42 protein-coding genes and 4 pseudogenes are annotated in these 56615 nt (G+C 39.3%); 40 read left to right on the top strand and 6 right to left on the bottom strand.

Annotated features, from left to right (window positions below):
* Positions 1–524: pseudogene (locus SST62_RS0109530) on the bottom strand (transposase); the annotation flags it as partial.
* Between the two features lie 530 nt (positions 525–1054).
* On the opposite strand from SST62_RS0109530, the gene SST62_RS0109525 reads away from it, so the two are divergent.
* The 3 genes from SST62_RS0109525 (at position 1055) to SST62_RS0109515 (ending at position 12573) form a co-directional block, all read left to right on the top strand.
* On the top strand, positions 1055–9352 hold the full coding sequence (locus tag SST62_RS0109525) for a ZmpA/ZmpB/ZmpC family metallo-endopeptidase (RefSeq protein ID WP_029187172.1): 8298 nt from the start codon (positions 1055–1057) through the stop codon (positions 9350–9352).
* A gap of 122 nt (positions 9353–9474) precedes the next feature.
* Positions 9475–10497: a PhoH family protein gene (locus SST62_RS0109520; protein ID WP_029187171.1), complete on the top strand. Its 1023-nt coding sequence runs from the start codon at positions 9475–9477 to the stop codon at positions 10495–10497.
* A gap of 60 nt (positions 10498–10557) precedes the next feature.
* Complete coding sequence (locus tag SST62_RS0109515) at positions 10558–12573, top strand: M13 family metallopeptidase (protein ID WP_029187170.1); 2016 nt, start codon at positions 10558–10560, stop codon at positions 12571–12573.
* Positions 12574–12701: 128 nt separating this feature from the next.
* On the opposite strand, the gene SST62_RS0109510 is transcribed toward SST62_RS0109515, so the two are convergent.
* A complete protein-coding gene (locus SST62_RS0109510) occupies positions 12702–13337 on the bottom strand; it encodes an MBL fold metallo-hydrolase (RefSeq protein ID WP_029187169.1) in 636 nt (211 codons plus the stop codon).
* Between the two features lie 105 nt (positions 13338–13442).
* On the opposite strand from SST62_RS0109510, the gene SST62_RS0109505 reads away from it, so the two are divergent.
* The 4 genes from SST62_RS0109505 (at position 13443) to proC (ending at position 19232) form a co-directional block, all read left to right on the top strand.
* On the top strand, positions 13443–15911 hold the full coding sequence (locus SST62_RS0109505; protein ID WP_029187168.1) for a bifunctional DnaQ family exonuclease/ATP-dependent helicase: 2469 nt from the start codon (positions 13443–13445) through the stop codon (positions 15909–15911).
* Between the two features lie 146 nt (positions 15912–16057).
* Entirely contained in the window at positions 16058–17134 is a 1077-nt protein-coding gene (proB, locus tag SST62_RS0109500; RefSeq protein ID WP_029187167.1) for a glutamate 5-kinase, read from the top strand.
* Positions 17135–17198: 64 nt separating this feature from the next.
* A complete protein-coding gene (locus SST62_RS0109495) occupies positions 17199–18437 on the top strand; it encodes a glutamate-5-semialdehyde dehydrogenase (protein WP_029187166.1) in 1239 nt (412 codons plus the stop codon).
* Between the two features lie 9 nt (positions 18438–18446).
* Positions 18447–19232 (top strand): pyrroline-5-carboxylate reductase, encoded by a 786-nt coding sequence (proC, locus tag SST62_RS0109490; protein WP_029187165.1) that lies wholly within the window; start codon positions 18447–18449, stop codon positions 19230–19232.
* Between the two features lie 169 nt (positions 19233–19401).
* On the opposite strand, the pseudogene SST62_RS1000000113075 reads toward proC, so the two are convergent.
* Positions 19402–19659, bottom strand: a pseudogene (locus SST62_RS1000000113075) (TetR/AcrR family transcriptional regulator); the annotation flags it as partial.
* 133 nt (positions 19660–19792) lie between these two features.
* On the opposite strand from SST62_RS1000000113075, the gene SST62_RS0109480 reads away from it, so the two are divergent.
* A complete protein-coding gene (locus SST62_RS0109480; RefSeq protein WP_029187163.1) occupies positions 19793–20644 on the top strand; it encodes a DegV family protein in 852 nt (283 codons plus the stop codon).
* Between the two features lie 358 nt (positions 20645–21002).
* Here SST62_RS0109480 and SST62_RS0109475 read toward each other — a convergent pair whose 3' ends face one another.
* Positions 21003–22262, bottom strand: coding sequence for a PLP-dependent aminotransferase family protein (locus tag SST62_RS0109475; protein WP_029187162.1), 1260 nt, complete (start codon positions 22260–22262; stop codon positions 21003–21005).
* Positions 22263–22384: 122 nt separating this feature from the next.
* Here SST62_RS0109475 and yaaA point away from each other — a divergent pair, with 122 nt between their 5' ends.
* The 26 genes and pseudogenes from yaaA to glf all read left to right on the top strand — a co-directional run bounded on the left by yaaA (position 22385) and on the right by glf (position 49671).
* Positions 22385–23119, top strand: coding sequence for a peroxide stress protein YaaA (gene yaaA, locus SST62_RS0109470; protein WP_029187161.1), 735 nt, complete (start codon positions 22385–22387; stop codon positions 23117–23119).
* A gap of 97 nt (positions 23120–23216) precedes the next feature.
* On the top strand, positions 23217–24656 hold the full coding sequence (locus SST62_RS0109465; protein ID WP_029187160.1) for an LCP family protein: 1440 nt from the start codon (positions 23217–23219) through the stop codon (positions 24654–24656).
* A gap of 15 nt (positions 24657–24671) precedes the next feature.
* The gene (locus SST62_RS0109460; protein ID WP_029187159.1) at positions 24672–25361 is read left to right on the top strand and encodes a YveK family protein; all 690 of its coding nucleotides are present in this window, start codon (positions 24672–24674) and stop codon (positions 25359–25361) included.
* A 9-nt stretch (positions 25362–25370) separates the two neighbouring features.
* Positions 25371–26057, top strand: coding sequence for a tyrosine-protein kinase (locus SST62_RS0109455; RefSeq protein WP_029187158.1), 687 nt, complete (start codon positions 25371–25373; stop codon positions 26055–26057).
* Positions 26058–26095: 38 nt separating this feature from the next.
* Positions 26096–26827 (top strand): capsular polysaccharide biosynthesis protein Cps4B, encoded by a 732-nt coding sequence (cps4B, locus tag SST62_RS0109450; RefSeq protein ID WP_029187157.1) that lies wholly within the window; start codon positions 26096–26098, stop codon positions 26825–26827.
* Positions 26828–26855: 28 nt separating this feature from the next.
* Complete coding sequence (locus SST62_RS0109445; protein ID WP_029187156.1) at positions 26856–28682, top strand: polysaccharide biosynthesis protein; 1827 nt, start codon at positions 26856–26858, stop codon at positions 28680–28682.
* Positions 28683–28766: 84 nt separating this feature from the next.
* Positions 28767–29444 carry a Fic family protein gene (locus tag SST62_RS0109440; protein WP_032499427.1) on the top strand — a complete coding sequence of 226 codons (678 nt, stop codon included), beginning with the start codon at positions 28767–28769 and terminating at the stop codon, positions 29442–29444.
* Between the two features lie 75 nt (positions 29445–29519).
* The gene (locus SST62_RS0109435) at positions 29520–30218 is read left to right on the top strand and encodes a sugar transferase (protein ID WP_029187155.1); all 699 of its coding nucleotides are present in this window, start codon (positions 29520–29522) and stop codon (positions 30216–30218) included.
* Positions 30219–30227: 9 nt separating this feature from the next.
* Entirely contained in the window at positions 30228–31445 is a 1218-nt protein-coding gene (locus SST62_RS0109430; protein ID WP_029187154.1) for a DegT/DnrJ/EryC1/StrS family aminotransferase, read from the top strand.
* Positions 31446–31455: 10 nt separating this feature from the next.
* Positions 31456–32307: a glycosyltransferase gene (locus SST62_RS0109425; protein WP_050571906.1), complete on the top strand. Its 852-nt coding sequence runs from the start codon at positions 31456–31458 to the stop codon at positions 32305–32307.
* Entirely contained in the window at positions 32285–33550 is a 1266-nt protein-coding gene (locus tag SST62_RS0109420) for a hypothetical protein (RefSeq protein ID WP_029187152.1), read from the top strand. Before SST62_RS0109425 ends, SST62_RS0109420 begins: the two co-directional genes overlap by 23 nt.
* Entirely contained in the window at positions 33534–34553 is a 1020-nt protein-coding gene (locus SST62_RS0109415) for a glycosyltransferase family 2 protein (protein ID WP_029185391.1), read from the top strand. The genes SST62_RS0109420 and SST62_RS0109415 overlap by 17 nt, the downstream gene beginning before the upstream one ends.
* Before the next feature lie 458 nt (positions 34554–35011).
* A complete protein-coding gene (locus SST62_RS0109410) occupies positions 35012–36079 on the top strand; it encodes a glycosyltransferase (RefSeq protein ID WP_029187151.1) in 1068 nt (355 codons plus the stop codon).
* A complete protein-coding gene (locus SST62_RS0109405) occupies positions 36076–37296 on the top strand; it encodes an O-antigen ligase family protein (RefSeq protein WP_029187150.1) in 1221 nt (406 codons plus the stop codon). The genes SST62_RS0109410 and SST62_RS0109405 overlap by 4 nt, the downstream gene beginning before the upstream one ends.
* A 64-nt stretch (positions 37297–37360) precedes the next feature.
* Entirely contained in the window at positions 37361–38287 is a 927-nt protein-coding gene (locus SST62_RS0109400) for an ATP-grasp fold amidoligase family protein (protein WP_029187149.1), read from the top strand.
* A 27-nt stretch (positions 38288–38314) separates the two neighbouring features.
* Positions 38315–39808 carry a lipopolysaccharide biosynthesis protein gene (locus SST62_RS0109395; RefSeq protein ID WP_029187148.1) on the top strand — a complete coding sequence of 498 codons (1494 nt, stop codon included), beginning with the start codon at positions 38315–38317 and terminating at the stop codon, positions 39806–39808.
* Positions 39801–40655, top strand: coding sequence for a LicD family protein (locus SST62_RS0109390; RefSeq protein ID WP_029187147.1), 855 nt, complete (start codon positions 39801–39803; stop codon positions 40653–40655). Before SST62_RS0109395 ends, SST62_RS0109390 begins: the two co-directional genes overlap by 8 nt.
* 10 nt (positions 40656–40665) lie before the next feature.
* Positions 40666–42210 carry an NTP transferase domain-containing protein gene (locus SST62_RS0109385; RefSeq protein ID WP_029187146.1) on the top strand — a complete coding sequence of 515 codons (1545 nt, stop codon included), beginning with the start codon at positions 40666–40668 and terminating at the stop codon, positions 42208–42210.
* A 92-nt stretch (positions 42211–42302) separates the two neighbouring features.
* Positions 42303–43358: an NAD-dependent epimerase/dehydratase family protein gene (locus SST62_RS0109380; protein WP_029187145.1), complete on the top strand. Its 1056-nt coding sequence runs from the start codon at positions 42303–42305 to the stop codon at positions 43356–43358.
* Positions 43359–43553: 195 nt separating this feature from the next.
* Positions 43554–45044, top strand: coding sequence for a nucleotide sugar dehydrogenase (locus SST62_RS0109375; protein WP_029187144.1), 1491 nt, complete (start codon positions 43554–43556; stop codon positions 45042–45044).
* Between the two features lie 52 nt (positions 45045–45096).
* Positions 45097–46017 carry a DMT family transporter gene (locus SST62_RS0109370; protein ID WP_029187143.1) on the top strand — a complete coding sequence of 307 codons (921 nt, stop codon included), beginning with the start codon at positions 45097–45099 and terminating at the stop codon, positions 46015–46017.
* A gap of 12 nt (positions 46018–46029) precedes the next feature.
* Positions 46030–46719: a CTP--phosphocholine cytidylyltransferase gene (locus SST62_RS0109365; RefSeq protein ID WP_029187142.1), complete on the top strand. Its 690-nt coding sequence runs from the start codon at positions 46030–46032 to the stop codon at positions 46717–46719.
* 42 nt (positions 46720–46761) lie between these two features.
* A pseudogene (locus tag SST62_RS0109360) lies at positions 46762–47130 on the top strand (UDP binding domain-containing protein); the annotation flags it as partial.
* A 225-nt stretch (positions 47131–47355) separates the two neighbouring features.
* Positions 47356–48264 carry an Rpn family recombination-promoting nuclease/putative transposase gene (locus tag SST62_RS0109355; RefSeq protein ID WP_029187140.1) on the top strand — a complete coding sequence of 303 codons (909 nt, stop codon included), beginning with the start codon at positions 47356–47358 and terminating at the stop codon, positions 48262–48264.
* A 12-nt stretch (positions 48265–48276) separates the two neighbouring features.
* Complete coding sequence (locus tag SST62_RS0109350; protein WP_029187139.1) at positions 48277–48534, top strand: hypothetical protein; 258 nt, start codon at positions 48277–48279, stop codon at positions 48532–48534.
* Between the two features lie 18 nt (positions 48535–48552).
* Positions 48553–49671, top strand: coding sequence for a UDP-galactopyranose mutase (gene glf, locus SST62_RS0109345; protein ID WP_029187138.1), 1119 nt, complete (start codon positions 48553–48555; stop codon positions 49669–49671).
* A 91-nt stretch (positions 49672–49762) separates the two neighbouring features.
* On the opposite strand, the pseudogene SST62_RS01000000111710 reads toward glf, so the two are convergent.
* Positions 49763–50307: pseudogene (locus tag SST62_RS01000000111710) on the bottom strand (NADPH-dependent FMN reductase).
* A 62-nt stretch (positions 50308–50369) separates the two neighbouring features.
* Complete coding sequence (locus tag SST62_RS0109335; protein ID WP_009909619.1) at positions 50370–50819, bottom strand: MarR family winged helix-turn-helix transcriptional regulator; 450 nt, start codon at positions 50817–50819, stop codon at positions 50370–50372.
* A gap of 213 nt (positions 50820–51032) precedes the next feature.
* Here SST62_RS0109335 and SST62_RS0109330 point away from each other — a divergent pair, with 213 nt between their 5' ends.
* The 6 genes from SST62_RS0109330 to SST62_RS0109305 all read left to right on the top strand — a co-directional run bounded on the left by SST62_RS0109330 (position 51033) and on the right by SST62_RS0109305 (position 56394).
* Positions 51033–51530 (top strand): DUF5590 domain-containing protein, encoded by a 498-nt coding sequence (locus SST62_RS0109330; protein ID WP_029187137.1) that lies wholly within the window; start codon positions 51033–51035, stop codon positions 51528–51530.
* The gene (locus tag SST62_RS0109325) at positions 51527–52708 is read left to right on the top strand and encodes a pyridoxal phosphate-dependent aminotransferase (RefSeq protein WP_029187136.1); all 1182 of its coding nucleotides are present in this window, start codon (positions 51527–51529) and stop codon (positions 52706–52708) included. Before SST62_RS0109330 ends, SST62_RS0109325 begins: the two co-directional genes overlap by 4 nt.
* Positions 52709–52722: 14 nt before the next feature.
* Positions 52723–54069, top strand: a complete 1347-nt coding sequence (gene asnS, locus SST62_RS0109320) for an asparagine--tRNA ligase (RefSeq protein WP_029187135.1) — start codon at positions 52723–52725, stop codon at positions 54067–54069.
* Positions 54070–54182: 113 nt separating this feature from the next.
* Positions 54183–54410, top strand: a complete 228-nt coding sequence (gene relB, locus SST62_RS0109315) for a type II toxin-antitoxin system RelB family antitoxin (protein WP_002938604.1) — start codon at positions 54183–54185, stop codon at positions 54408–54410.
* On the top strand, positions 54400–54669 hold the full coding sequence (locus tag SST62_RS0109310) for a type II toxin-antitoxin system RelE family toxin (protein ID WP_029187134.1): 270 nt from the start codon (positions 54400–54402) through the stop codon (positions 54667–54669). The genes relB and SST62_RS0109310 overlap by 11 nt, the downstream gene beginning before the upstream one ends.
* A gap of 405 nt (positions 54670–55074) precedes the next feature.
* Positions 55075–56394, top strand: coding sequence for an MATE family efflux transporter (locus SST62_RS0109305; protein ID WP_029187133.1), 1320 nt, complete (start codon positions 55075–55077; stop codon positions 56392–56394).
* Positions 56395–56615 lie beyond the last annotated feature (221 nt).

The following is a 56615-nucleotide window of genomic DNA, read 5'->3' as shown; positions in this document are numbered from 1 at the left end:
ATGAAATCCGTCTCTTTGGCAATAATTTCTAATCCTCGGTAGAGATGTTGGAGTTCAATAGTTGTAGGTTCTAGGAGAGTTTGTGAAAAATGAGCGGTAGATCGTTTAGAGGATGGGAATAGGATTCTGCCGTAGAGGAGACGAGACAGAATGGTATCTAATTGAAAACTAAAGTGATACCTCTTCTGAATATCTTGACAGATTTTATCCAATCCCAACTGATAATAGATATTCTGTAGAAACAAATATCCCCCATGATACTCATTTCGTTGGTCCTGTTTCAACTGCCTATTCTCATGAAGTTTGATTAAGATTTCTTGTTTATCTTCTTTATCGAGTTCGGTTAACTCTTTAGCCCGCAATTTTGCCCATTCCATAGGTTCCATTTCAGGATGTAGCTGTTGAAGGGTTTCGTGATTACCCAGATTTTCGACAATGGTAGAAGTTCTTTTATTTCCAACTTTAATATCTTTGATAATGGCATAATTGATTGTATTTTTAGATACTGATTTTTTAACTCTCATAGATTCGCACCTCACTCTATTATATCACAGTACGAAAAAAGTACGCAATTAATATATACGAAAATTTGACAAAAAAATAGCGCTATATCAATGATTAGAGCACTTTTGTGACATTCAAACTGTCAAACTCCCGCAAATACATATTTGTATTTTGCTTTTTTTATTTGTATACTTTGCACCGATAAATGATGGAAGAATCGTTCGTTTTTTGATATAATGACGGTAGAAAGTTTCATTTGATGCAAGATATCGTCATTTAGTTTATCTTTTATGACTTCAACGTATGAGGAAACTTCGTTTCCCTATTTCCAACTTCAAACACTCCACTGGAGTGTTTGAACTCACCTTGCCTGATTGAAACAGTCTGGGGGACTGTTTCAAGTCAATGCCTAGAAACAAGAAAGCATTGAGTTATGCTGCGGCTTTTGAAGCGAACTTGGTTCGCACTATCTCCAGCCTTTAAAGGTTCCCCAAACCTTTGAAGCGAGTACTAAAAGTAAACTAAAAGACTATAAATGAAAGGAGATCATATGAATAAATTTTTTTACGACAGAAAGAAAGCGTTTTCTATAAGAAAGCTAACTGTCGGTGTCGTTTCCTTGTGTATCGGTAGTAGTCTGTTACTGGGCCAGAATGTACTTGCGGCGGATACACTTGTTACATCTCCAGTTAAGGATATTCATTTTGAATACGTTCTTGAAACGGAGTTATCCAAGGATGAGCGCCAGTTGATTCAGTCTAGTCTACCAGCTGAACTGACAGAGACTGCGACCTATTTTGTGGTTTACCGTCCTGCGAAAACTGGCTTACCAAAGACTGGAGACGGAGTGGCGAGTGGGCTAATGGCGGCTACTGCTGGCTTTATTGTCCTAGCAGTTCTTGCAACCAAGAACAAGAAAGCACGTATTTTAAGTATGCTTTATATCACAGCTACCGGCCTTGCCCTTCCACTGTTGGAGGTATCAGCAGTCGAGAGCCATGCCCTGGCAGCCTATAACCAGACCATCACCATTCGTCCAGGGGATTCCTTGCCAGATGGGAAGTTGCGATTGGACGGTTATGAGTTTGTAGGTTATTTCATTGAAGAAAAACCAGAGGTGAAGAGTCAGGGTAGGGATGAGAAAACAAGTTTGTCCCCTTCTAGTCAGCTGGAGGAGCCAAAGACTAGTCCAGAAACGGCAGAAGTAGACAAGCAAATCTCAACTGGGGAAATAAGTGACAAACCAGACCAAGCAAGCCAACCGATAGTTGAGCAAGCTGATAAAGCTGAGGAAACTGCTCAAACTGAGCAAGCCGATAAAACGGAACAAGTTGGTAAAACTGAGGAAAGTACAGTTGAGGAAACAAGTCCTAGACCAGAAGTTGAAAAAGAGGTTTCTGCAACTGAGTCAACAGATGCTCTTCCAGCCCAGCCAACAGAGGAACCAGTCGAAGAAAAGCTAGTCACCAGTATCCCAGCTCAAGCACCGAGCCATCTCTTGCCAACCATTGATTTTCAAGTTCAGGACAAGGTGGAAGAGACTGCTTTAGAAATCCCAGAAGAGCAGATAGAGACCAATCAGTTACCACTTGGTCAAAGTCGAGTGGAAGAGGGTCAAGCAGGTAGCCTGCGTATTTCCTATCAGGAAGTCTTGGTTGATGGTCAAGTTGTCGCTCGTAAGGAAACTGGACGAGAGGAAATTCCTTCTATACCAAGAAAAGTCTATATCGGTACAGGTCAGGTTGCTACAGAAGAGGTCGCAGAAACTGATTCTCCTGAAGAACCTGTCCAGCCAACAGAGGAACCAGTCGAAGAAAAGCTGATTACGACTATTCCAACAGAAGCTCCGAGTCACCTTTTGCCAACCGTTGATTTTCAAGTTCAGGACAAGGTGGAAGAGATTGCTTTAGAAATCCCTGAAGAGCAGATAGAGACAGATGAACTAGCGATTGGTCAACGTCGAGTAGAAGAGGGTCAGGCAGGTAGCCTCCGCATTTCCTATCAAGAAGTCTTGGTTGACGGTCAAATTGTAGCCCGTAATGAGATTAGTCGTGAAGAAATTCCTTCTATTCCAAAACGAACCTACATCGGCACCAGACGAGATGAGAAATATGTTGCTCCAGCAACTATAAAACTTCCAACAGCGACCATTCGGACTCAAGAAGAGGAAATTGCATTCGAAAGAAAAGAAGTTTCTCGTGATGATTGGCCTCTTGGTAAGGTTGAGGTAGTAGCTGGGAAAAAAGGGAAACAGCTACATACCTATGCAGTCATTGAGGGTGTTGAAACCTTACTGAAAACGGAAGTGCTTGAAAAGCCGCAAGCTGAAGTGACCTACAAGGGAGTGAAGCGTCCGGAAAGGACTACAGAAGAGGTTGCCATTGACTTTACCGAGCGTGTGATTTCAGATCCAGAACAGTACAGCGATTATCGTCAGGTTGAAATTGAGGGTGAACAGGGTCTCAAACGACTCTATAAAGAAAATGGTCAGGTCGTTGATGAAGAAATTGTCAAACCAGCTAAAGAACAAGTGGTACGTATCGGTACCAAATCTATTGAAGGGCAGGTAGAAAAAGAAAGTCTCCGCACCATTGACTTTACCCGACGGTATGAGAGCAATGACCAACTAGACTATGGTCAGACAAGAACTAAGCAGACTGGTCAAAGAGGTCAAGAAAAGGTCATTTCGACCTACCAGACCATCAAAGGTGTAGAAGGGAAGTTTCTTGCTAGTAGGACTGAACTGATTAAACAAGTGCAAGATGAGATTATTGAAGTTGGTACGAAACCACAGATTCGGATTGAACAAGAAGAACCTGTGACAGAGTACATACCAGCACCGGACAAGGAATGGGATGTTCAAACGGTTCTCCAAGAAGGTCATGCAAAAGAAACAACCTATCGAACTGTCTATAATTTGGACACCAATAGTGGTCAGGTGACACCGATTCAATTGCCAGGAACGGTTAGTCATCCAGGACAAGTTCGCAGGATCAGTGTAGGTACTAAGCCGACTATTACTAAGAAAGCATTGCCGTTTACAGAAGAAACAATCCCTAATTCAACCCTCTATGTTGGTGAGCGTGTGATTGTCCGACCTGGAAGGGCTGGGGAGCAGATAATTACGGTTCATTATAGCTTGGATCAAAGAACTGGTCAGACCAGTGCAGGTCAGCCTCAGATTCAAGAGATTGCTGCAGTGACACAGGTTGTGCAGGTTGGTACTAAGGCTGTGGATCGAACTGTGGAGACTGTTGATCATCGGGCTATTGCGTTTAAGACAGAATACCAAGCAGATCCAACCCTGTCCTATCCGCAACGAGAGGAGATACAAGCCGGTAGCGATGGTGTGGAACGTATCACCACTGCTCGTCGTTATGTTCGTGACAAAGAAGTTGGAGAACCAAGCCGAGTAAGTGAGGTTGTTAAAGTCGTTCAAAATCGTATTATTAGAGTCGGAACCAAACCAGCTGTTCGCCGTGTCGAAACAGACTTCACTCGTGTCTATGAAGCAGATCCAAATAGACCGTTGAACGAGCGTCATGTCAAGCAGGCAGGTATCAAGCAGGAGACAACCTATACTAAAAACTATGTCCTCAATACTGAGACAGGAGAGGTGACAGAACAGGCAGAAACTCGCCAAGTCACTCGAACAGCTAGACAGGAAATTGTTCAAGTTGGGACTCGTCCGACAACAGAATCGGTTTCGCGTACCTTGCCAACTCGTTATGAGGCGGATATCACTCGTGCCCATGGTCAACAGCATACTCGCCAGCAAGGTCGTCCCGAAATCACCACCTTTACAACGACTTATAGTGTCGATTCCAGAACGGGTGCGACACAGGCTCATCGAGATAATGGTCGTGTGACGGATTCTGGTCAGGCACAGATTATTCGGGTTGGTACTCAGCCAGCAGAGCGAACAGAGAGACTTGATCTTCCAGAAATTAGAAGACAGAATGCCGAGTTGGCAAAAGGCACGGAACATGTCATTCATGCAGGTAGTCCAACAATAAGACTCTATCGCACAAGCTATACTGTAGATAGTGTTTCCGGTCAGATTACTGCTCTACCAGAAGTTCTCGTTTCTGAGATAGCAGGCCGTGCAAGAGAGGTTGAAATTGGTACCAAGGAACCAGATCAACCAGTTACACCACCAGAGGAAGAGGAAACAGTCAATCCAGAAACAGTTACCCAACTTCGTGCGAAGATGGGAGAGCTTCGTAGCTATAAAACTCGAGTTGAAGGCTACGAATGGCAGACCTACATTGATACAGTCTACAAGCATTCAGAGGATATGATTGTTTCGGGAGACCCTGCTAATATTCGTACTCAGCTTGAAGTGATTCAAGATGATATTGATTTCATTGTGGATCTTTTAACAGAATTAGGCAATCCAAAAGTCCTTGTTGAAACGGATGCCAATAGTGGACCAAGTCTTAAATTTGAAGTAATGGCAAAACCTGTCAATGTCCCGACTGATGCTAACAGCAGTCCAAGTCGTAAAAATGAGGGTATTACCAGCCCAGTCACGCCGAAACCAGAAGAAACGACAGGTACAGAGCAGCCAGAACCTAATTCTCCGACAAATCCTCCAGTGACACCAAAACCAAATCCAGAGCAACCAACTGTTCCAGACACGCCGGATCCAACAGAGATGGAGACGGAACCAGTTTCTCCTGAAAAACCAGAGGAAACAACTGAAGAAACGGTTGAGGATGTGAATAAGCCTTTGTTGAGGGTGGTGAAGAATGAGCCGCACTACCATCTGATGAAGCATGTTCGTTCTTCTAAAGTGACTTACAAGCTTGATGACCAATATAATACTTTTAGGAAAGCCATTGCTCGATTGTTTGTTAATGATACTGAGATTCACCAAGAAGAATTAACCGATAAAAATAAGCTAGAAGTTCGCTTTAGAAACCTACTGCCAAACGTTGACTATTTCGTTAAGACTGATTTGGTGTACACAGACAGTCTAAATAATGAACGTACAGAACGTCTTATGGATGAAGTCCACATTGATTTTGAAGAACGCCATTTTGAAATCAAGAACATCGATGAGGCAGAAGTTTGGAAGAATGAAAATGGTAAATTAGTTAGAAAAGTTGCGATTAAAGTAGATCCGAATGATGTTCAAAATTATTTCATCAAACTGAAGTCAGATGAGCATAAGGATATTCTGTTACCAGTTACGAAAATCGAAAAAACGAGCCTTGATAATGTAACCCACTTCAAATTGCAGGCTAGATTTACCAATCCAGAGGAAAGACGACAAAAACTAGATAAGTATCATGATACTGTGACAGTATACTTACCGAGAGAGGTTCGTGAAAATCATGAAACCAAAAATAAGTATAGTACGTTCACTAGTCTTTTGAAAGCTATGCAAAATAATTCCTCAGGTACCTTTGAACTCCAACAAGATTTGACGGCATCAGAAGTCGTGCTGTCGGATACAGACAAATCTTATCTGAAAAATCAATTCCATGGAACTCTCAAAGGTAATGGTTTCACTATTTATGACTTGAAAGTACCATTATTTGATGATTTACGAGGAACTGTATCTGATTTGAACCTGAAAGCAGTAGATATTCATCTGCCGAAAGAAAAAGAGGTAGGAGCTTTAGCGAAACAGTCTACCAATGGTAGTGTTACCAATGTCCATGTTGAAGGAAGAGTTGTTGCAGACAATTTCTTAGGTGGTCTGATAGGAGAAGTGGATAAAACATCGCTCTCAAAAGTTAGCTTTACAGGTTCTTTAATTAGTCTTGGTAAGGACGATAATAAAGTTGGCGGTATCGCTGGCTGGCTCGGTGGCGGTAGCATCACAAAAGGCTATGTAGATGCGACCATTTCATCAACCTCTTCGAATGTGAAGGCTGGAGGCTTGGTTGGTCAATTAGAAAATGCCAATACGCAAATTATTTCGAGCTTTGCGACAGGAAGCATTGCTACCAAGAAAACCAAGGATACGGAAGTCGGTGGCTTAGTTGGAGCGATATTAAAAGGGAACAGCCAGAATAACAGTATCCAGCTTCGAGACAACATTGCTGCAGTCCATGTGGTCAATGGCCATAAAGTATACGGCAGAGTGGAAGAAAACTTGCAACCATTTAGCAATATACGGATTGTGACGGGTAAAGCAGTTGGTAAAAACAATTCATCTGAATCTATCACAGAAATAGATGCAGCAGGAGCTGTTCAAGAACTCAACCTATGGGCTATCCGTCCGTCTGAAAAAGAAGCAGAGCGGAAATTACGCCAGAAGAATGCCTTTGACATTGATTATGCTACGGCTCAATTTGCTTTGGCAGAGCGCAAGCAAGCCTATGAAAACATGGAAAGACTGCTTCCGTTCTTCACAAGAGATGTGATTATCCAGTACGGAAATCGACTGGAAAAAGATGACGAATTGGTGACCAAGAAATTACTAGACGTCGTACCATTAGTGGATAAAGTACCATATTTGGATGTACTAGGTACTAGCGTCGGAAAAAATAATCAAGAGATACTAAATCGTGATAAGATAAACGGATTGCTTCTACACTTTGCAGACGGAACAGTCAAATACCAATACTTGGTGAAGAAAAAAGACTTGAGTAGAGGCGCTGTTACGGAATACCTGATATTAGACAAAAATATCAGCTACACTCCTGAAGTCATGGCAAATGACTTTGAATATAGGAAACTACTAGGTAGCTTGATTTCGGAATTTGAAGGGATTACTTTTACCTCTTCGGCTGTCCAAGAAGCACTGGGTCTCAATGGTAATTCAAGAGACAAAGAATGGCTCTTCCTCCAGGAATCGTTTGAGGATGTCAAATCGAACTTGCAGGTACATTTGTCCGAATTGATTTCAAACTACAATTTAGTGGGATTGGATAGTTCGACTGCCAATCATTTCCTAAAATCCTATATCAGTAAAAACAAGGCGCAGCTTCTACTTGGTTTAGCCTACATGAATCGTTGGTACAATATTCAGTTTGGCGATGTCAATGCCAAGAATTTGATGATGAAGAAAGCAGATTTCTTTGGTAAGAATGTCAATTCTCTGGACCAACTCATCCGTATCGGTAGCATGGGAGCAGAGATGTTGAAACCGAAGAACAACTATGCTCTTGCAAGTCAAGTGATTGCCAAGGAGTCAATCGGTGGCGATTTGTTTGATTACCTAGAGGGCTACCGGAAGGCTTTTGTACCGAAGATGACCAATAATGACTGGTTTAAGTCTTCTACCAAGGCTACCATCATTGAAACTCCGTCTACCATCAAGGAAGTGCTAGAAAAACAAACAAATCCGACCAAGGATATTCACCACAGTGGTTTTTACGAAAAACTGGCAGGGGAAAATTGGAAGTTCAAAGAAATGGCCTTGATTCTTCTAGTCATGCCAAGTAAGGATATCTTTATCTTGACCGATATGGCCAATACCTTGATTGGAATGTATGATAACAATAAAGGGGTCAGTGAAGAACGTTTGCAGGAAATTGCCAAGATGTGGGCAGGTCATGCAGACTATCTCTACAACATTCTTCCAGAAAATCATAAAGAAAAAATGTTCCGTAGAACCATTACTTGGGATACGAAACGTATTGGTAACGATTGGAAGGCACTAGATAAGTTGACTAGTATGAATTATTCTGGTATGAAGCACTTCTACCTGCCACTAGGCTATGTCTATCCAAATGAATCGAAAGGTGCTCATGCGGATACCCGAATGGATGGGATTTATTTCTTCAATCATGATGCCATAACGGAAGATGGGGCACGAGTTTACACCCATGAAATGACCCATATCGGAGATGACAATACGCTTCTTTTAGGTCATGGCAAGCGAACAGGTCTAGATTTTGAAGTCTATGCGCGTGGTTTATTTGAGTCCATCACTTGGGACAATCAAGATCGATTTGGTATCAACAATATCTACGATTTCAGCAAGTACGATGAAAGGAATTATGGAAGACGTTTGACCAATAAGACACCTGACCGTTTCAAATCCACTCAAGACTTACAAGACTATATGAAGGGCTATCTGGATGTTATCTATACCTTGGATTTTTTGGAAGCTGAGGCTGTTTTGGGATTGTCTAATCCTCAAGCAAAACAGAATTGGTTTAATCAGATGGTAACGGAAAATGGAAACACCTCTGTAGCCAACCAGTTTACCAATACCTTTACAAGTCTTGACCAGCTGATTGAAAATGGGATGATTTCGAGACGTCCATATGAGGATAGCTATTACAACTATGGCAATTATGGTTCAAATAGCCATTCGAATGCATACTTGGAGGTTAGAGCATTTGATCCGATATATGGTTCTTTAAATAATGATGGAACCAGTCGTAACGAGTATGAGGTGCGTAAGATTGCCTTTGAACTCTTAGCAGAATACGGTTACGAAAATGGTATGGTTCCTTACCTGTCTGACCAATATAAGAATACATTAGGCAAGCGAGAAGCCTATGGTCGTATGAAGGATAGTGAACTCATTTCGCTCATTTCGAAAAATGAGTATGAAAATAGTGCGACATTCCGAAAAGCCATGTTTGCGAAACGGCAGCAGCATTTAGAAAACTTGAAACCAGTAGAGTTGATTACTAAGAATCCTTTGAATGGTGATGGTTATTTCTACGATTCCACACGTACGGTAAATTCTGTAGCAGAACTGCGTCAATTGATGCAAGCTGCAGTAGAGTATGATGCTACTCATCACAAATACTACTCACAGAATGGTCAGAACGTAGGGACACAATCCCGTGTCTATAGCCTAAAAGCAGCCGTCTTAAACGGATACCTCCGTGCAACTGATGACTTTAGACAGTCTATCTACAAGGATACTCCATAAAGAGTGGGTTATACACAGATAGTTGAGCAGTGGACAGATTGTTCACTGCTTTTCTTGTCTTTAAAAGCCAGTTTGCCTGTATTTTTGGTATAATAATAGAAAAGCATCAAAGGAGAAGTTTCTTGCAAGAACATTCGATTGATATTCACTTAAAACACCCAGATGACTTGTTCAGCCTCTTTGGGTCCAATGAGCGTCACTTACGGCTGATGGAGCAAGAATTGGATGTGGTCATCCATGCACGGACGGAAGTTGTGCAAATCATCGGGCAGGAAGCACAAGTAGAACAAGCTCGGCTGGTTATTCAATCCCTCTTAGTCTTGGTCAATCGAGGCCTGGTCATCAATACGCCAGATGTGGTCACGGCCATCTCCATGGTAAAAAATGATGAGATTGAAAAATTCGTTGCCCTCTATGAAGAAGAGATTATCAAGGACAACTACGGAAAACCTATTCGCGTAAAGAACCTTGGTCAAAAACTCTATGTGGACAGCGTAAAGCGTCATGACATCGTGTTTGGAATTGGACCAGCTGGTACAGGGAAGACTTTCTTAGCGGTCACTCTCGCGGTAACAGCCCTCAAGCGTGGGCAGGTCAAGCGGATTGTCCTGACACGTCCTGCGGTCGAGGCAGGCGAAAGTTTAGGCTTTTTGCCAGGGGATCTGAAAGAAAAAGTAGACCCCTATTTGCGTCCTGTCTATGATGCTCTCTACCAGATTTTGGGCAAGGAGCAGACCACGCGCCTAATGGAGCGGGAGATTATCGAGATTGCCCCGCTGGCCTATATGCGTGGTCGGACCTTGGAAGACGCCTTTGTCATCTTGGATGAGGCGCAAAATACGACTATTATGCAGATGAAGATGTTCCTGACCCGTCTGGGCTTTAATTCCAAGATGATTGTCAATGGGGATATTAGCCAGATTGACCTACCGCGCAAGGTCAAGTCAGGCCTGATTGATGCGACAGAGAAACTAAGCAACATTCCGCAGATTGATTTCGTACATTTTTCAGCTAAGGATGTGGTTCGTCACCCAGTCGTTGCCCAGATTATCAATGCCTACGAGCAGGAGGCTCTGGCTGCGGATAGTCGAGCAAGTTTTGAGACGATTGGGGAGCTGAAGAATGAGCAAGATGCGGAGGAGTAATTATTTTCTGCTTCTTTGCCTGTCGAAATAGTTTGTAGAAAACAAGTGAGGGAGTGACGCGTGATAAAACAAGGTCTACTGAGATTGGTTTTACTTGGTTTAGTCTGTCTCTTAGCTGCCTGTGGTGGTCAGAAAATAGGAGATGACCAAACACAAGTTGATAAGGCAGAACCGACTATTCAAACTAATTTTTATCAAGCTATAAATAGGGAATGGTTAAATGGCAGCTGGTTATCAAGTGGTACACCATTCTACAATGAGTTTACAAGATTGCAAATGGAAGTCGATGAGCAATTAAAATCGGATTTTGACAAAATGGTAGCTGGTCAGCTAGAGCCTCAGTCTGAGGATTTAGTAGAATTTATCAAGTTGTATCAGCAGGGTCTTGATTTTACCAAAAGGGAAGAAGATGGTGTCAGAGTAGCTAGCATGATACTGGATGAAATGATGGGAATTGCTTCGTTTTCCGAGCTGAAATCGCTTAGTCAAGATTGGATTCGTAAGGACTATCCATTGCCCTATGGTCTTGATGTAATTGCCAATCCACGAAACACATCTGAAAGAATGCTGATTTTGCTGCCACCTCAGACGATTCTACCAGATAAGTCCTACTATGAAGACAGGACTGTTCGTGAGAAACTTATGAATTCATACCGTATATCTGCGAGACATATTTTGGAAAAATGTGGCTACTCAGACCAGGAGGCCACTGCTTTGGTTGAAGGAGCCATTACTTTTGACAAGCGACTCGTTGATACTCTACCAGCTAGTGAGAGTGTGCATCGTGATTGGGGACCTGTGAATGCAGAAGAACTTAGAACATTCTCAGAGGTCAAAAACTACTCTCCAGCTTTATCAATTGGAGAACAATTAGTAGGACTGGTGGGCTTGGAACCGGAGGAAGTTTATGTTTCTAATCCAAACTACTTTGAACAATTGTCCCAATTTATCAAGGAAGAAAATTTCTCAGAATATCGATCATGGGCTTTGGTTAGTCAAGCAATGAAGTTAGCCCCCTATTTGACTGGGGAAATCATGCAGACAGCAGGGAGATTTCATGCAGAAGTCCAAGGACTTTCAGCCTCCTATCCGAATAATTACATGACTTATCTGGATGTGACTGGAATGTTCAAGGAAAGTTTGGGTGTTTATTATGGTCGTAACTATGCCGATGAAACGGACTTACTTGCCATTCAGGAGATGGCTAAGGCAATCTCTAGGACCTATCAGGAAAGGATTCTAGCCAATGATTGGCTCAGTCAAACCACCAAGCAAGCTGCAATAAAAAAATTAGAAAATATCACTTATCATATCGGCTATCCAAGGGAGTTGAGCGACTGGACCAAGTCATTAAAGATTCGTGAAGACTTGTCTTATATTGAAAATATTTTGGCAATTACGATTCAAGCTAGAACAGGAGTTTTCGAGCGTTATAGTCAGCCAATAGATAGACAAACTTGGGCTAGCAATGTATCGGCAAGTGAAGTAACAGCCGCCTACGCTCCTAGTCAGAATGCGATTTATATTCCGGCGGCTATTTTACAAGCTCCTTACTATGACAAAAATCAATCTGTAGCCGAGAATTATGGCGGGATTGGCAAAATTATTGCTCATGAGTTTGTTCATGCTTTTGATGCTACAGGAGCCAATTTTGATGAGACTGGTAGTCTAAAAGACTGGTGGACAGAGCAAGATAGACTAGCGTTTGAAGAAAAAAATCAAGCCCTAGTAAACTTGTTTGATGGTCTGGAAGTCTATGGTGGTAGAGTAGATGGTCACCTAACCTTGTCTGAAAATCTTGCGGATTTGGGAGGAATACAGATTGCTTTGGCTACGCTCAAAAAAGAAGAACCGTTAGCTAACCTAAAAGAATTTTTTGAGAATTATGCCCGTAGCCGTCGAGAAATGGTTGCGGTTGATTATGGCCGTTATCAACTTCAGGTAGATACACATTCTCCAGAGGAGTTTCGGGTCAATATTCAGTTGCAGCAGTTGGATGATTTTTATGAAGTCTACACTATTCAAAAGGGAGACCCCATGTATAGGGCACCCGAAGAGAGAATGGTTATTTGGTAAAGGAAAGGTAGCAATCTATGATGGGCTTACCTATTCCAAAATGAATGTTGAGAATGCAGGATGATTTATGAGTATTTCCAATTATATAAAAACCTGTCTAGATTTTATGAACTAGACAGGTTTTCTTGTCATCTAAAAAATGGATTAAAATTTTTCTCATGTCCAACGCTGGTATTTTGACCGTGACCGGGATGGACAGTGTAGTGGTTTGGTAGGGTAAAAATGTGTTCCCTGATACCCGCAATCAAGTCGTCAAAGTTGCTGGTTGGCAGGTCTGTACGCCCAATCGTTTCACGGAAGAGAGCATCACCTGTAATGACCGCTTCAGCTTCTGGGAAGATAAAGGATACCCCACCAATAGAGTGACCAGGTGTTGGAACAACCTTGAAATGAAAACCGTCAAACTGGTAGTCTTCTTGGTATTGGAAGGTGTTTTCTGCAGGTCGGCAGACCACATTTTCCATATCATCATGACGAGGTAGACCTGATAGATTCATCTCTGGTGTGTAGAGCCAGCTGGCCTCGCTTTCAGCCACATAGACAGGCGGGAAATTGTAGGTCTCACGCAGGATGTCCAAACTCATAATATGGTCGTAATGGGTGTGGGTCAAGAGAATGGCTGAAATAGGTTTGCCAATTTTTTCAATCATAGCTTGGATTTTGGTCCAGTCACTACCTGGGTCAACGACAATCAGGTGGCTATCGTTTTCAATGTAGTAGGTATTTTGAAAGGCAACGGGGTTGATAGATTTGTGAATAAGCATGGTATTTCTCCTCACAGAAACAGTTTTTATATTAGTCTAACAAAAAAATTGGCTCCCTTCATGGATTTTGTTTGAGGCTTTTTCAGTGGGAGCGAATGTGCTATAATGAACAGTATGAAAGACACAAGAACAAGCAATCGGTATGCCGTTGTGGATTTGGAAGCTACTGGTACAGGAGCCGATGCAAAAATCATTCAAATCGGAATTGTTCTGGTTGAAAACGGAGAAATCATTGACAGTTACGCAACGGACATCAATCCCTATGAGCTACTGGATGACCATATCAAGAATCTGACAGGTATCACAGACAAGCAGTTGGAGCAGGCTCCAGATTTTGGTCAGGTAGCAGGTACCATTTACGACATAATTGGAGATGCTATTTTCGTCGCCCATAATGTCAAGTTTGATGCCAATCTCTTGGCGGAGGCCCTTTTTTTTGAAGGCTATGAATTGTTAACTCCGCGCGTGGATACTGTGGAATTAGCACAGCTATTTTTCCCAACTTTTGAAAAATACAGTCTGGGCAACCTAGCAGAGCATTTAGACTTGGGCTTAGACCAGGCCCACACAGCTATCTCGGATGCCATGGCAACGGCTCGCCTCCTTATAAAAATCCAAGAGAAAATCAAGTCCCTACCTCTGTCGCTTGTAGAAAACCTGCAAGAGTTAGCGGACAATCTACTCTTCGAATCCCGACTGGTTATTGATGAGCTGGTGCCCTATCTATCCGAAACCTTGTCGACCAGTCTAGAAAGTATTCATGGCTTGGTTTTGAAAAAGCCAGTAAAAGACCAGCCAGCCTACCATTTATCGGAAGATTTTGTGACTAATCTTGCCTTGCTCGGCTTGCATGAACGCAAAAAACAAACTGCATTTGCTCAAGTAGTAGAAAAACGCTTGGCAGATGCAGAAAATGTGCATTTTATACAGGCACAGGCAGGCTTGGGTAAGACCTACGGTTATCTACTGCCCCTGCTTGCCAAGTCAGACCAGCCTTTATTGGTGACGGTGCCGACCAAGCTCCTTCAAGAGCAAATTATGGAAAAAGAGGGAAGCAAGCTGCAAGAGATTTTCCATATTTCCATGGCTTCCCTCAAGTCGCCCAAGCATTTTATCAAATTGGATAGCTATTGGAAAACCCTGCAAAGACAGGATGACAATCGTTTGATCAATCAATTTAAGATGCATGTCCTTATCTGGTTGATGGAAACTCAAACAGGCGATTTGGACGAACTCAAGCAGAAACAACGCTATCAAGCCTACTTTGATGAGATCGCCCATGATGGCAATTTGGAGCCAGAAAGTCTTTTCTGGGGCTGGGATTTTTGGCAACGTTTGAACAAGCAAGCCTTAACTAGCAAGTTGCTCATCACCAACCACGCCTATTTCCTTAGTCATATCAAGGACCAAGATCCACTGATGGACAATCGTTTGGTGGTCATCGACGAGGCCCAGAAATTTCTCTTGGCTGCTGAAAATCTCGCGACGGATTCTCAGGATGTAACGGCCCTATTGCAAGTATTGCAGAGCAAGAAAGACAAGGCCGATAAGCTCTTAGACCAGCGCCTTTATGAATCCTGCCAGTTTGAGCTTAACCATCTCTTGACCCGTTTTCGCCAGCATGGGCAGCGAGAAATTTCAAAAGAAGAATTGGGTCAAGTCAAGCAGAATCTAGCTGAGTTACAGGATATTGATCTACAGAATCTGGACCATCTCCTTGATAGGTATGATCATTTTTGGTTGGAGGAGAAGAATCTTGAGGACAAGCGGATTGCTTATCTGCGTGGTTCCAAGGATAGCCTCCTGAATGTGACCAACTACCTGCCAGACACCAAGATTTTCTGCATCAGCGCTACCTTGACCATCAGTAAAAAGGTTAGCCTAGCAGATTTGCTGGGATTTGAGCAATTCACCATGGACTTGCTTCCAACGCAGGCAGTGACCAACCAGCAGCTACTCTTTCCGACCCAGCTCCCTGACATCCTCGCTTATTCAAAAGAAGAGCATGCAGCCTATTTGGCTACTACTTTGGGAGAAATAGCAGAGCTGGGACGACCGATTTTGGTCTTGTTTACCTCTATTTATCTGCTCTTGCAGGTGTCGGATTTGTTAGAAGACAATAACATTCCCCACCTAGCCCAGCACAAGCATGGACAGGAAATGACTCTCAAACGCAAATTTGAACGAGGGGAATGCCAAATTTTACTCGGCACAGGTGTATTCTGGGAGGGAGTCGATTTTGCCAGCCAGGACCAATTGATTCAGGTCATTACAAGGCTGCCATTCGATAATCCCAAGGATCGTTTTGTCCAGAAAATTAATCATCATCTACGTGAGGAAGGGAAAAATCCATTTTATGATTACAGCCTGCCTATGATGATGATTAAGCTCAAACAAGCCATCGGTCGTACCAATCGACATGACAAACAAGACTCTCTAGTTTTGGTATTAGATCCTCGCATCCATACCAAACGCTATGGACAGCAAATTCTCACCTTTTTTGAGAAAGACTATCAAGTATTGCAGCCGAGCGAAAGTGAGATGGTAGCAATCGTACAGGAATTTTTTGAATAGATAAAAAGGAAGCGGCTAGGCTTCCTTTTGTAATGATACTCATTACGATGAATATATTCCCTCACTCCTTATCGAATAACATTGATTTTCTTTATGTATAAAATATGGTATAATTTTCCAAATATTAGTTTTTGTGAGAAGAGATTATGACAGAAAAAACAATCGTATTTAAGGTTGGGACGAGTTCTCTGACGCAAGAAAATGGCAGTTTGGATCGGATTAAGATTGCTCGGATTACCAATCAGCTAGCTCAGTTGCATCAGAAGGGCTACCAGATTGTGCTGGTGACTTCAGGCTCGATTGCTGCTGGTTTTCGGAGATTAGGATTTGACAAGCGACCGACCAAGATTGCGGAAAAGCAAGCATCTGCGGCTGTGGGTCAGGGCTTGCTGATTGAGGAATACACGCAGAATCTGATGAAAGACGGCATTGTGTCGGCTCAGATTTTGTTGACCCAGGATGATTTTGCGGATGCCAGACGTTATCAGAATGCTTCTCAAGCCTTGCAGGTCTTGCTCAAGCAACGGGCCATTCCTATTATCAATGAAAATGATACCATTGCTATTGAGGAGATTAAGGTGGGGGATAACGATACTTTATCTGCCCAGGTGGCTTCTCTCTTGAAAGCAGACCTCTTGGTGCTTTTGACGGATGTGGATGGACTTTACACGGCCAATCCCAACAGCGATCCGACAGCCCAGCACTTACCTGAAATCAAGGAAATTACGGAAGATTTGTTTGCCATGGCAGCAGGAGCAGGCTCGTCTAACGGAACAGGTGGCATGACCACCAAATTGCAGGCGGCCCAGATTGCGACCAAGTCAGGCGTTCTCGTCTTTATCTGCTCTTCAAAAGAGGATACTGCTCTCTTGCAAGCGGTCACCCAAGCCAATCGTGGCACTCTCTTTTTAGCAGATGACCATGCCATGAACCAACGCAAGCAGTGGATGGCCTTCTACGCTCGGACAGATGCAGCGGTTGAAGTGGATGCTGGTGCGGTTGAGGCCATGTTGCACCAAGGCCGTAGTCTGTTAGCTGCAGGTGTCAAAGCCCTTGAAGGCGAATTTGAAGTGGGGCAGGTTGTGGAAGTTTATAGCCAGGCAGACCACCGTTTGATTGGTAAAGGGCGGGTCAAACTGTCCTCCAAAGACTTGCAGGACCAGTTGGCACATGGCAGAGCAGAGGGCGTGCTTATTCACCGCAACGATTGGGTGAGCTTATAGTCGTTCAGTTTATCTTGATTATGTTGACGAACGAGCAAACTGAAAGACTAAAAAGGAGAAATTTATGACAACAACACAAGAATTATTAGATAGTTTATTGACCCACAAGGCCTCAATCAATCTAGCAACAACCGAACAGAAAAATCAAGCTCTATCAGTAATGGCAGACCAGTTGGTTGCTCAGACTGAGGCAATTTTAGCAGGCAATGCCATTGATATGGAAAATGCCCAAGAAAAAATCAGCCAAGTCATGCAGGACCGTTTGCTTCTGACAGCTGAACGGATTGAAGCTATGGCAGACGGCATTCGTGCCTTGATTGGCTTGCCAGATCCTGTCGGGCTCGTCTTGGAAGAATCCACTCGGGCAGACGGCTTGAACATTCGCAAGAAGTCCATTCCCTTTGGCTTGGTGGGAATGATTTACGAAAGTCGTCCAAATGTGACCTCGGATGCCGCTGCCCTTGCTATCAAGAGCGGAAACGCAGTCATTTTGCGTGGAGGTAAGGAAGCCTTTCATTCGGCTCAGGCCATTGTCACAGCCCTCAAGGCTGGTTTGGAACAGGCTGGTCTTTCTCCAAAGGTCATTGAGTTGGTTCAAGACACCAGCCGTGCCTCTGCGACGGAGTTGATGACTGCCAAAGGTAAGATTGACCTCTTGGTACCACGTGGCGGTGCAGGGCTTATTCAAGCCGTTGTAGAAAATGCGACAGTCCCTGTCATCGAAACTGGGACAGGTATCTGCCATGTCTATGTGGATAAGGACGCAGACTTGGACAAGGCCTTGCAGATTGTGGTCAATGCCAAAACCAGTCGCCCCTCAGTCTGCAATGCGGCGGAAGTTTTGCTAGTTCACGAAGCTATTGCTGGTCAATTCCTACCTCGCTTGGAAGAAGCTCTTTCTGGTCAAGTGGAATTACGTGCTGACAGTCAGGCTCAGGCTATTCTCAACCAATCCACACCAGCAGGCGACCAAGATTTTGATACAGAATTTTTGGACTATATCTTGGCTGTCAAGGTCGTTTCAAACGTAGAAGAAGCTATCAGTCACATCGCTCAGCACTCGACAGGGCACAGCGAGGTCATCGTGACGGAAAACAGTCAGACGGCTGAACTTTTCACACTCTATGTGGACTCGGCGGCGGTCTATGTCAATGCCTCGACCCGCTTCACAGACGGTGGCGAGTTCGGTCTGGGCTGCGAGTTGGGCATTTCCACCCAGAAGATGCACGCTCGTGGTCCTATGGGCCTGCGTGAGATGACCACCTACAAGTACATCATCACAGGCGACGGCCACATTCGTTAGGAGGACAGGATGAAGATTGGATTTATCGGACTGGGCAATATGGGAGCGGCCCTGGCCCAAGCGGTCAGCCAGCAGCCAGATACCCAGCTCCTTCTCAGCAACCACAACCCAGCAAAAGCCCAGGCTCTTCAAGAGAAGGTAGGCGGTCTGCTTTTTTCTAATGGGGAAATAGCAGAGCAGGCCGAGGTTATTTTCCTTGGGGTCAAACCTCACCTGATTCAGACAGTCTTGTCAGGCTTACAGGATCAGATTAGCCAGAATCCGTCGGCTATCTGGATTTCCATGGCAGCGGGGGTGACCATTGACAGTCTGGCAGAATTTCTGTCGGCAGACAACCTCATCCGTATCATGCCCAATACACCTGTCGCTCTCGGCCAGGGCATGACAACCTATAGCTTGGTCAATCCAGAGCTTGCTCCGCTATTGGAACAAATCCTAGAAAAATCCGGAAAGGTACAGCAAGTGCCGGAGAAGCTGATTGATGCTGCGACGGCTATCGCAGGCTGCGGTCCAGCCTTCGTCTATCAGATGATTGAGGCCCTGACCGATGCTGGTGTGCAAAACGGGCTGACGGCTCAAGATGCCAAAGTTCTTGCGGCTCAAACCCTAGCAGGTACTGCTCAGATGGTCTTGAATAGCGACAAGCACCCAGCCCAACTCCGACAGGAAGTGACCTCGCCAGGCGGCTCAACCATCGCAGGTGTGGTAGCTCTTGAAAAAGAAGGCTTCCGTTACGCCATCATCAAGGCAGTCGCCACCGCCCTCAAAAAGACGAGAAAATTGGGTAAAAAATAGAAAGCAAGCAAAAAACGGGACCTTAATCCCGTTTTGTTTTCTCTTTAATCCACTGACTGACATTAGACAGGGTTTTGCTTTGTCCGGCCTTGCGTTTTTGTTCGTGGACAAAATCTGCAAAGCTTTGCTTGACGCCGTCTTTTTGGACCTTGTCCTGCAAATCATGCCATTTCTTTTTAAGGTTGCTGGAGGTCCGTTCGTAGTAGTCTTCAAGGATTTCTTCCTTGGACTTGTAATTGCGGTAGAAGGCATTACGTGACACGCCAGCTTTTCGGACCAATTCAGAAACGGAAATCTGCTTGATGTCCTTTTTTTCTAGGAGAAATAGCAGAGCTGTTTCAATGGATTCCTTAGTCAGTTGATTCGCTTCTTTATTTGATTGATAGAGGTTTTTCAAAGATTGGGGTGAAATTTTACGACCTGCCATAGTTTTCCTTTTCCGAGTGTCACATCTGAAAGAAAATGCTTTCAGATGGGGTAGTTTAATGATATAATTGTAAGTAAATAGAGATTTATTGTCAAATAAAAAAGTAGAATAAACAAGTAGAAATGAGAATATTATGTCAAAATGGAAAATTGTTGCAGATTCGGGCTGTGACTATCGTCAATTAGCTAATCTAGCTCCGGATACTGAATTTATTAGTGTGCCACTTACCATCCAAGTTGGAGAACAAGCATTTGTTGATGATGCAAGCTTGGATATTGATCACATGATGGAGGTGATGGAGGCATCTAAGTCTGCAGCTGGGTCGGCGTGTCCAAGTCCGCAGGCTTATCAAGCAGCTTTTGAGGGAGCTGAGAACATTATCGTTGTGACGATTACAGGTGGGCTATCGGGTAGTTTTAATGCGGCACGAGTAGCCCGTGACATGTATGTCGAGGAACATCCAGAAGTCAATATCCATTTGATTGATAGCCTGTCAGCTGGTGGAGAAATGGACTTGATCGTGGATGAAATCAATCGCCTAATTGCGACAGGCTTGGAATTTGAGGAATTGGTACAGGCTATTACCACCTACCAAGAAAATAGCAAATTGCTTTTTGTCTTGGCAAAGGTAGATAATCTAGTCAAGAACGGTCGTCTAAGCAAGCTTGTTGGAACAGTTGTCGGTCTACTCAATATCCGTATGGTTGGTGAGGCAAGTGCTGAAGGAAAATTAGAGTTGCTTCAAAAGGCGCGTGGTCATAAGAAATCTGTGACAGCAGCCTTTGAAGAAATGAAAAAAGCAGGCTATGATGGTGGTCGAATTGTTATGGCCCACCGCAACAATGCCAAGTTTTTCCAACAATTCTCAGAGTTGGTAAAAGCAAGTTTTCCAATGGCTGTTATTGACGAAGTTGCAACATCAGGTCTATGCAGTTTTTATGCTGAAGAAGGCGGACTTTTGATGGGCTATGAAGTGAAAGCGTGATTCACAGAGTAATACTCAATGAAAATCAAAAGTAGCCTAGGAAACGAAGTCGAAGATAGAACTCTGTTACTATCTTATTTCAAGGTAACAGGCTGAAAACCTCCACTGGAGCTTTTCACTCATCAAGGCTCTTGACAGCGGATAATTTTGATTTTCGAAGAGTATATAGTCATTTAGTTTATCTTTAATTACTTCGTTAACTCTCTTTGCCGTACTTCAGTACAGCCTGCAGCTCGTTGCCTTGTACTAAAAGTAAACTAAACGACTATAACAATTTGGGGATGTAATTTCCACTATTAGAATAATCCCCCTCGTCTTTTAAGTTCTAGGGGGATTATTTGCATGAGGTTATTAGATTTCACTCATTCAAATATCTTACGAATTGCTCCAGCTTATCTGCAAAATCTTGTTCAAAGAAGATCTGTAAGAAATCAGCTTTCTGTCCGCTGAAATAATAACACTTTCCAAACATGTGTTGGATGCTAGGCGAAAGAATCCCCTTGCTTAGCTGAAAGGTCACGCTCCCTTTGGAAATTCGATACGGGATGTTCAAATTGTATTTCTCTAAACAATCTTTTATTTTATTCCACTGAGCGTGATAAATGTGATGAAGATGCTGTGTGTTCCGTGCAAACATACCGTTATCAATGTAGAGTGAGAGAGCTTTTTGCATGATAAGATTGGTATCGTAGTCGATTAGACTCTTATGTTTGATGAAGGTATCACGTAGCTGATTAGGAAGGCTGATTGCACCGATTCGGAGGGCTGGAAAGAGTGTCGGTGTAAAAGATTTTATGTAGATGACACGATTATCTGTATCAAGATAGTGTAAAGGTAGGCTATGACTAGAGTCGAAATCCGCCAAATAGTCATCCTCAATGATGTAGACATCATATTGCTTTGCTAATTTTACGATGGCTGTTTTTGTTGCTATATCATAGGTTGAACCGAGAGGGTTGTGCAAGCGAGGAATTGTGTAGAAAAACTTGATTTTTCCAGTTTGGAAGATACTTTCCAATTCTTCTAGGTCAATTCCATCTAAATCCCGTTCGATTGTTTGATAGGGGATTCCTTGATGTCGAATGAGATCTATCATTCGTGAGTAGGTAGGGTTCTCTATCAAGATTTCCGTTTTTCCAGCCAAGGTTTCCATTTGTGTGAGAATATATAGAGCTTGTTGACTACCAGCTGTGATAACCAGCTGGTCTTTTTTTGTATAGACATGATAGTCCATTAACAGACTTTGAACGGAGGAAATCAATTCTGCCAATCCCTCTTGCTGGTGATAGTAGTTGAATAGGTAATTTTCCCGCCCAATAAGACTTTCGTTTAGACAAATCCGAAAATCTTCATAGGGTAATTCTTGAAAGTCTGCAGGATTGAGCTCTACAGTATGGTCTTGGAAATCTCTATCTTCTAAGATATAATAACCGCTTTTTTCGACAGCGTAGATCTTATTTTGGTACTTTAATTCCAACATAGCCTTTTGGACAGTGTCTTTGCTACAATGATATTGCTCGCTGAGTTGACGGATAGAAGGTAATTTCTCTCCACGTTTGAATCGATGTTTCTCTATTCCAGTCAAAATATCTTGGATGATAACTTGATATTTTTTCATCTAAGCCCCCTTTTTTATAGACTATGTTACTAGCTAGTATATAGGAAAAGTTGCAGAAATACAATATATGAATGATGGGGTTGAGGTTCAGGAATTAAGCTACTCTATGGTATAATTAAGTGATGAAAATAATTATACCTAATGCAAAAGAAGTAAATACAAATCTAGAGAATGCCCCGTTTTATCCCCTGTCTGATCGAAGCAAGCAGGTACTGGATGCCATAAGTCAATTTGATGTAAAAAAGATGGCTGCCTTTTATAAATTGAATGAAGAAAAGGCTGAGTTAGAAGCTGATCGTTGGCATCGAATCAGGACAGGTCAAGCAAAAACCTATCCAGCCTGGCAGTTATATGATGGTCTCATGTATCGTTATATGGATAGGCGAGGTATAGATTCGAAAGAAGAAAATTACCTACGTGACCACGTTCGTGTTGCGACAGCCTTATACGGATTGATTCATCCTTTTGAATTCATTTCACCTCACCGCTTAGATTTTCAAGGGAGCTTAAAGATAGGCAATCAGTCTTTGAAACAGTACTGGCGACCGTATTATGACCAAGAAGTTGGTGATGATGAACTGATTCTCTCACTGGCTTCGTCAGAATTTGAGCAGGTGTTTTCTCCACAGATTCAGAAAAGATTAGTTAAAATTCTTTTCATGGAAGAAAAAGCAGGTCAGCTAAAAGTTCACTCGACTATATCAAAAAAAGGTAGAGGAAGATTGCTGTCCTGGTTGGCTAAGAACAATATTCAGAAATTATCGGACATTCAAGATTTTAAGGTGGATGACTTTGAATATTGTGCTTCCGAATCAACGGCAAACCAACTTACCTTCATACGATCAATCAAAATGTGAAAAAACGAACAAGATAACGTTTTCCAGCACTAAAGAAGGGTAAAATATTAATTTCTATGATATAATGGGTACGTTATAAGTAAAAGGAAGGTTGTTTATGAAAAAGAGAAGCGGGCGAAGGAAGTCGTCCAAGCTCAAATTGGTAAATTTTGCCCTTTTGGGGCTTTACGCCATTACTCTATGTTTGTTTTTAGTGACCATGTATCGCTATAACATCCTAGATTTCCGGTATTTAAACTATATTGTGACGCTTTTGCTAGTAGGAGTGGCAGTATTGACTGGATTATTGATGTGGCGTAAGAAAGCGCGCATATTTACAGCGCTCTTACTTGTTTTTTCACTAGTCATCACGTCTGTTGGAATCTATGGAATGCAAGAAGTTGTAAAATTTTCAACACGACTAAATTCAAATTCGACATTTTCAGAATATGAAATGAGCATTCTTGTCCCTGCAAATAGTGATATTACAGATGTTCGTCAGCTTACGAATGTTCTTGCTCCAGCCGAATACGACCAAGATAACATCACCGCTTTGTTGGATGACATATCCAAAATGGAATCTACTCAACTAGCAACTAGCCCCACAACCTCTTACCTGACAGCATATCAATCTATGTTGAATGGTGAGAGTCAAGCGATGGTCTTCAACGGAGTTTTTAGCAATATTTTAGAAAATGAAGACCCAGACTTTTCTTCAAAAGTGAAAAAAATATATAGTTTCAAAGTGACTCAGACTGTTGAAACAGCAGTCAAACAAGCGAGTGGGGACAGCTTCAATATCTATATCAGTGGTATTGATACCTACGGTCCAATTTCATCTGTTTCGCGTTCCGATGTCAATATCATTATGACTGTCAATCGTGCGACACATAAGATTTTATTGACAACTACTCCACGAGATTCATACGTTGCTATCGCAGATGGTGGGCAAAATCAATACGATAAACTAACACATGCTGGAATTTATGGTGTGAACGCCTCCGTGCACACCTTAGAAAATCTTTATGGTATTGACATTAGTAACTATATCCGACTCAACTTTACTTCCTTCTTACAGTTGATTGATTTGGTTGGTGGTATTGATGTTGAAAATACCCAAGAATTTACAAGCGGAGGGTATAATTTCCCGGTTGGGACAGTGCATCTAGATGCAGAGCAAGCGCTAATCTTTGTTCGTGAGCGGTATTCGTTGGCTAATGGTGATAATGATCGCGGTCAAAACCAAGAAAAAGTCATTGCAGCCCTCATAAAAAAATTGAGTTCACCAGATAATCTAGCGAATTATCAAGCTATTCTAACTGGTTTGGAAGGATCTATCCAAACAGATTTGAGCTTAGAAACGATTATGGGCTTGGTCAATACGCAATTAGAATCCGGAACCCAGTTTACAGTTGAGTCTCAGGCCTTGACAGGTTCAGGTCGTATGGATTTACCTTCTTATGCGATGCCTGGTTCACAACTTTATATGATGGAAATTAACCAAGACAGTCTGGAGCAAGCAAAGGCAGCGATTCAGTCAGTATTGGATGGAAATTAAAAAATAGGAGAAAACATGAATAATCAAGAATCAAATACAATCGAAATTGATGTATTATACTTATTAAAAACATTGTGGAGAAAGAAGTTTCTTATTATCCTAACATCCTTTTTGGGTGCAGGAATTGCCTTTGTCTACAATAGTTTCTTGGTAACACCACAGTTTGACTCGACAACTCGTATCTATGTAGTGAGTCAAAATGTAGAAGCTGGTGCCGGGTTGACCAACCAAGAGTTACAAGCAGGTACCTATTTGGTAAAAGACTATAAGGAAATTATCCTATCACAAGATGTATTGACGCAAGTAGCTACAGAGTTGAACTTGAACGAGAACTTAAAAGAAAAGGTTTCAGTTTCTATCCCTGTCGATACTCGTATCGTTTCTATCTCCGTGCGTGATGCGGATCCAAATGAAGCGGCACGTATTGCAAATAGCCTTCGCACCTTTGCAGCACAAAAGATTGTTGAGGTCACCAAGGTAAGTGATGTGACAACACTTGAAGAAGCAGTTCCAGCGGAAGAGCCAACCACTCCAAATACAAAACGAAATATCATACTTGGTTTATTATCTGGTGGTATCTTGGCAACAGCTCTTGTACTGGTTATGGAAGTTTTGGATGACCGTGTCAAACGCCCTCAGGATATTGAAGAGGTAATGGGCTTGACCTTGCTTGGTGTAGTACCAGATTCGAAGAAATTGAAATAGGAGGACAATATGGCAACGTTAGAAATTGCACGTACTAAAAAAGAATTGGTAAATAAGACAGAAGAATATTTCAATGCCATCCGTACCAACATTCAGCTTAGCGGAGCGGATATTAAGGTTGTTGGCATTACCTCTGTTCAATCGAATGAAGGTAAGAGTACAACTGCGGCTAGTCTCGCTATTGCCTATGCTCGTTCAGGTTATAAGACCGTTTTGGTGGATGCAGATATCCGAAATTCAGTCATGCCTGGTTTCTTCAAGCCAATTACAAAGATTACAGGCTTGACGGATTACCTAGCAGGGACAACAGACTTGTCTCAAGGATTATGCGATACAGATATTCCAAACTTAACCGTAATTGAGTCAGGAAAGGTTTCTCCCAACCCTACTGCCCTTTTACAAAGTAAGAATTTTGAAAATCTACTTGCGACTCTTCGTCGCTATTATGATTATGTTATCGTTGACTGTCCACCATTAGGACTGGTAATTGATGCAGCTATCATTGCACAAAAATGTGATGCGATGGTTGCAGTAGTAGAAGCAGGCAGTGTTAAGCGCTCATCTTTGAAAAAAGTAAAAGAGCAGTTGGATCAAACAGGCACACCGTTCTTAGGCGTTATCTTGAACAAATATGATATTGCCAATGAGAAGTATAGTGAATACGGAAACTACGGACATTACGGCAAAAAAGCTTAATTTCTCAGATAATATAAGTTTGATAAGTAGGTATTAGTATGATTGATATTCATTCGCATATCATATTTGGTGTGGATGACGGTCCCAAAACTATTGAAGAGAGCCTGAGTTTGATAGGCGAAGCTTATCGTCAAGGTGTTCGCATCATCGTTGCGACTTCACATAGACGAAAAGGGATGTTTGAAACACCAGAAAAAGTTATCATGACTAACTTTCTTCAACTTAAAGAAGCAGTATCAGAAGTTTATCCTGAAATACGATTGTGCTATGGTGCTGAATTGTATTATAGTAAAGATATCTTAAGCAAACTTGAAAAAAAGAAAGTACCCACACTTAATGGCTCGCGCTATATTCTCTTGGAATTCAGTATGAATACTCCTTGGAAAGAGATTCAAGAAGCAGTGAACGAAGTGACGCTACTTGGGCTAACTCCCGTACTTGCTCATATAGAACGATATGATGCACTAGCGTTTCATGCAGAGAGAGTAGAAGAGTTAATTGACAAGGGATGCTATACTCAAGTAAATAGTAATCATGTGCTGAAGCCCGCTTTAATTGGCGATCGAGCAAAAGAATTTAAAAAACGCACTCGGTATTTTTTAGAGCAGGATTTAGTACATTGTGTTGCCAGTGATATGCATAATTTATCTAGTAGACCTCCGTTTATGAGGGAGGCTTATAAGTTAATAACAGAGGAATTTGGCAAAGATAAAGCGAAAGCGTTGCTGAAAAAGAATCCTCTTATGCTATTAAAAAACCAGGCGATTTAAACTGGTTACTCTAGATTGTGGAGAGAAAATGGATTTAGGAACTGTTACCGATAAACTGTTAGAGCGCAACAGTAAACGATTGATACTCATGTGCATGGATACGTGTCTTATTACAGTTTCCATGATTTTGAGCAGGCTGTTTTTGGATGTTATTATTGATATTCCAGATGAACGCTTTATTCTTGCAGTTTTATTTGTTTTAATATTCTACCCGATTATCTCAGTTAGACTAAAGGTTTTTTCGTTAATTACGAGGTATACTGGATATCAAAGTTATGTGAAAATAGGACTGAGTTTGATATCCGCTTATTCATTATTTTTAATCATTTCAATGATTCTATGGCAGACCTTTAGTTATCGTTTCATCTTAGTGTCCTTATTTTTGTCGTATGTAATGCTCATTACTCCGAGGATTGTTTGGAAAGTCTTACATGAGACGAGAAAAAATGTCATTCGAAAGAAGGATAGCCCACTAAGAATCTTAGTAGTAGGTGCTGGAGATGGTGGGAATATTTTTATCAATACCGTCGAAGATCGAAAATTGAATTTTGAAATTGTCGGTATAGTTGATCGTGATCCAAATAAACTTGGAACATTTATCCGTACTGCCAAAGTTTTAGGGAATCGTAATGATATTCCACGATTGGTAAAAGAATTAGCTGTTGACCAAGTGACGATTGCCATCCCTTCTTTAAATGGTAAGGAGAGAGAGAAGATTGTTGAAATCTGTAACACTACAGGAGTGACCGTCAATAATATGCCGAGCATTGAAGACATTATGGCGGGGAACATGTCTGTCAGTGTCTTTCAGGAAATTGACGTAGCAGACCTTCTTGGTCGACCAGAGGTTGTTTTGGATCAGGATGAATTGAATCAGTTTTTCAAAGGGAAAACAATCCTTGTCACAGGAGCAGGTGGCTCTATCGGTTCAGAGTTATGTCGTCAAATTGCTAAGTTTATGCCTAAACGCTTGATGTTGCTTGGACATGGAGAAAATTCAATCTATCTCATTCATCGAGAGTTACTGGAAAAGTACCAAGGTAAGATTGAGTTGGTCCCTCTCATTGCAGATATTCAAGATAGAGAATTGATTTTTAGCATAATGGCTGATTATCAACCCGATGTTGTTTATCATGCTGCAGCACATAAGCATGTTCCTTTGATGGAATACAATCCACATGAAGCAGTGAAGAATAATATTTTTGGAACGAAGAATGTGGCTGAGGCGGCTAAAACTGCAAAAGTTGCCAAATTTGTTATGGTTTCAACAGATAAAGCTGTTAATCCTCCAAATGTTATGGGAGCGACCAAGCGTGTTGCAGAAATGATTGTAACAGGTTTAAACGAGCCAGGTCAGACTCAATTTGCGGCAGTCCGTTTTGGGAATGTTCTAGGTAGTCGTGGCAGTGTTGTGCCGCTATTCAAGGAACAAATTAGAAAAGGTGGACCTGTTACGGTTACCGACTTTAGGATGACTCGTTATTTCATGACGATTCCTGAGGCAAGTCGTTTGGTTATACAAGCTGGACATTTGGCAAAAGGCGGAGAAATCTTTGTCTTGGATATGGGTGAGCCTGTACAAATTTTGGAATTGGCAAGAAAAGTTATTCTGCTGAGTGGTCATACTGAGGAAGAAATCGGGATTGTAGAATCTGGAATCAGACCAGGCGAGAAACTCTACGAGGAATTACTATCAACAGAAGAACGTGTTAGCGAACAAATTTATGAAAAAATATTTGTGGGTCGCGTTACAAATAAGCAATCGGATATTGTCAATTCATTTATCAATGGATTACTCCAAAAAGATAGAAATGAATTAAAAGATATCTTGATTGAATTTGCAAAACAAGAATAAGAAAGTAAAAAATATTTTTACTTTCCTAGAGTCTAAATAGTATTTAGATTCTAGGAAGGTTGAAATACTTTCCTGAGGTAAGATATGCTAGGTCATAGGTTAGTAAGAGAAAAAGAAAATAGGATCAAAGGTGGTCTTTACCATAAGATTCAAATCGAGCTGGCTTTCAACTCAAACCACATTGAAGGCAGTCAACTGACGTATGACCAGACAAGGTATATCTATGAGACCAATACGATTGGTTTTGAAGAAAATTCAACCATAAAGGTGGATGATATTATCGAAACGACCAATCATTTTACGGCTTTTGATTTTCTCTTAGATAGCTTTCAAGAGAAATTGAACGAAAAATGGATAAAGGATATCCATGCTATATTGAAGAGAGGGACCTCTGATTCGCGGAAGTCATGGTTTCAAGTCGGTGATTATAAGAGATTTCCGAATGAAGTCGGCGGTCGAGAAACAAGCTTACCTGAACATGTGGAGTCGGACATGCAAGAACTGCTGAACAGCTATCACGGCTTGCCTGAGACTTCCTTTGAGGATATTCTTGATTTTCATGTTCGATTTGAACGCATCCATCCATTCCAAGATGGTAACGGGCGAGTAGGTCGATTGATTATGTTTAAAGAATGTCTTAAACATGGACATATCCCCTTTATCATTGGAGATGACATGAAGTATTTTTACTATCGTGGCTTAGCCGAGTGGGGAGGACAGAATGGTTTCTTATTAGATACTTGCTTAGTCGCACAAGATTGATTTAAGGACTATTTAGAGTATTTTAGGATTGAGGATTAGTGGTAAAATCTGCTAACCTTGCAATTAGGAGAATGAATGCATAGTGGAAGAACTATAACAAAAGAATATCTAAAAGCGAATGAAATAACAGGTCAGTATTTTGATAAAATTGAAACAAGAAAGTTTGAATTATTTTTAAAATATACTACGGATAAGTTACTAGCACTAATCCTATTAGTATTATTATCGCCAGCCATCATCGGTCTATCTATTTGGATAAAACTAGATAGCAAAGGACCAATTTTTTATCGTCAAGAACGTGTTACAAGATATGGTCGAATTTTTAGAATATTTAAGTTTAGAACGATGATTTCTGATGCGGATAAAGTCGGAAGTCTTGTCACAGTCGGTCAAGATAATCGTATTACAAAAGTCGGTCATATTATCAGAAAATATAGGCTGGATGAAGTGCCTCAACTCTTTAATGTTTTGACAGGGGATATGAGTTTTGTTGGCGTAAGACCAGAAGTACAAAAATATGTTGACCATTACACTGATGAAATGCTTGCGACTTTGCTATTGCCAGCAGGAATTACTTCACCAGCAAGTATTGCATATAAGGATGAAGATGCTGTTTTAGAAGAATATTGTTCTCAAGGCTATAGTCCTGATGAAGCATATGTTCAAAAAGTGTTACCAGAAAAAATGAAATACAATTTGGAATATATCAGAAACTTTGGAATTGTTTCTGATTTTAAGGTAATGATAGATACAGTAATTAATGTAATAAAATAGGAGATTGAAATGACAAAAAGACAAAATATTCCATTTTCACCACCAGATATTACCCAAGCTGAAATTGATGAAGTTATTGACACACTAAAATCTGGTTGGATTACAACAGGACCAAAGACAAAAGAGCTAGAACGTAGGTTATCAGTATTTACAGGAACCAATAAAACTGTGTGTTTAAATTCTGCTACTGCAGGATTAGAACTAGTCTTGCGAGTTCTTGGAGTTGGACCTGGAGACGAAGTGATTGTTCCTGCTATGACCTATACTGCCTCATGTAGTGTCATTACCCATGTAGGTGCTACACCTGTGATGGTTGATATTCAAAAAGATGGCTTTGAAATGGAATATGATGCTTTGGAAAAAGCGATTACTCCGAAAACAAAGGTTATCATCCCAGTTGATCTAGCTGGTATTCCTTGTGATTATGATAAGATTTATACCATCGTAGAAAACAAACGCTCTTTGTATGCTGCTTCTGATAATAAATGGCAGAAACTTTTCGACAGAGTTATTATTCTATCGGATAGTGCACATTCTCTAGGAGCTAGTTATAAGGGGAAACCAGCGGGTTCCCTAGCAGATTTTACCTCATTTTCTTTCCATGCAGTTAAGAATTTTACAACCGCTGAAGGTGGAAGTGTGACATGGAAAGCACGTCCTGATTTGGATGATGAAGAGATGTACAAGGAATTTCAAATTCTATCATTACATGGGCAGACAAAGGATGCTCTAGCCAAGACACAATTAGGTTCATGGGAATATGACATTGTCATTCCTGGTTACAAGTGTAATATGACAGATATTATGGCTGGTATCGGTTTGGTACAGTTGGAACGTTACCCATCCCTGTTGAATCGTCGAAAAGAAATTGTCGAAAAATACAATGCAGGCTTTGAAGGAACATTGATTAAGCCGTTGGTACATCAGACCGAAGATAGACAATCATCTATGCACTTGTATATCACTCATCTGGAAGGCTTTACTTTGGAACAACGAAATGAAGTGATTCAAAAAATGGCTGAAGCAGGGATTGCTTGTAATGTTCACTACAAGCCACTGCCTCTTCTTACAGCCTATAAAAATATTGGTTTTGATATGAAAGATTTTCCGAATGCCTATCAGTATTTTGAAAATGAAATTACACTTCCTCTTCATACCAACTTGAGTGATGAAGATGTGGAGTATGTGATAGAAACAATTAAACGCATTGTTTATATAAAAAAATGAGGTAATTCTCGTGAAATATAGTGTTTTAATGACTGTGTATAAAAATGATAATGCTGATTATTTTTATATTGCATTGAATAGTATGGTTCAACAAACAATAAAACCCGATGAAATCGTTATTGTAAAGGACGGTCCGATTCCTAATTTATTAGAACAGGTTATTGTTAATGTACAAAACAGTTGTGACATTTACTTTAATGAAATTCAATTGCCAAATAATGTTGGGCTTGGAGAGGCATTAAATGCGGGTCTAAAAGAATGTCGAAATGACCTTATTGCAAGAATGGATGCGGATGATTATTCCATGCCAGAAAGATGCGAAAAACAACTTAGAGCGTTTGAGCAAAATCCTAGACTTACCATTGTTAGTTGCCCTGTCGAAGAATTTGTTGATGAATTATCAAATGTAATCGGTTATCGTAGTCTTCCGCTCACAAATTCGGATATTTATAGTTTTGCAAAGCGTAGAGATCCCTTTAATCATCCTTCGACGATGTATAGGAAGTCAAAGGTGTTGGAAGTTGGAGGATATGGGAATTATCGTAAGAACCAAGATACTGATTTATGGATAAGATTACTATCAAATAATGTTGAATGTTTAAATCTCTCAGAACCTTTACTTAAATTTAGATTTGATGAAGGAACTTATAAAAAAAGAAAGTCTTGGATAAATACAAAAATTTTAATAAAGTTGCGTTATAGAGCATGGCGTAGTGGTTTCAATAGTTTTGTAGACTTTTTTATTGTAGCGGTTGCACAACTTTTGGTGTCTATTTTGCCAGTCAAACTTTTACGAAATTTGTATAGATTTTTATTGAGAAGTAAGGAAAAGAATTATAATGGGGATAGAGCAGGTCATTAATCAAAAGTTAAATAAATATCCAGTAATAAAAAAAACACTTAAACGAGTCTATCAATTGGGCATGTATCATTTATCACCCAAAATAAATAGTACTGGGGATATTGTTCGGGTATCACCAGATGATGGTTCAGAGTATTTTTTTGGATACTATGATAAGTGTCCATGGGATGAAACGGATCGTTATATTTTATCTCTTAAAGCAAAAGAAACCTATAAAGAAGTTGCTCCAAGGACAGTAGCAAAAATTGTAATAATAGATACGTTAACAGGTATAGTTAGCGAAATTGGAGAAACTCGAACATGGAATACGCAACAAGGATGTATGTTACAGTGGTTTGGCAATTCATCAAACAAAATAATATTCAATGATTTTAGAAATGGAAAATACTGTTCAATAGTACTGGAACTAGAGTTTAAACAATCAGAGATTAGAACGATTTCGGAGAAATTGTTTCCTTTTCCTGTATATAGCGTAGCAAGTGATGGCAGTTTTGCTTTGAGCTTGGATTTCTCTAGATTGCATCAATTGGCACCAGGATATGGCTATTCAAATATCACAGAAGAAAAGTTTGTATCATTACCTGTAGGGACTGCAATTTGGAAACTTGATTTTGCAAGTGGAGACGTTAGTGAGGTACTTTTGTATGATGATATCGTATCATTCGAGTTTCGTAAGGAAATGAAGAATGCAGTCCACAAAATAAATCATATAATGATTTCTCCTGACAATAAAAGATTTATGTTTCTTCATAGATGGTTTAAGGGGGATAGAAAATATACTCGACTACTTACTTGTGATGTTGATGGTTCGGATATGTATAATTTAAGCGACGATGATATGGTATCGCATTGTTTTTGGAGGGATAATCGTTCAATTTTAGCGTTTGAAAATAAAAAAGGATTTGGAACAGGTTATTTTTTAATGCAAGATAAAACTTCGATATTTGAACAATATTGGAATGAAATAGATTTTGATGGGCATCCTAGTTATTCACCAAATCGTGATAAGATTGTTTTTGATTCTTATCCTGATAAAAAACGTATATCTTCGATTCGAATAAGCGATGCTGACAACAAAAGTTCTTCAAATTTGAAAGTAATAGCGCAGGTTTTTTCTCCATTTCGTTATGACAATGAATTTAGATGTGATTTGCATCCGAGATGGAATAGAAAAGGGAATGTAATTTGTTTTGATTCGGTATTTGAAGGGAAGCGAGGACTGTATATTGTCAAAGTTGAATAATACAAAGAGCGTATCTTTATCTATTATTGTTCCGGTATATCAAGTAGTCACTTACTTAGAAAGATGTATTGATAGTTTGGTTAACCAAACATATAGAGATATAGAGGTGATATTGGTAGATGATGGGTCTACCGATGGTTCATCGGAACTATGCGATAAACTTGCAAAAAATGATGAAAGAGTTAGAGTTATTCATAAAGAAAATGGGGGATTGAGTACAGCAAGAAATGTCGGTCTGGCCAATGCAAATGGAAAATATGTAACATTTGTAGATAGTGATGATTGGGTTGACTTGAACATTTATGAGAAATGTATTACTTTTTTACATGAATATTCAGCAGATGTTATTGATTTTAATGTTGAATTTGTGAAAGAAGGACAAAAAATATCCAATCAAAATATAGACAGAGAACCGTTTGTACTATACGATGAAGATATTCTGTACGATTATCTTTATAGAGGTCAAACAGAGAAATGCCCATTTTCTGTTTGTAGAAAAGTATACTTAAAATCTTTATTTGAAAATGTCTACTTTCCAGAAGGAAAAGTAAATGAGGATATCGCTACTAATTTTAAAGTCTTGCAATGCGCTAAAAAAATGATCCGTATACGCGATATAGGTTATTATTATTATCAAGATAATGTCACAAGTCTTACAAGTGGTGTTTTAAAATCTAAGGACTTCGATCTTCTTGTAGCATGTCAAGAATTATATGATTTAACTAGAAAATATGATAATAAGGAGTTAAAGAAACTATCTCTGATTAAGTTGGCTAGAAGTTATTTTTCACTATTAGCGAAGGCTGCTATTGGTGGTATTTCTGCAGAGGTTTCAAGAGAAAAGATTGCTTTTTTGACGATTCAATTGAGAAAAAATTATGTTCATCTGTTTTTTTCTCCGATGCCTTTAAACAGAAAAATACTAGCAATGATATGTGCGATTGATTACAGAATTTTAGCTACATTATATCGTGTTATTTTTAGGATTAGGAGACAAAACTGAAAGATTTCTTATTATCAATCGCCAAACGGTTTAATACAAAAGATATTAGGTACAAAGAGTGCTAATTCTAAACAATTCTATTTTAATTTGTATTATATTATTTATTTTGGTTAAAACGTGCTGAATCAAAGGTTGTTGTATCCTTGGGAGTGTGGGAATAGTGTTGGTTGAGTTTTTGTTTATAATTTACAAACATATATTGAGCAGCACAGTGATTGCCAGAAATGTTCATTTTTTAGGGAGAATTACTCTTTGTCAAGATGTACTATTACAGAATATGACTGTATGAAAAAAATACGCTTATTGGCGATAATATATATAATAAATAGAGCTGTGATTCTTAATAATGTTAGAATTGGGAACATGTCAACATCGGAGCGACCGCTATGGTACTGGAGGACATTCCTGAAAATTGTACAGTTGCTGAAGTTTCAGCTAAAATAATTTAGAGAGTAAGTATGAAAATAGTTTTTTTATCATTTTTACATGGTTTTGGAGGAGCCGAAAAGCAAAATATCGCTCTAGCGAACGAAATGGCTGAACGGGGGCATAGTGTTTGGTTAGTATCCCTCTCTGTAGATAATGTATGTTATGAGCTATCCACGAAAGTTAAGTACATATACTTGAAAGACACAGCAAAAGGAGTAGGTAGACTTTTAGCTAGATATTCTGCTATAAAAGAATTTTTGAGCGAGATTAAACCTGATATCACTATTCATTTTTGGTTTCAAACAGCCTATTTGACATCATTTATGTCTAAGAAAGTAACAGGTAAAATTATTTACGCAGAACGTGGAGATCCAAGTGATAAGGAATATAAAGGAATTATGGGGCTAATTCGTATGATTAGTATTCCTAGAATTGATTATTTTATTTTTCAATCAAAGGGAGCACAGGAGTTTTTCAACCAAAAAGTTCAAAGAAAAAGTAAGATTATCATGAATCCTATTTTTATAAACGATTTGGAATTTCCAGAATTGATTTGCCGACGAAAAGTGATTGTTTCAGTTGGTAGATTACATGAACAAAAAAATCAAAAGTTATTAATAAAGGCATTTGCGGATATTTCCAAACAACTTGAAGGCTATGATTTGGAAATTTATGGAGAGGGACCTCTTGAAAATGAATTAAGAACCCTTATTCAACGATTGAATTTATCAAAACGAATTTTTTTAAAGGGAACTTGTTCAGAAATACATAAAAAGATGATCGACGCAAGTTTGTTTGTATTGTCTTCTGATTATGAAGGAGTTCCCAATACTTTATTAGAAGCAATGGCATTGGGTTTACCTGTGATTTCGACTGATTGTCGACCAGGGGGAGCGAGATATGTTATTAATAATAAGGAAAATGGACTTCTTGTGCCAAGAAATGATAGGGCAGCCTTGTCAAATTCGATGTTGTGGATGTTGCGGAATCCGCAGATTGCAGAGGAAATGGGGAAAACTGCAAATAATAGTGTAAAAGAATTTAGCAGTGAAAAAATATATGATCAATGGGAAGAGTGTTTGCGGAGAATCAAATGATTGAAAGTAGAAAAATAAAAGTTTCAACATTAGAGTTTTATTTAAATATTATGGCAATTGTGCTAATTTTAGTATCTGAAATAAACTTTTATACTCCTGAGAGTATAAAAGTTTATTCGGTGCTAACAATGATAGGTATGGTTATTTCGTACAGCTTGGGAGTGCAATATTTTCGCTATAGAGTAAGATTGAATCATTTTATCATTTGGATTTCAGTGATTTACTTTATGTTTTGTGTTTATGGAATATTTTTTCTAAGGTCTGGAGTTTTTCCTATTGATTCGATACTGTACAGATATTTTGAAAATATTGCTTTATATTTATCGATTTCATCTATTTTACGAAAGAATTACATAAAAATAACACTTCCATTTGTTCTAGCAGGATTGTTTTCAATTATATATCTGATTTCTAAAGAGGGGGCAGATATAATATCAGGAGGTGTACGAATAGGTGGTTCCTTAAGTGGAAACGTAAACTCTGTAGGATTTAACTTTGGTTTGGTTAGTTCTTTACTGGCATGGAGATATTGTATTACTAAGAATAAGCACGACATGATTTTATTTTTAGTATTTGTAATTTTTATGTTGCTGACAGGATCTAAAAAGACTTTATTTTTTTTATTGACTAATTTATTTATTTTTTATTATCATAATCGTCATAAAGCGATTATTTGGTTAAAGGTCATCCTGTCTTTCTTTTTTTTATGGATTCTAATTTTTAAGATTCCCTATTTTTATTCTATTATGGGGTTTCGAATCGAGCAGATGTTGATGACTTTACTGGGGGATTCTAATACTCTTACATATTCTTATTCAACGGACATGCGTGAAAAAATGTTAGTTGAATCCCTACATTTTTTTCTGGAGCACCCGATTTTTGGAGGTGGATGGAATTATTTTGGTTTAAAAACAACCTTGAACTATGATTATTCACATAGTAACATTGCAGAATTATCGGTTACATTTGGCTTGATGGGGTTATTCACATATTACAGTAGATACATATATAATCTCTATATATCTTTGAATGGTTTGAGGGATTTAGCAAATAAGAAAAAAAATAATTTTTCTCTCTTATCTTTTTCTTTAGTTAGTACAATATTGTTTATTGAATGGTCTGCGGTAACTTTCTCCGCACAGGTTTTTTGGTACCTACCTATTATTATTTCTTGCGCAATGTTGAATGAAATTTTACGGAAGCCTGAATCCAAATAGAAGAATAACAAATGTCCGATTAATTTTAAAATGGATAACCGATATAGACATTAGGGAGTGAGAAATGAATAAATATTTTAAATTTTTATTTAATAAAGATTACAGATTCAAAGTTTTAGCAAGGAATGGTTTTTTCAAAAATATGCCAGATAGTGTTTTTTTGAAAAGGTTGTATAAAATCAATATGAACCAAGAGTTGAATTTGTTATCACCTAAAACATATAACGAAAAATTACAATGGTTAAAAATTCATGATCGAAATAAAGAATATATCAAGTTGGTTGATAAATATAAAGTGAAAGAGGTTGTTGCTGCAAGCATTGGCAAGCAGTATATTGTTCCCACATTGGACGTTTGGAATCGTGCTGAAGAAATCGATTTTGATACGTTGCCAAATCAATTTGTTTTAAAATGTACGCATGATTCAGGGAGCGTGATTATTTGCAGGGATAAAGAGGAATTTGATAGAGAAAAGGCAAGAAAATTGCTTTGCAGGGCATTAAAACGTAATTTTTACTATCCTTATAGAGAATGGGTTTATAAAGATGTTCCACCTAGAATTATAGCGGAAGAGTATTTAGAAGATTTAGCTAACGTAGCTGATACAGTAGATTATAAATTTTTCTTTTTTAATGGGAGAGCGGAATTTATATATATTTCTAAAGGACTTGAAGATCATAATACTGCTCAAATTTCATTCTATGATTTAGAGGGAAATGAATTAGAATTTTGTAGAGCTGATTTTAGACGTTTAGGTGATTTTGTCTTACCTCCAAATTTTCCAGAAATGAGAAAGATAGCAGAAAAACTTTATGATATTTGTAATGCCCCATTTGTACGAATAGATTTGTATTCTGTTAATGGTAGGATATATTTTTCGGAATTTACCTTTTATCCAGCAGGAGGTTTTTTACCATTTTCACCAAAAGAAACAGATGAAAAACTTGGAGAGTTGTTAGATTTGTCGCAGATTGATAAAACATCTCCTTGATAAATCATCGACTATGAGGATATATAATTGATAAAAAAGTTAACGACAAAAGTTGTATTTAAAAATACTATTATTTACATGGTTTGTGGGTTGTTAATCAGAGGATTTAGTTTTTTTCTACTTCCGCTTTATACTTCTTATTTAACCACTGTTGATTATGGTATTACGAGTCTTGTAAGTAGTTTTTTAATAACAGGTTCATTTCTTGTTGCGGCATCGTTGTATTCTGCGATATTTCGTTTTTATGTAGATCTAAAACATGATACGGTTAGGTTAAGTCGTTTTTATGGAACTATAATTTTATTTGTTTTACTAATTAGTATTATTGCTAGTATAGTTATGATACTTGGAAAGAAAATAGTGGGTTATTATTTTTTTAATAATATAGACTTTTTTCCGACAATATTCATTTCTATTTTATCGCTAGTTTTTTATTGTCAGTATACTATTTATGAAAATATTTTAAAAAGTCAGCAGCAAGCTGGAAAGTATGCAATCATTACACTGATATTTTTTATTCTTACCCTAGTTTTGAATATATTATTTGTAGTACATTTTAAACTCGGAGCAAATGGAGTCTTACTTGCCAATCTCATAACATATGCTGTTTACTTCTTTGTAATGTTAATTGATCTATGGAAATCTAGTATGATAATATGGTGCTTGGATAAGAGATTACTAAAGGAAGCTTTACTATATTCGATACCAATAATCCCTCATAATTTATCAACCCATATTACAGTTTTTTTGTCGAAGCTTTTTATCGGAGACATTGGGAATCTAGGAGATGTAGGACTGTTTGCGATTGCCTCCCAATTCGGTGGTATTGCTGATATAGTTCAAGGTTATGTGAATAGTGCTTACGGTCCATGGCTCTATGAGCAGATGACGATATTAAACGATTCAGTTCGGAAGAATATTGCGAAAATTTCAGAAATTTTAACGTATGTAATTGGTTTTTTCCTTTTGGGCATTGCACTATTTTCTCATGATTATATTATTTTGTTATTAGATAAAGGATATGCTTCTTCTTGGAAGTATATTCCTTTGATAGTAAGTGTATTTTTGATAAAGATACTTTACTATTTTTATGTAGAAATTCTCTTCTATCATAAGAAAGCATCAAGATTGATTTTTGTTGCAACCTTATCAAGTAGCCTGGTGAATGTAGTAATTTCTTATTATTTGATTGGAATCTTAGGTATAACCGGCTCAATCCTTGCAGATTTTATTTCAATGCTCATACGAGTCGGGATTGTCATAGCAATTAGCAAACGATTTGAAGATATAGGATTAAAGCTTTCAAAGCTTGTCTATATCATCATGGTAGTTGTTGTTTTTATGGGGATTGGGCTGTATTTTACATATCTTAACTATCCGTTTACATTTAGTTATATTGAGTTTGGGTACAGAGTTGTTGTAATGTTTACTTACCTAGGTTTTGTGCTTTATAAATTCCGTGCAGAGTTTAAACAATTCTTAAATCAGAAAAAAAATCTTTTGGGAGGAAAAAATGGATAGAAATGAATTTTTGGAAGAGGTTCGTAAGAGTTCATATTATCGTAAAGATTTCGAACAAATTTTTGAAGAGTTCAAATCCTATCAAGATTTAATTTTGAATGCTTTGAGAGAATTTCATAAGGTTTGTGTCACGAACTCAATTCCATATCAATTAGCATATGGTTCCTTATTAGGTGCTGTGAGAGATAATGGTCAAATTCCATGGGATTATGATGTGGATGTTTTTGTTCCATATTCGAAAAAAGAGGAGCTTATTGAGGCACTAAAGAATGATTTGAACGACGAGTTTTATTTTTACTGTCCAGAAGTTGATGAGAACTGTCGTCATTATATGATGCGGATTGCACCAAAAGGTTATTCTACTGAGTTATTTCATTTAGATGTATTTTATTTGATTGGTATGCCAGAAGAGTCAGAAGAAAGGAAGAGATTTTCTAAAGAAGTACAACAACTGGCCTTTATTAGATACTATAAATTGATTTCTCTTATAAAATCAGCTAATTCATTTAAAGGTGCAGTAAAAATCGGCTTATTTAAGCTGAGATACTTATTTCGCGATGTTGAAAGAGATTATAAGAAATTTGAAAAATTATGTAGTATGTACGGACTAGAAGAGTCAAGTTACGCCACAACAGCAGACATTTTTGCTACATGGTATGAGATTCCAACAAAAAATGTACTATCGATAGAAAAAATGCAAACTTTAGAAGGAGAATTTTGTGTGCCAACGTCTTACAAGCACTTACTATCGTTACTCTATGGTGATTATTTAAAGGTACCTGCATTAGAAAATAGAATCAAAGAATTACTGAAACATCATAGTTTACAGTCTAAGAATATTTATTGAGGTTGCATGGATGATACTAAAAAATGCCATTATTCTCGCGGCGGGCTTAGGTAGACGAACTATCCCATTAAATTTTGAGACTCACAAGGCTTTTCTAGAAGTGAATGGTGAGATATTGATTGAACGCTTAATCGTACAACTCAAAGAAGCAGGGGTTTCTGAAATTATTATTGTTATTGGATACAAAAAAGAACAATTCCGATATTTAATAGATAAGTACGAAGTTGAATTAATTGAAAATGATGATTTTGCTAACTCCAATACACTATACTCCCTAAGTTTAGCGGAATCCTATTTGTCGAATTCCTATATAATTCCATGTGACATCTGGTGCGCAACAAATCCTTTTACTAGCAAGAAAGATGACTCTTCTTGGTATATGATTGCTGATATTTCAAAAAACGTAACAAAGTTAGATGATTTGAGCGAAAGATTAGGTGTTGCTTTTATAGAGCAATCGGATTCAATTTGGATAAAGCAGAGGCTTCGAGAGTTGGCAAATAACCCTAGTCAACAAATGCTAGCTTGGGAAGAGCTTTTGGTTACAGATGGGGAACTAGCAATACCTACATTCAAAAATTGCGAGCATTTTATACAAGATATTAATACATTTGAAGATTTGATTTTCTTAGATGATATGTCTAATCATTTAAGAGTAGAAACAATAGATATTATTTGTACAACTTTTGATATTGCTCCTAAAGAAATAAAGAATGTACTTGCCTTGAAAAAAGGCATGACCAATCGTTCTTTTATGTTTGAATGCAAAGACAAAAGTTACATTATGAGAATTCCTGGGGAGGGAACCGATAAATTAATTAATCGAGAACAGGAAGCTGAAGTTTACAGAGTAATTGCTGGGGAAAGTATTAGTGACGAATTGATTTATATTAGCCCTGAAAAAGGATATAAAATTACTTCTTTTATTGATGGTGCAAGAAACTGTGATTCAAATAATAAAAGCGATGTTTCTTTATGTATGAAAAAATTAAGAGGTTTTCATGAAAGCGAATTAATTACTTCTCATGAGTTTGATTTATTTGGGGAAATAGAATTTTATGAAAGCTTAAGAGGAAATAGGGAATCTATATACGAAGACTATCAATCTGTTAAAAATAGAGTACTTACTCTTAAGAGTTATATTCAGTTGAATATAGAAAAAAAGGTTCTTTGTCACATTGATGCAAATCCCGATAATTTCTTAATCTTTGAGAAAAATAATCAAACAGAAGTTCGTTTAATTGATTGGGAGTATGCTGGGATGCAGGATCCTGATTTAGACATTGCGATGTTTGCTATTTATTCTCAATACAATAGGGAGCAAATAGATTTTTTGATAGACGCATACTTTGAAGAAGGGTGCGAAGAAAGAATAAGAATGAAAATTTATGCATATGTTGCTACTGCTGGTTTGTTATGGAGCAATTGGTGTGAATATAAACAGCAACTAGGGGTTGAGTTTGGTGACTACGCTCGATACCAGTATGAATATGCAAAAGAGTTTTCAGTTATTGTCAGTGAGTATCTATCAACTTTCGAAGATGAGGATAATTAGGAAGTGCTAATATTTTTATTTTCTTGTTTGAATGATGAATGCAAATATAATCGGAGATGTTTGCTTTATAAAATAGATAGGGAGGAAGTATATTGAAATTAAATAAGAACAGAATTATTTTCATCACAGGTTCAGCTGGTTTCATCGGTAGCAACCTAGTATTAGAACTATTAAGGAGTGACGAAGCATATCATATTATCGGTCTTGATAATTTGAATGATTACTATGATGTAACGTTGAAACAGTATCGTCTTGAACAAATAAATCAACTATCAAACGAAAGTAAAAATAAATGGACTTTTATTGAAGGCGATTTGGCGGACAAAGGATTAGTAAATTCAATTTTTGAACAATATCAGCCTGATATTGTTGTGAATTTGGCAGCACAAGCAGGTGTAAGATATTCGATTACAAATCCAGAAGTTTACATTGAAAGTAATATCATTGGCTTTCAAAATATCCTAGAAGCGTGTCGCCATTATCCAGTTGAACATCTTGTATATGCCTCCTCATCTTCAGTATATGGTGGGAATGAAAAAGTACCATTTTCAACAGATGACAAGGTTGATAATCCTGTTTCGCTTTACGCAGCAACCAAAAAGTCAAACGAGTTATTTGCTCATGCTTATAGTAAGCTCTATGACATTCCAACAACGGGACTACGTTTCTTTACGGTCTACGGTCCAGCAGGTCGTCCAGATATGGCTTATTTTGGATTCACAAATAAACTGATAAAAGGGGAAACGATTGAAATTTTCAACTATGGAAATTGTAAACGTGATTTTACCTATGTCGATGATATTGTGGAAGGTGTCAAGCGTGTCATGTTTGGCGCACCACAGAAGAGAAGTGGAAGTGATGGTCTCCCTATTCCGCCGTATGCAATCTACAATATTGGCAATAGCAATCCTGAAAACTTATTGGATTTTGTTCACATATTGAGTGAGGAACTAGTTTTGGCAGGAGTATTGCCAGAAGATTTTGATATTGAAGCACATAAAAAACTGGTGCCTATGCAAGCTGGAGATGTACCAGTAACCTACGCTGATACTTCTGATTTGGAGAGAGATTTTGGTTTTAGTCCCTCTACCACTCTCAGAGAAGGCTTACGTCGATTTGCTCAATGGTATAAGGAGTATTATAAATAGACCTTGTTTTCTAGACTAGTATGCTCATAGTTTGTATGGATAAAAAATATATCAAGATACACAAAGATGAGAAGGATTGATTTATCTTGTTCTCTTATAGCACTTGATTAAAACTATGTTGTCGATGATATTTTTTTGATTTTTTTAGTAACAAATGGTATACTTTGTATATCATTTTTTTGTAGAGGTGAAATTATGAGTAACAAAGAATTTTCTCAAGAATTTCTTAAAACTATTATTTTTTCTAAAAGAAAAGAGTTGGGATATTCTCAGCAGGAACTTTCTGATTTGACAGGGATAAATCGGGCTATGATTAGCAAGCTGGAGCAAGGTGAATATCTTCCTTCGATTCCTCAGTTACTGGCTTTGAGCAATGTGCTTGAATTTGAAATTAACAGTTTATTTGTTTCTGATTTTCCGAAGTCAATCGGCACTCTTCCGGCAAAAAATATCGCTGTTGCAGGAACCGGTTATGTCGGTCTTTCTATCGCTGTCTTATTAGCACAGCATCATCAAGTTACCGCTGTGGATATTATCCAAGAAAAAGTTGACTTAATCAATTCTAAGAACTCTCCGATTCAGGATGATTATATAGAGAAATATCTTGCGGAAAAGGACTTGAATTTAGTAGCAACACTTGATGCAGAAAAAGCCTACAAAGAGGCAGAAATTGTTGTGATTGCTGCTCCAACGAACTATGATAGTGCTAAGAATTACTTTGACACTAGTCATGTGGAATCTGTGATTCAAACAGTATTGTCGGTCAATCCTAAGGCATTAATGGTCATCAAATCAACGATTCCTGTTGGATTCACCCAGTCTATGCGTGAAAAGTTTGCTACGGAAAATATTATTTTTAGTCCAGAGTTTCTTAGAGAGTCAAAAGCACTTTATGATAATCTCTACCCTTCACGGATTATTGTATCCTGTGAAGAAGGAGCTCCAGATTCGGTAGTAGAAGGTTCAAGACTATTTGCCTCGCTACTACAAGAAGGTGCCTTGAAAGAGGATGTCGATGTATTACATATGGGATCGACAGAAGCTGAAGCGGTTAAGCTTTTTGCCAATACCTATTTGGCCTTGCGTGTTTCTTACTTCAATGAATTGGATACCTATGCTGAGCTAAAAGGATTAGATACAGAATCGATTATTCGAGGAGTTGGTTTGGATCCTCGTATCGGCGATCATTATAATAATCCCTCTTTCGGATATGGAGGCTATTGCTTGCCAAAAGATACAAAGCAATTATTGGCTAATTACAATGATATTCCACAGAACATGATGACGGCCATTGTTGAAGCCAATAAAACAAGGAAAGATTTTATTGCCGATCAGGTGCTGAAAATGGCTGGTTATTATGATTACTCTGAACATGATAGCTACTCTCGTCAGCAAGAAAAAGAAATTACTGTTGGTGTTTACCGTTTAACGATGAAGAGCAACTCGGATAACTTTAGACAGAGTTCCATTCAAGGTGTCATGAAACGATTGAAAGCCAAAGGTGCAAAAGTTATTATTTTTGAACCAACTCTAGAGGACGACTCAACCTTCTTTGGTTCTAAAATTATCAATGATTTGAAGAAGTTCAAGTCTCAATGTCAAGCCATTGTAGCCAATCGTTATGATAGTTCTTTGGACGATGTGCGAGATAAGGTATATACACGAGATATTTTTAGAAGAGATTAAAGAATGTATCGATGTTTTAAATATATATATACTTATTCTAAAAGGAGTAACTATGAAGATTAGTTTAAGAGGAAATTTACAGGGCTTGTTATCAGGAATGTTTTGGGGATTGGATACATCCTTGAATAGTTTGATATTGTTAATGGTTCCTTTCGTTGTTGGGGATAGCAAGCTATTATCCTCTACGTTACTATTAGCATTTTTTCACGATTTCTTTTCTGCTATTTTTTTAACAATTGACTTATCTATTAGAGGTCGGTTTAAAAATACGATACAAATTTTGAAAACTAGAAGTGCTTATTTTGTAATGATAGCAGCAGTATTCGCAGGACCTTTAGGAATGAGAGCCTATCTATTTGCAGTGGAGAAGTTGGGGGCAGGCTTGACAGCGACAATATCCGCTATCTACCCTGCAGTCGCAGCTTTATTAGGTATGATTTTTTTAAAAGATTATTTGACAAGAAAGGGATGGTTTGGGCTCGCTTTAACTATCTTGGCAGTTATTTTTCTTGGATATAGTGGTTTTTCTCAAATAGAAGAATTATTCATTGGTTCTTTAGTGGCATTGCTATGTGTAATTGGCTGGGCTTCAGAGAGTGTTATTACCGCTTATGGCATGAAAGAAGATATTTTACCTAAACAAGCTTTATTTATCAGGCAATGGACTTCAAGCTTAGTCTATCTGTTGTTTATGATAATAGAGGGGGATGTTGTTTACAGTTTAGCAACTGTTTTTAGTTCACAGTCTATTCTTTTTATCATTTGTCTTTCCGTTATAGGAACGCTTTCCTATTTATTTTATTATTCTGCTATTGATACTATAGGTCCAGTAAGAGCGACAGGTTTAAATGTCACTTATTCTATTTGGACAGTCATCTTCTCGCTGTTTCTTTTCGGTGGACAATTAGATATAAAGTTAATCTTCAGTAGTATAGTTATTGTTATTGGTACACTATTTGTCTTGAAAAATTAAGGGGGAGAATTGATGAGAGCGATTATTTTAGCAGCAGGAATGGGAACTAGATTAAGACCCTTGACTTTTACAACTCCTAAATCTTTGATTGAAGTTGGAGATCAAACATTAATAGAAAGACAAATTTTATTTTTAAATGAAATAGGTATTTCGGAAATTATTATTGTGACAGGTTATTTATCAGAAAAGTTTGACTTTTTAGAGAGTAAATATGGGGTAAGGTTAATTCACAATGATAAATATGATACCTATAATAACTTTTATAGCATGTATCTTGTGAGGGATTTTTTAAGTGATGCTTATGTGATTGATGCGGACAATTATTTGCACACGAACTTCTTAGATTCTGATGTAACCATTTCTACATATTTTTCGGCATATAAAGATAATTTTGAGGATGAGTGGCTTTTAAAATGTGATGATAATGGTCAAGTGAAAGAAATTGTGATAGATAGTGGCGAGGGCTCTATTCTATCTGGGGTATCATATTGGGATGCAAAATCTGGTCAGGTTCTAAACAAACTTATTGAAGAAGTGTTAGAATCAAACGATTTTTGTAATTTGTATTGGGATAATCTTGTAAAAGATAACTTGGATAAGTTGACAGTGTATAAGCGAGATATTCCTTCGAACGTTATATTTGAGATTGATAATCTTGATGATTTAGGACAGTTACAAGAATTTTTAAATTCACATAGCTAATCATAGGATTGCTGCATTTCCGGAATTAACGAACGTATTGTTGATGTAGCTACCGATCAGGTACTGAAGATGGCTGGCTACTATGCTTACTCAGAACATGATTCCTATTCGCAACAGCAAGAAAAGGATATCACGATAGGAATTTATCGTCTGACCATGAAGAGTAATTCTGATAACTTCCGTCAAAGTTCTATCCAGGGAGTTATGAAGCGTTTGAAGGCTAAGGGAGCAAGGGTGATTATTTATGAGCCGACCTTAGAGAACGGAACGACATTCTTTGGCTCCAAAGTCGTCAACAATCTTAAGAAATTTAAAGAAATGAGTCAAGCCATTGTAGCCAATCGATACGACTTGAGTTTGGATGATGTTCTTGACAAGGTCTATACACGGGATATTTTTAGGAGGGATTAAATATAGGGTATTTGAACTTGCATTTGGATAGAACGAATTTTCATTTTTTCTTCAGATAAAGTAGAAAACGTTCCGTAGTCAACATGGCTTTGGGACGCTTTTTAGTAGTTGCTGTAATAGGAAAGTGACTTGAAAATTTTAGATACCGTGCTATAATATAACTATAAACTTTTCCGAATAAATAGATAGGGAGTATTTCTCGATTACTTTATTTGGAGGATAGAGATGACAAAACGCCGACAGGCAGTCAGTCCAATGGCTGATATTATTGCAAAAAAGATTTTCAATGACCACGAAATTACCATTGATTTCATCAATACTTTTCTAGGTTTTCGCCCCAAGTCTGTTCAGATTTTGAATGGAACTATTGCGGATGTAAAAAAGGAAAGGACTAGCCACTTTAGTACTACGGTGGATATTTTGGCTCGTATGGATGATGGAACACAAGTCATCATCGAGATACAGGTTGCCTATCAAAACAGTTTTATCAAACGCTTATGGACCTATTCCTGCCAACATTTGGTTAAGGATTTGCCCAATGTTCGTGACAAGGTCACACAGACACACGATATGTATGATAAAATCTCACCGATTTATTCGATTGCCTTAGTAGCTAGTAAGTATTTTGATGATGATCAGCCGATTCACAGTTTTGTACTGACTGAAAAAGATGGGGGTCAAGTCTTGGAATTGCCATTTGGCGAACATGAAGAATTGAGAAAACCATTTGAAATGGTCATTATTGAACTGAAAAAATTCCGCAAGGGTCAGCTAGAGAAAAATCAGCGCCAATGGATAGAATTTTTCGCCAATCGAGCATTTAGTCAATCTACATCAGATGTTATTGAAAAAGCAGAACATCTGCTGGATAGAAACACATGGACAGAGGAGGAAATCGAAATGGTAGATCAATGGTTACGCAATGCTTCCAACCACTTTGGCGAATTGGAAAGCTCCTACATACGTGGTAGACGGCTAGGTAAGGAGGAAGGCAGAGCAGAAGGTTTGGAGAAAGGTCGTATAGAGGTCGCCTATCAGATGTTGCGTGAAGGTTTTTCGTATGAACTGATTGAAAAATTGACCGGTCTATCTTCAGATCAAATCAATCAACTGTCACAAAAACATCAGGTTTAAGAGGAAATCGAAATGGTAGATCAATGGTTGCGTAATGCTTCCAACCACTTTGGAGAATTGGAAAGTTCTTTTATACGTGGTAGAAATCGTGGAAAGGAAGAAGGAAGAGCCGAAGGTCTAGAGAAAGGCCTAGAAGAAGGAAGTCTACAAAAAAGTTTAGATGTTGCACAAAAATTATTAGCTAGAGGTCTTGACATAGAGGATGTGTTAGAAATAACAGGACTAACTTCGGAACAGTTGACTCAATTCTCGCAAGAACATCAGTTCTAGGAGGAAAATACAAAATATATGAAACATTACGACTACTTAGTTGTTGGTGCAGGTCTGTTCGGAGCGGTCTTTGCTCACGAGGCAGCTAAAAAGGGTAAAAAAATAAAGGTTATCGAAAAACGAGAACACATTGCGGGTAACATCTATACCAAAGAAGTAGAAGGTATTCAAGTCCATGAATATGGCGCGCATATTTTCCATACTTCTGAAAAAGAAATTTGGGATTATGTCAATCAATTTGCGGAGTTCAACCGCTATACAAACACACCAGTCGCCAACTACAAGGGTGAGATTTACAATCTTCCCTTCAACATGAATACCTTTAACAAGCTTTGGGGTGTGGTGACCCCTGCTGAAGCAGCAGCGAAGATTGCAGAGCAACGAGCTGTTTTGGGAGGAAAAACACCTGAGAACTTGGAAGAGCAAGCTATCTCACTAGTTGGTACAGACATCTATGAAAAATTGATCAAGTCCTACACCGAGAAACAATGGGAAAAGCCGTGTACGGAGTTACCTGCCTTCATCATCCGTCGCTTGCCTGTTCGTTTGACTTATGATAATAACTACTTTAACGATACTTATCAAGGTATTCCAATCGGTGGCTACACGCAGATTGTAGAAAAAATGTTGGAACATGAGAATATTGATGTTGAGACAAATGTTGATTTCTTTGCCAATAAGGAAGACTATTTAGCTACCTATCCAAAGATTGTCTTTACAGGAATGATTGATGAGTTCTTTGATTATAAGCTTGGTGAATTGGAATATCGTAGCCTTCGATTTGAGACAGAAGTGTTGGATATGGAAAACTATCAAGGGAATGCAGTTGTGAACTACACAGATAGCGAGACACCATATACTCGAATCATCGAACACAAACATTTCGAATTTGGTACACAAGATAAAACCATTATTACCCGTGAGTATTCGAAGACCTGGAAACGAGGCGATGAGCCATATTATCCAGTCAACAATGATCGCAATAATCATCTATACACAGCATATAAGGAATTGGCAGAACAACAAGAGAATGTTATATTCGGTGGGCGTCTTGGTCATTATCGTTACTACGATATGCACCAGGTTATCGGTGCGGCCTTGCAATGTGTGAGAAATGAAGTTGGGGAATGGTTTTGAGAAGTCATCAAAGTAGTAATTGATTCTTGTCAGAAGTCGGAATACTCTTAAAATGTTAATCAAAAAAACCAGAAATTCTGGTTTTTTTTGATTATTGAATTGCTGCCAACAGGTCAGCTGCTTGTTGCTCGAGTTTTGTTAGAGTTTCGTCAGATAACTCCAATACACCTGTTCCCCATGCTTCTGGATTGATGGTTGAACCTGTAAATTCACCAGCAATCTGAGTGCGGATAAATGGAAGAAGGTGTTGGAAGTCTTTGAATAGGTGGTCGTGACCACTGTTTGCGACGGCAGAGACAGTTGTGATTTTATCTTGTAGGATAGATGGTCCTTTTAGATTGGATAAATCGAGCGAACGACTGAGCCAATCGAGAGCATTTTTTACGATGCCTGGGATTGCATAGTTATATACTGGTGAGAAAATCCAGATAGCATCCGCAGCGTCTACTTGTGCACGTAGCTCTGCAATTTCAGGAAGGATAGGTGTCTCGATGTCTTGGTTGAATAGGGGAATTTTTGCAAGATCAATGTAAGATACTTGAGCCTTATCAGCCAAGAACGCTTCGGCTTTTTTGCCATTTGATGGTTAAAAGAACCGTCACGTAGTGAACCAACTAAAAACAATACGTTTGCCATGATGGCCTCCTTTTCATAAAAACATAAATTTAGTATATCGTATTTGTCTTTTGTTGGTAATCCTAGGTCTGCTGATTCTTGAATTTTTTAAGTATCTCGGCTAATTGGTCTTGTTCTTCTGAACTAAGGACAGAAAAAATCTCTCCAACGTGATCATAATGCTCTGGAAGGATTTTTTCAATGGTTTCGCGTCCAAGTGGAGTGAGGGCAATCAAGGAAGCACGACGGTCATTTGTATCGATCGTCTTGTAGATATAGCCATCTCGAATCATGTTTTTTATAACGACAGTCATGTTGCCAGATGTGCTTAATAATTTATCAATTAAGTCTTGAATCCGCAGATTTCCTTTGTTGTAGAGTGCCTCCATCACTCCAAACTGACAAACTGTCAGTCCGTATTTTTTGATTGTTTCTAATTCTGATTTTGCGATAGTATTAGCTGCTCTGCGAAAGACGACTAGACTGTGAAGTGCATGCTTGTTCTCATTTAAAGATTGTTCAACAGTTCTCATGAGAATATTTTAGCAATAAATGGTTCGGTTATCAAGCAAAAAAAGTTAAATCCTATATTCATAGGTAAAGTACTTTATATAGCATAGAGGAGCTGAACTGTGGGTCCCAGTTCTTATATTCGTTCTCTGTCTGAAGGAGAATGAAAGTTTATTCATAATTCAATTACGGAAAAAATGGAAATATGCTTTAACTTGTAGTATAATAGGACTACTATGGAAAAAAAGATTTTTCAACTTTTGGAAGTATTGGCAACGAAGAAGGGACAGCTGATAGCTGGTTCCTTTATACTCCTAAGTGTCATGACTTTTTCGATATTCGTTATTTGGGACCTTGCAGCTAAGCCTTTTTCTGATGTAGAGAATCACGCTATTTCTGTAGCTCGAGACTATACGGATATAGAGGTTGTTGATGATGTCTCTATCTACAACGGGACAGAAACATACTTTAGCGTGCAAGGAAAGACGAGTCAGGGGGAAATGATTGCGGTTATCATTCCTGAAGAGACAAATACTGTGTACGTTTATCCAATGGCGAATGGTATTTCTAAGGAAGAAGCGCAGGCAGTCGCTACAGAGAATGGTGCGTCAGCAGCTGATAGGGTGATTCTAGGTTTTAGGGATGACAAACCAATTTGGGAAGTCAAGTCAGGCACTGCCTACTATTTAGTTGAATTTGAAACAGGGAACTTTATCAAACGGGAGGGCTTATGAGCAAGTTATCAAGACGAGTCTTAGAAATGGAAGAAAGTGTCACTCTGGCAGCAGGTGCGCGTGCAAAAGCCTTGAAGGTGGAAGGACGTGATATTTTAGAGCTGACCTTGGGTGAGCCAGACTTCGTCACACCGAAAAATATTCAAGAAGCTGCTATTAAGTCTATCGAAAATGGTAAGGCGAGTTTTTATACGGTAGCTTCAGGGCTTCCTGAGTTGAAGGACGCAGTCAATACCTACTTTGAGAATTTCTATGGCTACTCTATCGAACGCAATCAAGTCGTTCTTGCGACAGGTGCCAAATTTGTTCTCTATGCTTTCTTTGCGGCGGTCATCAATCCTGGTGATGAGGTGATTATTCCGACACCTTACTGGGTTTCTTATGCAGATCAAATTAAGATGAACGAAGGCGTGCCAGTCTTTGTCACTGCAAGTGAAGAGCACAATTTCAAGGTAACGGTTGACCAGCTGGAAGCGGCTCGTACGGATAAGACCAAGGTTCTCTTGCTCAATAGTCCGTCCAATCCGACGGGCATGATTTACAGTCGTGAGGAATTGGAAGCCATCGGAAACTGGGCTGTGGAGCACGATATTCTCATCTTGGCAGATGATATTTACGGTCGTTTGGTCTATAATGGAAATACCTTCACACCGATTTCAAGCATTTCAGAAAGCATTCGTCAGCAGACCATTGTTGTCAACGGTGTGGCCAAGGCCTATGCCATGACAGGTTGGCGGGTTGGCTTTGCGGTTGGCAATCCTGAGATTATCGCGGCCATGAGCAAGATTGTCGGACAGACGACATCGAACCTGACAACAGTTGCTCAGTATGCGGCTATTGAAGCCTTTACAGGTCCGCAAGATACGGTAGAAACCATGCGTCAGGCCTTTGAAGAGCGGCTTAATACCATTTATCCCTTGCTGGCAGAAGTACCAGGTTTTGAGCTTATCAAGCCAGAAGGTGCCTTCTATCTCTTCCCAAATGTCAAAAAGGCTATGGAAATCAAGGGCTACACAGATGTGACTGAATTTACCACAGCCATTTTGGAAGAAGTTGGGGTGGCCTTGGTGACAGGTGCTGGTTTTGGAGCTCCTGAGAATATCCGCCTCAGCTATGCGACAGATATGGACACGCTCAAAGAAGCAGTGGCACGACTACACACATTTATGAAAAAATAAAAAGAGGAAAAATAATGTCTAGAAAATTGATTACCATCAACCAAGTAAAAGATTATGTCGGTCAAGAAGTGACCATTGGTGCCTGGGTTTCCAACAAATCAGGCAAGGGCAAATTGGCTTTCTTACAGTTGCGAGACGGAACAGCCTTCTTCCAAGCTGTTGCTTTCAAGCCAAACTTCATTGAAAAATTCGGCGAAGAAGCTGGTGCGGAGAAGTTCGATGTAGCAAAACGTCTCAGCCAAGAAACGTCTGTCTATGTGACAGGGATTGTCAAGGAAGATGAGCGTTCTAAGTTTGGATATGAGTTGGATGTGACAGACCTTGAAGTGATCGGCGAATCACAAGATTACCCAATCACACCAAAAGAACACGGTACGGACTTCCTGATGGACAACCGTCACCTCTGGTTGCGTTCACGTAAGCAGGTCGCTATCCAACAAATCCGTAATGCCATCATCTATGCGACTTATGAATTCTTTGAAAAGAATGGCTTTATCAAGTTTGATAGCCCAATCTTGTCTGGAAATGCGGCAGAAGATTCGACAGAATTGTTCGAAACGGACTACTTTGGTCAACCTGCCTACCTTAGCCAATCAGGTCAGCTATATCTTGAAGCTGGTGCTATGGCACTTGGTCGTGTCTTCGACTTCGGTCCTGTTTTCCGTGCAGAAAAATCAAAAACTCGCCGTCACTTGACAGAGTTCTGGATGATGGATGCCGAGTATTCCTTCCTCAGCCATGAAGAGTCACTTGATTTGCAAGAAGCTTATGTCAAAGCCTTGATTCAAGGTGTTATCGACCGTGCTCCACAAGCCTTGGAAACTCTTGAGCGTGATGTGGATGCTCTCAAACGCTACATTGCAGAACCATTTAAACGTGTGGCTTATGATGATGCCATTACCCTTCTGCAAGAGCATGAGGCTGATGAAGATACGGACTACGAACACATCGAGCATGGGGATGATTTTGGTTCGCCACATGAAACTTGGATTTCAAACTACTTTGGTGTACCGACTTTCGTTGTTAACTATCCAGCAAGCTTCAAGGCCTTTTACATGAAACCAGTTCCTGGCAATCCAGAACGTGTACTTTGTGCGGACCTCTTGGCACCAGAAGGCTACGGTGAAATCATCGGTGGCTCTATGCGTGAGGACAACTACGATGCCTTGGTAGCCAAGATGGATGAGCTCGGCATGGACAAGTCAGAATATGAATTCTACCTTGACCTTCGCAAGTACGGTTCCGTACCTCACGGTGGCTTTGGTATCGGTATTGAACGTATGGTGACGTTTGTGGCTGGTACAAAACACATCCGTGAAGCCATTCCGTTCCCGAGAATGTTGCATCGCTTGCATCCATAAGCAAATCAATAGATATACAAACAGACTACAAACGTGGTCTGTTTTTCTGGTGTCCATTGACATTTTGAACGAATTGTTATACAATGTATTACAAGAAGAAAGTGGGTAGAATGATGGGAATTGTATCCTTGCGGTTAAACGATGCAGAAGAAGAAATCTTCAGAAGCTATGCCATTCATACAGGAAAAAGCCTGTCTGAGTTATTTAAAACTGCACTGGCAGAACAGATAGAAGACCAGTTGGACTATGAAATTGGTATCAAGGCTTTGAAGAAATTCCAAGAAAATCCTGTTACACACTCGATTGATGATGTTCTTGCGGAGTTAGAAGATGGCTTATAAACTTGTTCTCAGCGATGATGCTTTGAAGCAGTTGAAAAAAATGGACAGGCATGTGGGGCTGATGCTTGCTAAGGATTTGAAAAAAAGTTTGGACGGTTTGGAGAATCCAAGGCAGTTTGGCAAGGTCTTGGTTGGAGACTATACGGGCCTGTGGCGGTATCGAGTGGGAAATTACCGTGTAATTTGTGATATTATGGATAACAAAATGGTCATCCTAGCTCTTGAAATCGGGCACCGGAAAGAAATCTATAAAAAGTGAAGCTTTAGGAAACTAGGCTCGGTATCGGTGCACTTCTCAGAGCTCGTGTCAACATCTCAGCGCAGTGGTTGATTGGCTTTAACAGTCCAGTGGAGTGAAACAGTTCTGGGAACTGTTTCAGCCCGAGCCTTGAAACAGAAAAGCGAGGTAAAAAGGTTGGAGATAAGATTTGCGAAGCAAATCTCAGCAATTCGTGTTTTCCACTCCAAATCTTCCTTATACGACTGAAGCGAACGGAGTTCGCCTTATCTCCAACCTCCAAAGGCTCCCCGAACCTTTGGAGCTATGCGGGGGTGGGGAGACGAACTCCTTTTTGACTTATCGAGTTCTTCCCCACTCCCTGTTTTCTTGTTTTTTCACCTGTTTTTATTTATAATTATTCTAAATAAATCCGTGGAGAGGAAAATGAAGCAAGAAAGTTTAGGAAAAGAGATTATTCGTTTGGCCTTTCCTGCGACGGTGGAAAATATTTTTCAGACCTTAGTTGGTTTTATGGATACCCTCTTGATTGCACAGCTGGGGCTGGTAGCGGTGACGGCAGTTGGTCTTGCCAATACGATTTTGAATGTCTATTTGGCGGTCTATATGGCTTTGGGAGTTGGGGCAACAGCTTTGATTGCTCGGTCTATTGGCGCGGGAGATAGGGAATCTCTTACCTTTCATGTCCGTCAAGCCTTAGTGCTTTCAGTAGGTGTAGGTCTGCTATTGGGTTTCCTATCCCTTATTTTTGGGCGGCAGATGCTGGTCTTGATGGGAGCAGATGCGGAGAGTTTGGCTGGCGCCCAGGCATTTTTTTACTGGGTTGGTGGCTTGACGATTTTCCAAGCTCTGATGACCATTTTGGGAACAATCCTGCGGGCATCTGGCGACACAGTTTCCCCTATGAAAATGAGCTTACTGACCAATGGTTTTAATGTGGTCTTGGACTATTTCTTGATTTTTGGTATTGGCTCTTGGTCAGGTTTTGGTATTGTAGGGACGGCCTTGGGAACCGTCTTAGCTCGCTTGCTTGGTACTGTCTTGCTTTACCGAAAGGTGCAACAGACTGACTTGGCAGTTGATTTCAAACAATTGTTCCATTTCGGAAGTCCTAAGGAAATGGTGGATTTGACCCTACCTGCAGCGGCCGAACGCTTGGTTATGCGGTTGGGACAGGTGGTCTATTTCAGTTTGATTGTTGGGCTGGGGATGACTGTCTATGCTTCTCACATGATTGCAGGCAATATCGAGAGTTTTACCTATATGCCAGCCTATAGTCTTGCGACAGCGGCAGCGGTTTTGATTGGTCAAGCCTTGGGAAAGGGGGACATCCTCACAGTTAGACGAGTCGCATTTCTCAGCTCTGCCTATGGAGTAGCCATCATGTCCCTGCTCGGTACCATCTTATTTTTCGGAGCTCCAAGTTTTGCTCTGCTATTTACCAAAGACCTAGAAGCCATCAAACAAGTCGTCACAGCTTTACGGATCGATGCTTTCAACCAGCCAGGCCTTGCGGTTTCCTTGATCATGGCTGGCGCTCTGCAGGGCTTGGGGGATACCAAGTCGCCACTCTACTCCACAATGATAGGAATGTGGGGGCTGCGCGTCGTAGGTGTTATCGTCTTAGGTCAGATGTTCGATTTAGGAATTGCCGGCGTCTGGCTGTCGATTTTGATTGACCTGCTCTTGCGAGCAATTTTTCTGACTTGGAGATTTCATGTAAAAATACGAAAACTGGCTGAGTAGGCTAGTTTTTTGGTATAAGCAGGTAGTTTTAGAAATAGATTATATATTGCCTTATTTCATATTGGTGATACTATCTCAATTCCTTTTTTATAAAAGAAAATAGGTGTAGGATAGTAGTAGGTGAGCTGTTTTATACAGAACTTGTGCTATAATCCCGACTTTATCACATAAAAAAATGCAAAGGATAGCTAACCCCTTGTGGGACAAGGAGTTTGGCTATC

The organism is Streptococcus suis YS56, from assembly GCF_000440115.1.
Taxonomy (GTDB): Bacteria; Bacillota; Bacilli; order Lactobacillales; family Streptococcaceae; genus Streptococcus; species Streptococcus suis_L.
The sequence above is the reverse complement of the archived record's forward strand: the minus strand, read 5'-3'. Positions and strand labels throughout refer to the sequence as shown.

Bases quoted from the DNA above. Each gene is read 5' to 3' on its own strand.
- SST62_RS0109525 (WP_029187172.1), top strand. From the start codon at position 1,055: ATGAATAAATTTTTTTACGACAGAAAGAAAGCGTTTTCTATAAGAAAG.
- SST62_RS0109510 (WP_029187169.1), bottom strand. From the start codon at position 13,337: ATGCTTATTCACAAATCTATCAACCCCGTTGCCTTTCAAAATACCTAC.
- SST62_RS0109505 (WP_029187168.1), top strand. From the start codon at position 13,443: ATGAACAGTATGAAAGACACAAGAACAAGCAATCGGTATGCCGTTGTG.
- proB (WP_029187167.1), top strand. From the start codon at position 16,058: ATGACAGAAAAAACAATCGTATTTAAGGTTGGGACGAGTTCTCTGACG.
- SST62_RS0109495 (WP_029187166.1), top strand. From the start codon at position 17,199: ATGACAACAACACAAGAATTATTAGATAGTTTATTGACCCACAAGGCC.
- proC (WP_029187165.1), top strand. From the start codon at position 18,447: ATGAAGATTGGATTTATCGGACTGGGCAATATGGGAGCGGCCCTGGCC.
- SST62_RS0109480 (WP_029187163.1), top strand. From the start codon at position 19,793: ATGTCAAAATGGAAAATTGTTGCAGATTCGGGCTGTGACTATCGTCAA.
- SST62_RS0109475 (WP_029187162.1), bottom strand. From the start codon at position 22,262: ATGAAAAAATATCAAGTTATCATCCAAGATATTTTGACTGGAATAGAG.
- yaaA (WP_029187161.1), top strand. From the start codon at position 22,385: ATGAAAATAATTATACCTAATGCAAAAGAAGTAAATACAAATCTAGAG.
- SST62_RS0109465 (WP_029187160.1), top strand. From the start codon at position 23,217: ATGAAAAAGAGAAGCGGGCGAAGGAAGTCGTCCAAGCTCAAATTGGTA.
- SST62_RS0109460 (WP_029187159.1), top strand. From the start codon at position 24,672: ATGAATAATCAAGAATCAAATACAATCGAAATTGATGTATTATACTTA.
- SST62_RS0109455 (WP_029187158.1), top strand. From the start codon at position 25,371: ATGGCAACGTTAGAAATTGCACGTACTAAAAAAGAATTGGTAAATAAG.
- cps4B (WP_029187157.1), top strand. From the start codon at position 26,096: ATGATTGATATTCATTCGCATATCATATTTGGTGTGGATGACGGTCCC.
- SST62_RS0109445 (WP_029187156.1), top strand. From the start codon at position 26,856: ATGGATTTAGGAACTGTTACCGATAAACTGTTAGAGCGCAACAGTAAA.
- SST62_RS0109440 (WP_032499427.1), top strand. From the start codon at position 28,767: ATGCTAGGTCATAGGTTAGTAAGAGAAAAAGAAAATAGGATCAAAGGT.
- SST62_RS0109435 (WP_029187155.1), top strand. From the start codon at position 29,520: ATGCATAGTGGAAGAACTATAACAAAAGAATATCTAAAAGCGAATGAA.
- SST62_RS0109430 (WP_029187154.1), top strand. From the start codon at position 30,228: ATGACAAAAAGACAAAATATTCCATTTTCACCACCAGATATTACCCAA.
- SST62_RS0109420 (WP_029187152.1), top strand. From the start codon at position 32,285: ATGGGGATAGAGCAGGTCATTAATCAAAAGTTAAATAAATATCCAGTA.
- SST62_RS0109410 (WP_029187151.1), top strand. From the start codon at position 35,012: ATGAAAATAGTTTTTTTATCATTTTTACATGGTTTTGGAGGAGCCGAA.
- SST62_RS0109405 (WP_029187150.1), top strand. From the start codon at position 36,076: ATGATTGAAAGTAGAAAAATAAAAGTTTCAACATTAGAGTTTTATTTA.
- SST62_RS0109400 (WP_029187149.1), top strand. From the start codon at position 37,361: ATGAATAAATATTTTAAATTTTTATTTAATAAAGATTACAGATTCAAA.
- SST62_RS0109390 (WP_029187147.1), top strand. From the start codon at position 39,801: ATGGATAGAAATGAATTTTTGGAAGAGGTTCGTAAGAGTTCATATTAT.
- SST62_RS0109385 (WP_029187146.1), top strand. From the start codon at position 40,666: ATGATACTAAAAAATGCCATTATTCTCGCGGCGGGCTTAGGTAGACGA.
- SST62_RS0109375 (WP_029187144.1), top strand. From the start codon at position 43,554: ATGAGTAACAAAGAATTTTCTCAAGAATTTCTTAAAACTATTATTTTT.
- SST62_RS0109370 (WP_029187143.1), top strand. From the start codon at position 45,097: ATGAAGATTAGTTTAAGAGGAAATTTACAGGGCTTGTTATCAGGAATG.
- SST62_RS0109365 (WP_029187142.1), top strand. From the start codon at position 46,030: ATGAGAGCGATTATTTTAGCAGCAGGAATGGGAACTAGATTAAGACCC.
- SST62_RS0109355 (WP_029187140.1), top strand. From the start codon at position 47,356: ATGACAAAACGCCGACAGGCAGTCAGTCCAATGGCTGATATTATTGCA.
- SST62_RS0109350 (WP_029187139.1), top strand. From the start codon at position 48,277: ATGGTAGATCAATGGTTGCGTAATGCTTCCAACCACTTTGGAGAATTG.
- glf (WP_029187138.1), top strand. From the start codon at position 48,553: ATGAAACATTACGACTACTTAGTTGTTGGTGCAGGTCTGTTCGGAGCG.
- SST62_RS0109335 (WP_009909619.1), bottom strand. From the start codon at position 50,819: ATGAGAACTGTTGAACAATCTTTAAATGAGAACAAGCATGCACTTCAC.
- SST62_RS0109330 (WP_029187137.1), top strand. From the start codon at position 51,033: ATGGAAAAAAAGATTTTTCAACTTTTGGAAGTATTGGCAACGAAGAAG.
- SST62_RS0109325 (WP_029187136.1), top strand. From the start codon at position 51,527: ATGAGCAAGTTATCAAGACGAGTCTTAGAAATGGAAGAAAGTGTCACT.
- asnS (WP_029187135.1), top strand. From the start codon at position 52,723: ATGTCTAGAAAATTGATTACCATCAACCAAGTAAAAGATTATGTCGGT.
- relB (WP_002938604.1), top strand. From the start codon at position 54,183: ATGGGAATTGTATCCTTGCGGTTAAACGATGCAGAAGAAGAAATCTTC.
- SST62_RS0109310 (WP_029187134.1), top strand. From the start codon at position 54,400: ATGGCTTATAAACTTGTTCTCAGCGATGATGCTTTGAAGCAGTTGAAA.
- SST62_RS0109305 (WP_029187133.1), top strand. From the start codon at position 55,075: ATGAAGCAAGAAAGTTTAGGAAAAGAGATTATTCGTTTGGCCTTTCCT.